Source organism: Methylobacterium sp. UNCCL125 (assembly GCF_900116795.1).
In the GTDB taxonomy this organism is placed as follows: Bacteria; Pseudomonadota; Alphaproteobacteria; order Rhizobiales; family Beijerinckiaceae; genus Methylobacterium; species Methylobacterium fujisawaense.
Genome location: NZ_FPBW01000022.1, coordinates 56,236 through 111,524, shown reverse-complemented (window position 1 = coordinate 111,524; position 55,289 = coordinate 56,236). Strand labels below are relative to the sequence as shown.

Sequence of the window (55,289 nt, the reverse complement as noted above, 5' to 3'; positions counted from 1 at the left end):
CCAAGGCAGCCTGATCGGCGGCCCGGGCCGCGCGTCCGGGCACCCCGTGCCGACACGCATGACATCCCTCACGGGTCCGCGGACCCGCCGCGGGCCTGTTCCCACGACTGCATCGCATGCGCTGGAGAATGGACCATGAGCGTGAGAGATCTGATTCCCTGGAGCCGCAGCACGGCCCCGGCGCCCACCGCCCTGTCGCAGGAGCCGGCCAGCCCGTTCCTGACGCTGCACCGGGAGATGAACCGCCTGTTCGACGACGTGTTCAGCGGGTTCGGCGGCGTGCCGAGCCTCGCGAGCCGCGGCATCGGCTGGCCGCAGGTCGAGCTGGTGGAGGCGGACGGGGCGCTGCGCGTCTCCGCCGAGCTGCCCGGCCTCGACGAGAAGGACGTCGAACTCCTCATCGCGGACGGTGTCCTGACCTTGAAGGGCGAGAAGCGTGCCGAGACCACCGACAAGGCGCGCGGCTATTCCGAGCGCAGCTACGGCCGTTTCGAGCGGTCGATCGCCCTCCCCGTGCCGGTGGAGGAGGACAAGGCCGAGGCGACGTTCCGCAACGGCGTGCTCACCGTGACGCTGCCGCGGGCCGCCGAGGCGCCGGAACGCCGTCGGCGCATCGCGATCAACGCTACCGGCGCGCCGGCCGCCAAGCACTGAGCCGGCTTTGGATCGACCTTGCCTGCGGCCGCCCCGGCGGCCGCAGACCTGAACGCATGATGCGGCCGCCGGTGCGTCCCGATCAACGTGCCGGCTGCCCCTGCCTTTGCTCACGACGAGGAGGGTTGCATGCAGCCGATCGATACGACGTCCATCCATCCCGAGATCGAGCGCCTCGGTCCGGTGGCGGCCGCCACCCTGAGACCGCAGGCGGTCGAGCCGTTCGACGCCTTCGTGGCGCCGGGCGACGTCTTCCGGCATCCCCGCGAGGTGCTGCGCTATCCGGGCCTGTCGCACGCCGAGAAGCGGGCGATCCTGGCCTCCTGGGCCTCCGACGCACGGGCGGTCGAGTCCTGTCCGGCGCTGCGCTGCTTGCCCGGTTGCCGGGCCGAGCCCGTGCCGCTCGACGCGATCCTGGACGCGCTCCAGGCGCTCGACGAGGGTTCGGCCCCGCCCGTCTCTCCGGCGCCGCCCAAGCCGCTCGTCCCCGCGGCGTTCACCCGCCGCTGGCGGCGCGGTCCGACCGGGCGCGAGCCTCAGCTGAACTGAGCCGGAGGCGTCCGATGGCAACCTTCGACCTGAGGGGTGGGCACAGGCGCGTATCCCGGTTGCGGCATGGCCGGCGTGGCGGGCCGGGGCAGGCGACCGACGGGGCCGTGCTGGGCCGCTGGATCCTGTCCGCCGCGCTGTGCGTCACTTTGGCCGCGCTCTGCCCGTCACCGGCCCTGCCCTGGGTGCTGGCCGTGCTGCTGAGCCTGTCGGGCTTCGTGTGGCTCGGTCTTGCGATCACGCAGGCCGGGCCGCCGGCCAACACCCCGCATCTGACTGCCTGGGACGCCGCGCTGCTCTCGTTCGCGGCGAGCTTCGGCGTGCAATCGGCGGCGCGGCTTGGTCTCTTCGGCGGCTGAGCGCGCCTCAACAGGGAGGCAACCATGCAGGATCGTACGATCGGACTCGGAGACGACACGCCGCCCGCGGGCGCAACGAGGCGCGCCGGCCGCCGGGCGCCGATCCGCCACGGCGGGCGCTCCGTCGAGACATCCGGCCGCGCCCGGGCCGAGAGGGGCGGCCTCGCCGTCGAGCGGGCGACGCCTCCGGAGATCGGGCCGCCGATGGGCTGGACCGGCGAGACCGGCACGCCCGCCACGGAGGAGGCGCCGACAGGCCCGACAGGGGAGCGGGCGGCAGCCTCTGCCCCGGGCCGGAGCCGCCCCGACAGGCCCGCGCCCGACCCGGCGGACCGACGTGGTCGGCCAGGCACTGTGCGGGTCTGGCGCTCGAACCGGGACGCGGCGCCCGTGCAGGTCCGCGCGACGGCGCAGGGTCGTTCCGCGGACGATCGCGTGACGGAGGGGCTGCCGGATCTGGAGCGAGCCCTGGTCAACCCGGCCGCGGTGTTCGTCACGCCGGCCGCGGTCCTCGATCATCCCCGGCTGCTGCCCAGCTGCAAGCGCGAAATCCTGCGGCGCTGGGCGTGGGACGAGTACCTGAAGGAAGTCGCCGCCGCCGAGGGCATGGCCGATGGCGAGCTGTCCCGGCTCGACGCCGTGACGGTTGCCCTACTGGCGCTCGGCGAGACGCGGCGTCCGCATCCCGCCGCGCCGGCCGCCGCGATCCCCGGCCTGCGGGGACGCCCGCAGGCCGCGTGAGGCCGGAGCCAGCCGTCAGACCGGATCGGCCGGTCCCGGATCGATCCAGGCTTCGGCCCTCAGGGCGCTGCGGCCCGGCGGTATGCGCCCTGACGGAGGCGTGAGGCTGGCGCGACGCGCCCTCACACCACCGAGAACCGGAACTCCGTCGTCGCCGCGAAGGTCTCGCCCGGCCGCAGGACCGCGGAGGGAAAGGCCGGCTGGTTCGGCGCATCCGGAAAGCCCTGCGTCTCGAAGCAGACGCCGTCCCCGGACCGGTAGATGCGTCCGGAGGACCCGATCAGCCGCCCGTCGAGATTGTTGCCGCTGTAGAGCTGCAGCGCCGGCTGTGTGGTCCAGACGTCGAGCCGGCGCCCGCTGCCGGGGGCGATGCAGGTCGCGGCCGGCCGCAGCGTCCCTGCGGCGCCGCGCAGGACGAAGGTGTGATCGTAGCCCTTGGCGTAGGCGAGCTGCAGGTCCCCTTCGCGAATCCGGGTCTCCAGGGCCCGGGGCGTGCGGAAGTCGAACGGCGTCCCGGCGACCGGCTGGAGCGCGCCGGTGGGGATCTGGGTCGCGTCCGTCGGCGCGAATGCGTCCGCTTCGACCTGCACGATGTGGCCGAGGACGCTGCCCGTCCCCTCCCCGGCGAGGTTGAAGTAGCTGTGGTTGGTGAGGTTCACGACCGTCGGCCGGTCGGTGACGGCGGCGTAATCGATGCGCAGCACGCCGTCCTCCGGAAGGCTGTACGTCACGCGGACATCGAGGGTGCCGGGAAATCCCTCTTCCCCGTCCGGGGAGCGGCGGCTCAGGACGAGGCGCGTCGCCTCGGAGAGGTCCGCCCGCCACAGGCGCCGGCCGAAATTGTCCGGGCCGCCGTGGAGGGTGTTGGGCGCCTCGTTCACAGGCAGGCGATAGCTCTGCCCGTCGAGGCTGAAGCGCCCGTCCGCGATGCGGTTGGCGTAGCGGCCGACGATGGCGCCGAAGCTCGGGCTCAGCGTCTCGTAGGCCGCGAGGGTGTCGAGGCCGAGGACGACGTTGGCCGAATGGCCGGCGCGGTCGGGCACCTCGATCGCCGTGACGGCCGCGCCGAAATCGATGATGGCGACGCGCAGACCGTCCCGGCTCAGGACATGGCGGGTGACCGGCCGGCCATCCGCGGTGGTGCCGAACGCTTCGGCCGGCATCGGTCTAGCGCTTCCAGACGCCGAGCCGTTCGCTCCGGGCGTGATCCTCGGCCGCGACCAGTTCGGGGCTCGCCTCCGGCGAGGCGCGACCGCCACCGTTGAACAGCACCACCTCGGAGAGGTCGCGCCCGTCCACGAGGCAATTCATGGTCGTGCTGCCGGGGGCAGGCTGGCAGGTCACCGGCCGGTTGCCGATGTACCGGGCCAACTCCTCCGCCTGGCCGCCGCGCACCCATTCGACGCCGAACAGATGCACGACCTTGCCGCCGACCTTGAGGGTCGCGGTATCGATGACTTGGGCCTGTCCCGTCACGGCATTCGGCGGCAGCGGCGCGTCGGGCTCGGACTCGCCTCCGGTTTCGGGGGGCGGCGTGACCGTGTCGGGGGCTGCCGCCGGGGCGCCGGAGGAGGGATTGTTCGGGGTGGCGCCGTTCGGGGCCTCCGTTCGGGGCGCGGCCGGGGCCGCGGGGCGCGCGGGATCGGGCGCACGGCCCTCCAGGACGAGGCCCGCGGCGATCACCGCCGCCAGGGTGCCGGCACTGGCGCCCAGGAGCAGGCGGCGCTGCCGGCGTGCGCCCTCGTCCGCGCCGTCTCCGCCGCGGCCGAACCGGTCGCGCAGACGGCCGAAGCCGTCACGGAGGGACTCTCCGACGCGGCCGGGGCCGCTGTTCCAGGCCGTTGCCGGATCGACCCCCGGGCTCGCCCCCGTGGCCGCGTCGGTCCGGACCGTCGCGGGACGGGCGAACCGGCCGCGCAGGCTCGTCCGCAGGGTGGCGAACCGGCCGGCGGCGCTCTGCGCCAGAACCCGACCCTGCTCGGAGGAGCGCTCCGCCAGGGAGCGGGCCCGTTCGGACTGGGTTTCGACGAAGCGCGCGGTGGCGGCCTTCATCTCGTAGGCGCCGCTCAGCAGGGACGAATCGCGGGCCTCGTCGGCGGCCTCCGGCGCCGATTCGGGTTCGGGCTCGGGCGGCAGGAACAGGGCCGGATGCCGGGCGCGCAGGTCCGCCACGAGATCCACGAGGGTCATCGGCTCGGACGTGTCGTCCCGCAGGCGCACGGCACCGTGTCGATCGAGCACGCGGAGGCCGGTTCCCGCCTCATCGGGGGTGCAGGCGGCCTCGGCCAGGAGCTCGAGGGTCCGGACCGCCACGGGGCGCGGGCGCGCCCGCGCGATCTCGGCCCGGATTGCCTCGCGCAGGGCGAGGCGGCCGGGACCGTCGAGGGCCGGACGCGCCGGCTCCGCCGCCTGTTTCCCCACCACCATCGAAGACGTCATACACCCGATCCCGGCATCACCGCGCGCGGCGTGAAGGAGGCCCGGCCGCGCCTCCCGACGAAGCCCGCCCGGGGCGCCTCACGGAACGCCCGAGCACCGGGACCGATCCCATGACGCACCACCTCGCACGCCCCTGCCCGCCGCGAGGCGGCGGACCATGATCCGGGGCTCTTACGCCTTGCCGGGCGAAGCGGCCAGGGTTCCGGCCTGGATGCTCCGCCGCAGGACGCGACCGGTCTCGCCGAGGATGTAGGGTCGCGTGCCCGCGAAGCCGACCTCCAGGATCAGCTCGGCCTCGCCGCTGGAGACGGCGCCGCGCCCCGGATTGGCGGTGCGGAAATCGACGATCGTGCGGATCGTACAGGTCTCGGCATCGCAGGCGGCGCGCATCGCCCGCGGCTCGTAGCGACGCTCGGGCCAGCGCTGCACGAAGCTGCGCTTCTCGGCCACGAGGCCCGCCGTGGTGATCGGCCGCCCATAGAAGCGCACGCGGGTCGCGTAGAACCGGGTCGCGGCATCGACCATCGTGTCGCTCGAACCCGAGACGGTGGCGAGGTAGCTCGTGGCCAGCGCCCGGGCGGCGGCGGCGCGCTCGGCCGAGACGCCGGATGCCGGGACCATCGCGGCCGGCGTCTCGGCGAGCCGGTGCTGAGGGCGTGCGTGATGGTGCAGGGATTCCCGGACCGGCGGGCGCTCCAGGGCGGCGGCCCGCTTCGGTCCCGGCCCCCGCGTCGCCGCAGCCTTCGGCAGGGCATCCTCCCCCGGTTCCGGTCTGGCGGCCTGCCGGAGCGGCTCGGCGCCGCGCCCGCCTTCGGGCGGGGCTTTCGCCTGAGCGGTGACGGGCTCTTGGGTCTGTGGGCCTGCGGCTTTGAGCGGGGCCTTCGGGGCAGCCGCAACGGGCGCGGCCGCCCGCGGGGGCGGATCCACCCAGCCGCCCCCGCCCGCAGCACCCGGCTGCTGGGCCGCGGCAGAGCCCACGATGGCGAGCGGCAGGACCAAGCCCAGGACGAGGGCTGGGGGACGGGTGGGACGTGTGGCGGGCATCGGTGCCTTCCTGGCGGCCGGGGCGGACTGAGACAGAACGCGCCTGCGTGAGTGCGGGGTTCCACGGGGGCTTCGGGCGCGCGTCACATCCTGCCCGACTGCGCGGCGGCGACCAGCCCTGGATTGCGGGGATGATGGGGTTGCGTTCGTGCGTTTGGGTACCAAGTCGGGGACAGTCTCGGCCTTTCGCCGTTCCCGCGTTCCCCTGGCACCCCCTTGCCGCCGTGCACCGAGGATCCCTTGGCCCGACCTGAGACCGAAACGCTGTCCGGCACCCGTCCCGGACGCACACGATGAGCACGCGCCAGCGCCGGGCCCTGCTGATCTGTAACGCCAAGGCCCGCAATGGCGCCCTGGATCTCGACGAGGTGCGCGCCATCCTGCGGGAGGGCGGGATCGAGCCGGAGGAGCCGTCGCCGGAGGCCGATTGCCGGGATGTCATCCGCGACCGCGCCGGCGCGGTCGACCTCGTGATTCTCGGCGGCGGCGACGGCACCATGAACTACGCCGCCCCGGCTCTGGTGGAGGCCGGCCTGCCCTTCGCCATCCTGCCGCTCGGCACGGCCAACGACCTCGCCCGCTCCCTCAACCTGCCGCTGGATCCCCTGGCGGCCGCCCGCTTCATCCCCGCCGCCGAGGCGCGGCCGGTGGATCTCGGCTGGGTCAACGGTCATTACTACTTCAACGTGGCGAGCATCGGCTTCTCCGCCGAACTCGCCGGCGAACTCACGGCGGAATCCAAGAAGACCTGGGGCGTGCTCGGTTACGCGGTCGCGGCTGTCCGCGTGCTGCGCCGTGTCCGGCCCTTCACCGTCACGATCGAGCATGACGGCACGGTGGAGAAGGTCACCACGATCCAGGTCTCGGTGGGCAATGGCCGCCACTATGGCGGCGGCATGACCGTCGAGGAGATGGCCGCGGTGGATGACGGCAAGCTGGATTTCTACAGCCTGGAGATCGATCACTGGTGGCGGCTCATCACCCTGCTCCCGGCGCTTCGGCGGGGCACGCATGGACGGGCGGCCGACGTGCGGGCGTTCCACGCGCAGGAGATCCGCCTCTCCACCCGCAGACCCCGGCCGGTGAACACCGACGGCGAGCTGACCACGCACACGCCCGCCCACTTCAAGGTCTTCCCGCAGATTCTGCGGGTGCTGGCTCCCGAGCCGGTGCGCGGCCCCAGCCCGTTCGACCTCACCACCCTGGGCAGCCGCTTGTTCCCGACCAGTGAGGCCCCCAGCCTGTGACCGACCTGCTCCAACTCGCGAGCCAGCCGGCCGTCTGGGCCGCCCTCGCCACCCTGGTGGTGATGGAGGTGGTGCTCGGGATCGACAACCTGATCTTCATCTCGATCCTGACCAACAAGCTGCCGGCCGATCAGCAGACCCGGGCGCGGCGTATCGGCATCGGGCTCGCGCTGATCCTGCGGCTGGGGCTGCTCGGCACCGTGGCGTTCATCGTGCAGCTGACCGAACCGGTCTTCGCGGTGCTCGGCCAGGCTTTCTCCTGGCGCGACCTGATCCTGATCGGCGGCGGCCTGTTCCTGCTGTGGAAGGCCACCAAGGAGATCCACCACACGGTGGATCCGGAGCCCGAGACGGACAGGCCGACCGGGGGCAGCTTGGGCTTCGGCGCGGCGATCGGCCAGATCCTGCTCCTCGACCTCGTCTTCTCCGTCGACTCGATCATCACCGCGGTGGGCATGACCGAGCACGTGCTGGTGATGATGGTGGCGGTGGTGGCCGCCGTGGTGGTGATGCTGGTCGCCGCCGAGCCGCTCTCGGCCTTCATCGCCCGAAACCCCAGCGTGGTGATGCTGGCGCTCGGCTTCCTGATCATGATCGGCATGACGCTGATCGCCGAGGGGTTCGGCGCGCATGTGCAGAAGGGCTACGTCTACACGGCCATGGCCTTCTCGGCCGGCGTCGAGGTCCTCAACATGCTGGCCCGCCGGCGCCGCCGTCCCGCCCGGGACGGTGTCCCCGCGTCGACCGGGCCGGCGCGGCGCGCCTGAGGCGGAGCGACCGTCATGTGGATCCGCGCAGCCCTCCTCCTCCTGCTGCTCCCCGCCGCCGCACATGCCGAGACGAGACCGATGGCACCCGATCCGACGGTCCTGCACGACCTCGCCCCCACCGGCACGCTCCGGGCGGCGATCAATCTCGGCAACCCGGTGCTCGCTCAGGGAGGCCCGGACGGGCCCGCGGGGGTCTCGGTGGATCTGGCCCGGGCCCTGGCGGCGCGGCTCGGGGTGCCGGTGGCGTTCATCACCTATCCGGGAGCGGGCGCGGTTTCGGGCTCGGCGGGCTCCGGAACCTGGGACATCTGCTTCCTGGCGATCGACCCCAAGCGCGCCGAGGGGATCAGCTTCACCGAGCCCTACGTGCTGATCGCCGGCAGCTACCTCGTGCCGGCCGCCTCGCCGCTCCGGTCCCCGGAGGCGGTGGATCGCGACGGCGTGCGCGTCTCGGTGGGGCGCGGCAGCGCCTACGACCTATTCCTGACCCGCGCCCTGACGCACGCGACCCTGGTGCGGGCACCGACCTCGGCCGAGGCGGTGACGGCCTTCGCGCGGGACGGGTTGGAGGTGGCGGCGGGCGTGCATCAGCCGCTGGCCGCCTACGCGGCGGCGTATCCGGAGGTGCGGTTGCTGCCGGGGCACTTCATGGAGATCCCGCAGGCCATGGGCCTGCCGGTCGGACGCGCGGCCGGGGCCGCCTACCTCGCCGCGTTCATCGCGCAGGCGAAGCGGGACGGACTGGTGCGGCGCGGTCTGGAAGCCAGCGGGCAGGACCCGGAGTTGGCGGCGCCTTGAGGGGCGTCACGCGGCGCGCTGAGGCCTTCGTCAACCCGGCGCTGTGACAGAGGCCCGGCAGAGCCGTCCTCGCCCTGGAATCCGCTGACCTCACCCGTGCCCTCATCCTGAGGTGCCCGCGTCGGCGGGCCTCGAAGGAGGGCACCCGGGATCGCCCGGCTGGCGGGAGCTCTCTTTCGAGGCCTCCGCTGCGCTCCGGCACCTCAGGATGAGGATGGAGGGTGGGATGGAGTCGATTCCCGATGGGATCGGCAGATCGACGCCTCACACCACCAGGTTCACGATCCGCCCCGGCACGACGATGACCTTGCGGGGCGCCTTGCCCTCCAGGACCTTCTGGACCGCCTCCAGCGCCAGGGTCGCGGCCTCCACGGCCTTGGCGTCGGCATCGCGGGGCACGGTGACGTCCGCACGCTTCTTGCCGTTGATCTGGACCGGCAAGGTGATCTCGTCCTCGACGAGAAGTCCCGCCTCGGTCTCGGGCCAGGGCGCCTGGGCCACGAGGCCGCCGCGGCCGAGGACGGACCAGCACTCCTCGGCGAGGTGCGGCATCATCGGGGCGATGAGCTGGACCAGGATGCCGGCGGCCTCCCGCGCCGCTTGTCCCGAGACCGGCCCGCGCAGGCCATCCTCCAGGGCGTTGGCCAGCGTGTAGATATGGGCGACGCAGCGGTTGAAGCGCAGGCGCTCGATATCGTCCTGCACGGAGGCCAGCGCCCGGTGGGCGGCCTTGCGCAGGGGCAGGTCCGCGGCGCCGTCGCCGGTCGCCTGCACGGCCGCGTTGACCAGCCGCCAGACCTTCTGGACGAAGCGGGCCGCGCCCTGCACGCCCTCCTCGGTCCAGATCACGTCGCGCTCCGGCGGCGAGTCGGAGAGCATGAACCAGCGCGCCGTGTCGGCCCCATAGCTCGCGATGATGTCGTCGGGGTCGACCACGTTCTTCTTCGACTTCGACATCTTCTCGATGGCGCCGATCGTGATCGGCGCCTGAGTTTTCACGTGAAACGCGCGGCGCTCGCCCTCCTCCGTGGCGAAGCGGATCTCGGCCGGGGGCACCCAGGCGCCGGCCGCGTCCTTGTAGGTTTCGTGAACGACCATGCCCTGCGTGAACAGGCCGGCGAAGGGCTCGGAGACGCCGGCCCAGCCGGTCTCGCGCATCGCCCGCATGAAGAACCGGGCGTAGAGCAGGTGCAGGATCGCGTGCTCGATGCCGCCGATATACTGGTCCACCGCCAGCCAGCGATCGACCACGGCGCGGTCGGTGGGCGCGTCCGTGAGCCAGGGCGCGGTGAAGCGGGCGTAGTACCAGGACGAATCGACGAACGTGTCCATCGTGTCGGTCTCGCGCCGGGCCGGCGCGCCGCATTGCGGGCAGGGCACGTTCCGCCACGCCGCGTCGCGCTCCAGCGGGTTGCCGGGCTGATCGAAGGAGACGTCCTCGGGGAGCTTCACCGGCAGGTCTGACACCGGAACCGGGACCGGGCCGCAGGACTCGCAGTGGATGATCGGGATCGGGCAGCCCCAGTAGCGCTGGCGGGAGACGCCCCAATCGCGCAGGCGGAACTGGACCTTGCGCTTGGCGATCCCCTCCCCTTCCAGGCGCCGCGCCACGGCCTCGAAGGCCTCCCCGGTGCTCATGCCGTCGAGGAAGCGCGAATTGATCATCCGCCCGTCCTCGACATAGGCGGTGTCGGTGATGACGAAGGTCGCCGGATCCTGCCCCTCGGGGCAGACCACCGGCGTGTTGCCGAGCCCGTACTTGTTCGAAAAATCGAGGTCGCGCTGGTCGTGCGCCGGGCAGCCGAACACCGCGCCGGTGCCGTATTCCATCAGCACGAAATTCGCCACGTAGACCGGCAGCGTCCAGGACGGGTCCAGGGGATGGCGGACGGTGAGGCCGGTGTCGAAGCCGAGTTTTTCCGCCGTGTCGATCGCCGCCTGGGCCGTGCCCGTGCGCCGGCATTCTTCGATGAAGGCCTGGAGAGCGGGGTTTGTTGCGGCAACCGCTGCCGCCAGCGGATGATCGGCGGCCACGGCGAGGAACTTGGCGCCGAACAGGGTGTCGGGCCGCGTGGTGTAGACCTTGATGTCACGGAGGACCCCATCCGCCGCACGTTGGGCCGCTGCGGCGTGGGCATCCGGAACAAGTGCGAAAAGAACCTCCAGGCCCTCCGAGCGGCCGATCCAGTTCTTCTGCATCAGCCGGACCTTCTCCGGCCAGCGGTCCAGCCCGTCCAGCGCGGTCAGCAGGTCCTCGGCGAAGTCGGTGATCTTGAAGAACCACTGGGTCAGCTCGCGCTGCTCCACCAGGGCGCCGGAGCGCCAGCCGCGCCCGTCGATCACCTGCTCGTTGGCGAGCACGGTGTGGTCCACCGGGTCCCAGTTCACCTTGGCGGTGCGGCGGGTCACGAGGCCCTTCGCCAAGAAGTCCAGGAACATGCGCTGCTGATGCTTGTAATAGTCGGGATCGCAGGTCGCGATCTCCCGGCTCCAGTCCAGCGACAGGCCCATGGCCTTCAACTGGTCGCGCATCGACGCGATGTTGGCGTAGGTCCAGTCCCGCGGGTTGACCTTGCGCTCCATGGCGGCGTTCTCGGCCGGCAGGCCGAAGGCGTCCCAGCCCATCGGGTGCAGCACGTTGAAGCCGCGGGCGCGCTTGTAGCGGGCGACGACGTCGCCCATCGCGTAGTTGCGGACATGGCCCATGTGGATGCGCCCCGACGGATAGGGGAACATCTCAAGAACGTAGTATTTCGGACGGCTGTCGGAATTGTCGGTCTCGAACAGGCGCCTCTCAGCCCAGGCTTCCTGCCAGCGCGGCTCGGCATCCTTGGCGTTGTAGCGCTCGACGGGCTGGGGGGCGGTGCTGGTCATGGATCCGGCTGGGTCAGGGGCTCGTCGGTCATTCCGAAGGATGACCACGGCACGGTCGCGCCGCGATAGCATATCTGCGCCGCAGCCGGTCAACGCAGCGCGCGATTCGGGCTTGCGCGGGGCGCGCGAACGCATAGGTCGGACAGGGAGAGGCGGGACATGAGGCGGGGTCGCGCCGGAGCGATCCCATCCAACCCCCTCATCCTGAGACGCGGCGCCGCCGCCTCGACGGCGGGCTGCAGGGTGGCGGACGGCCGGGACCCTCCTTCGAGGCCTCCGCGGCGCTTCGGCATCTCAGGATGAGGGGGTTGGACAGGATGACCGTCCCCTCGAGAATCACGGCAGCGGGGATGCGCGGACCGCCGCCCGGCAGCGACAGGACAGGCAAGGCCATGGACGACGCGAAGACCGAACCCAGCGCGCCTCCCACCGACGGGATGGGGCATGTGACCGCGAAGCTTCCGGTGGGGCAGGCCGATGTCGCCGCGGGTCTCGCCGAGGTCCGGGCGGCCATCGCCCGGGCCGCCGAGGATTCGGAGCGCGATCCGGCCACGGTCCAGCTCGTGGCCGTCTCCAAGACCGTGCCGGCCGAGGGCATCCTGCCGGCGCTCAAGGCCGGACAGCGGGTCTTCGGCGAGAACTACGTCCAGGAATCCGTAGCGAAATGGCCGGACCTCCGGGCCCGCTACCCGGATGTCGAGTTGCACCTCGTCGGGCCGCTGCAATCCAACAAGGCCCGGGAGGCTGTCGCCCTGTTCGACGTGATCCACTCCCTCGACCGGCTGTCGCTCGCGGCGGCGCTGGCCAAGGAGATCGACCGGTCCGGCCGGACGCCGAAGCTTCTGATCCAGGTCAATACCGGCGCAGAGCCGCAGAAGGGCGGCGTGCTCCCGGATCAACTCGACACCCTGCTCTCCGAATGCCAGGAGACCCACGGCCTCGCCATTCAGGGGCTGATGTGCATCCCGCCGGCGGAGGATCCGCCCTCGGCCCATTTCGCCCTGCTGGCCCGGCTCGCGAAGGCCCACAACCTGCCGATCCTCTCCATGGGCATGAGCGCGGATTTCCCCGCGGCGATCCAGCTCGGCGCCACCCATGTCCGGGTCGGGACCGCGATCTTCGGGGCCCGGACCCGGAAGGCCTGAGCCTGAGGTCGGGCCTCAGCCGATCCGCAGATGCGTCCGCGGCCCGAGGCGGCGCAGCAGCCGCAGCAGGTCGGCCCGGGCCAGGGCGACGCAGCCCTCCGTCGGGCGGTAGCCGTCCCGGGCGATGTGCAGGAAGATCGCCGAGCCCCGCCCCTTCCGGATCGGGGCGCGGTTGTAGTCGAGATCGATCACCACGTCGTAGAGCCCGTCGCCGCGCCACATCGATTCGGCGCTGATCTCGGGGGCCGGCAGGCGGATCGGCCGGTTGTAGCGGCGGTCCCGGCTCTCGTCGCACCAGCCGTCGTCGGGCCGGGTCGCCCGCAGGGGCAGCAGCGTGCGCGGCCGGATCCCGAGATGATCGGGCCGGTAGGCGCCGGCCCGCAGGCGGAAGCGCCCGCGCGGCGAGCCGCCGTCGCCCTCGCGCTTGTCGATCACGATCCCGCCCGCCCCGAGGGCGCAGGGGATCACCGCCGGGCCGACGAGAAGCTGCCCGCGCCGCCGGTCCCCCACCGTGGCCCGCACGCGGATGTCCCCCAGGGTCAGGCGGACGGGTCCCCTGCTCGGCCGCCGCATCTCCGTCCTCCCGAATCCACCCGGCCCGGCGCGCCTTATGCCCGAGATCCGTACTCCGAACCGGTGAAAAATTGCGCGCAAGGCAACTTCCGGCCACAAAGGGCGCTCTATTTCTCGGTTGAACCCGGGCCGCCGAGCCGGGATTCGGGAGCCAGCCCACCGCCTCGCCGTGGGGTCCGACGCCTTGATCCTGAAGCGGTGCGCCCCGATCCCGCAGCCCGTTCACCGCGGCGATTGCCGCGGCGGCGAAAGGATGCGGAAACACAAGCCTCGGTAGAGTCGCGCCGCGATCCTGCCGAGATCCTGACGTCATCGCATGCTGCACCCGGCAGGCGGCCCCCGCCTCTCCCGCAGCCTGCTCTGGGGCCCCGGACGATGCCGAATGCCTACCGCCTGCTGATCTGCGACGACGACGCGATCCTGCGCGATACCCTCACCGAGCAGCTCGATCTCTGCGACGAGTTCACGGTCTTCACCGAAGCCAACGCCACGGACGCGATCCGACGGGTCGCCGCCGAGCGCATCGACCTCGCCGTGATGGATGTCGGCCTGCCCGACCTCGACGGGCGCGAGGCCGTGCGCCGGATGCGGGCCGGCGGCTTCCGCGGCCCGGTGATCATGCTGACCGCCCAGGATTCCGAGGCGGACCATGTCGAGGGGCTGGAGGCCGGCGCCAACGACTACGTCACCAAGCCGTTCAAGTTCGGCATCCTGCTGGCCCGGATCCGCGCCCACCTGCGCAGCCACGAGGCCTCCGAGGACGCGGTGTTCCAGATCGGCCCCTACACGTTCCGGCCGGGGGCCAAGCTCCTCGTCGGCGAGCGCGGCTCGAAGCTGAAGCTCACCGAGAAGGAGACCGCGATCCTGCGCTTCCTCTACCGGGCGGGCCGGGCCGTGGTGAACCGCGACACCCTCCTCGCCGAGGTCTGGGGCTACAACGCCCAGGTGACCACGCATACGCTCGAGACGCATATCTACCGGCTGCGCCAGAAGATCGAGCCGAACCCCGCCACCGCCGCGATCCTCGTGACCGAGGGGGGCGGATACAAGTTGCTGCCCTGACGAATTGAAGCTTTACGTGTAGGCGATCCGGCAGGTTCGCGTATGCGCAGGGTGGTGAGGCGTTCTTGGGGCTCGACGACGACATCGCGATCCTCGCGGCCGCACCGCTGTTCGGCTTCCTCGACCGGGATGCCCTGCGCCTGCTGACCTTCGCGGCGGAGCGCCGCGACCTCGCGGACGGCGACCTGCTGTTTTCCCGCGGCGATCCGGCCGATGGCGGCTTCGTGGTGATGGCCGGGACGATCCGGCTGGCACCCCGGTCCCCGGGGGCCGAGCCGGTGCGGGCCGGGCGCTCCGCCTTGATCGGCCAGCTCGCCCTGTTCGTACGCGGGACCCGCCCGACCGAAGCCCGGGCCGAGGGGAGCGCCGCGGTGATGCGCATCACGCCGATGCTGATGCGCCGGGTGCTGGAGGAATTCCCCGCGGCCGCGCAGGCCGTCCACGACACCCTGGCGGACGACCTCGCCGGGCTGGTGACCGATCTCGATCAGGTGCGCGGGCTCCTCGAGGTCATCGACGGCATCTCCTCAGGTGACAGCTCCGATGGCCGCTTGTAAGCACGGGCTCCCGCCGCAAGAGTTCTGACCCGTTCCATGTCCCAGGCCGGCCTGCCCCATTCCGATCTCGCCCAGACCATCGAAGCCGCCTGGGAAGACCGCGCCAACATCTCGACCGCCACCCAGGGGGCGGTGCGCGAGGCGGTCGAGACGGCCCTGGAGCTGCTCGATTCGGGCAAGGCACGGGTCGCCGAGAAGAGCGGCAACCACGACTGGGTGGTCAACCAGTGGCTGAAGAAGGCGGTGCTGCTCTCCTTCCGCCTCAACGACATGGCGACGATCGAGGGCGGCCCCGGCGGCGCGCCCTGGTGGGACAAGGTCGCGTCGAAATTCGCCGGCTGGGGCGAGGCCGAGTTCCGCGCCGCGGGCCTGCGCGCCGTGCCGGGCTGCTTCGTCCGCCGGGGCTCCTACATCGCCCCCGGTGCCGTGCTGATGCCGAGCTTCGTCAATCTCGGCGCCCATGTGGGCGAGGGCACGATGGTCGACACCTGGGTGACGATCGGCTCCTGCGCGCAGGTGGGGAAGAACTGCCACATCTCCGGCGGCGCCGGCATCGCGGGCGTGCTGGAGCCGCTCCAGGCCAACCCGGTGATCATCGAGGACGATTGCTTCATCGGCGCCCGCGCCGAGGTGGCGGAGGGCGTCATCGTCGGCCAGGGCAGCGTCCTGTCCATGGGCGTCTATATCGGCGCCTCCACCAAGATCGTTGATCGGACCACCGGCGAGGTGATGTACGGCCGCGTGCCGCCCTACTCCGTGGTCGTCTCGGGCACGATGCCCGGCAAGGCGCTCCCGGACGGATCGCCCGGCCCGGGCCTCTACTGCGCGGTGATCGTCAAGCGCGTCGATGCCGGCACCCGGTCGAAGACCGCCATCAACGAGCTGCTGCGCACCTGATGTCCTGAGACTGGGCGGGAGCGTGCTTGGCGGGAGCGCGATGGAGACGCTGGAGCTGAACCTCACGGTGGCGGGCCGGCCGGTGCCGACCCCCTGCGACGTGTTCGGAGCGGGGCCGGACGCCCTCCTGCTCCCGGCCCTGTCGACCATCTCGGCGCGCGCCGAGATGCGGGACCTCGCCCGCGACCTGGGAACCGCGTATCGCTGCCTCGTGCCCGACTGGCCCGGTTTCGGCGCCCGGCCGCGGACGCGGGTGCCCCTCGCCCCCGCGACCTTCCACGCCTTCCTCGACGCCCTGCTCGCCGCCGCCCCCGGCCCGTACGCGCTCGGCGTCGCGGCCGGCCATGCCGCCGGCTACCTCGTGGCGGCGGCGCGGCGCCATCCGCAGGCCTTCGCGCGCCTGGTCCTGGTGGCGCCGACCTGGCGGGGGCCGCTGCCCACCGCGATGCCGGGACGGGCGCACTGGTTCCCGCGCATCCGCCGCGCCGTGGAGGCGCCGCTCCTCGGCGAGGCGCTCTACCGCATCAACATCAGCCCACCGATCATCGGCCGGATGATGCGCGCCCATGTCTATGCCGACGCCGCCCGGGTGACCCCGGCTCTGATCCGCGACAAGCACGCCATCACCCGCCAGCGCAACGGCCGCTTCGGCACCGCCGCCTTCGTCACCGGAGGCCTCGATCCGGTGGGCAGCCGCGACGCCTTCCTGGCCCTGTTCGGCGACGGCCTGCCGCCGACCCTGGTGCTGCGGCCCGAGGGCGCACCCCGGCGCTCGGGCGCCGAGATGGACGCCCTCATCGCCGGCGGCCGCGTGACCGGCGCCGCGATCCCCGGCGCCCTGAGCCCGCACGAGGAGCATCCGGGCGCCGTGGCCGCCGCGATCCGGGCGGCGTGATTGCGGCGGGGGCGCGATCACGCGTGACAGTCGGCGCGGATCGGCACCGTCACCCTGGACAGAAGAGGGCGCCTGTGCAGGGACTGGATGTGCCGGCTGAGCCGTTGGTCCGGCAGCGGGCGCGCCCCGCAGATTCCATCCGATAGAGCCCCGGATCCGATGCTGCGCACGCCGTCCCTGCCCCTCCTCGCCCCGGCCGCCCTCGCCCTCCTCCTGGCCGTCGCGGCCCGGGCTGAGGATGCGCCCCACCACCCCCCGGCGATGACCCCTGCAGCCCCGTCCCTGGGCGCCGAGACGCTGAAGCCCGGCAAGCCGGCCGTGAAGCCCTACCTGGCGGACGCGGCGGTGCCGGACGCCGTCCAGATCCTGCCGGCCCCGCCGGCCCACGACGCGCCCCTCGACAAGGCCGACCGGGCGGCCTTCAACAGCACCCGTGTCCTCAAGGGAACGGCCCGTTGGGACCTGGCCGCCAACGACGTCGCGGAGGGCGCGGCGGCGGTGCTGGAGAATTTCGCCTGCGTCCTCGGCACCCGGATCGATCAGGCGCGGGTGCCGGCGGTGATCAACCTCCTGGAGCGCGCCCGCCTCGACCTCGCCCGGGCGACGCGGGGCCCCAAGGTCCATTACCGCCGCCTGCGCCCGTTCGTGGGCAACGAGGCGCCGATCTGCGTGCAGCGCAGCCAGGCCCTGGCCGACAGCTTCAGTTATCCCTCCGGGCACGCCACCCAGGGGTGGGCCTACGCGCTGATCCTTGCATCCCTGGTTCCCGAGAAGGCGACGCCGATCCTGACCCGCGGCCGGGCCTATGGCGAGAGCCGGATCGTCTGCGGCGTGCACTGGCTCAGCGACGTGGCGGCGGGACGCCTCACCGGCACCGCGGTCTTCGCCGCCCTGATGGGGGATGCAACCTTCCGGGCGGACCTCGACCGGGCTCGGGCCGAGCTCCGGAGCGCCATGGCGGGCGCCGGGACGGTGCCGGATCAGGCCGCCTGTACCCGGGAGGCCGACGCCCTGCGGGAGCCGCCGCTCGAGTTCTAGGCTCGAACCGTTCCAGATTTGAAGTCTTCTAAGTGTGTGATTTACAACACGTTTTCGGCTTGCTCAAGGACCCGTGAACGATGGTACGTGGACCCCAGGCGCCGCGTAAGGGCGCGTTTCGGGGTCTCCGATGTCATTCCGTATCGCCCAGTCCGGCCTGCTGCTCGCCACCACGGCGCTGACCACGATTGCCCTCGCCCCGGCGGCTGCCGCGCAAGAGACCGCCGTGCAGCTCAACGAGATCTCCGTGGAGGCCGCCCGGCCGGCCGTGGCGGCTCCGACGGGATCCGGCGGCGGCGGCGGCAATGTCAGCGGCGGTGACGGCGGCAGCGCCGCCACCAGCGGCGGCGGCGGCGGGCCCTCCGGCATCACCGGCTACGTGGCGCGGGTGAGCCCGACCGCCACGAAGACCAACACGCCTCTGATCGAGACCCCGCAATCGGTCTCCGTGGTCACCCGCGAGCAGCTCAACGACCGCAACGTGCAGAGCTTCAGCGACGCGCTCGCCTACGTTCCAGGCGCGACCATCAACGTGTCCGGCTTCGACCCGCGCTTCGATCAGATCTTCATCCGCGGCTTCGATGTGCTCTCCAACCAGGGCACCTATCGCGACGGCCTGCGTCAGATCGGGAGCGGCTTCATCTTCCCGCGCATCGAGCCCTATGGCTTGGAATCCGTCACCGTTCTGCGCGGACCGGCCTCCGGCCTGTACGGTCTCGGCTCACCGGGTGGCATCCTCGACGCCACGTCGAAGCGGCCGGTCTTCGCGCCGTTCGGCGAAGTCTGGTTCCAGTCGGGGAGCTTTGATCGCTTCCAGGGCAATTTCGATCTCGGCGGACCGATCGAGGGCACCGGCGGCACCATGGCTTACCGCCTGACGGGTGTGCGTCGGGAGGCGGGGACCTTCATCGGCCGCGGCACGAACGACGACCAGCTCAACATCGCCCCCGCTTTCACGTGGAAGCCCTCGGCCGATACGACCTTCACGTTTCTGAGCGAATTTCAGGTCCGGAATACGCCGGCGACGGTGTTCTACTACAATGATCCCGGCTTCCGCGTTACCAAGTATTACAGCGGCGACCCCCGCTTTGCCGGGCTCGATCAGACGCAATACCGTGTCGGCTACGCTTTCGAGCACCGCTTTTCGGACGACCTGATCTTCCGTCAGAATTTTCGGCACTACGGGGTCTTCCTGAGCGCGAAGTACACCGGAATCGATTCGATCAACGAGGCACGCACCATCGGTACCCGATCGACCGGCTACATCCGCGAGGGATTGGTCCAGCAGACTCTGGATAACCAGCTCGAGGCGCACGTCACCACGGGCCCGATCTCCCATACCCTCGTGGCCGGTGTGGATTACGCCCATTATGGCCTGAGCAACCGGTTCGGCGCCGGTTCTGCGCCGTCTCTCAACCTAATCACCCAGAATTACGGCCAACAATTCATCCCGACACCCGTTCTCGCGAGCCCGACGCGCCAAGCCCAGGACCAGATCGGCGTCTACCTCCAGGATCAGGCCAAGTTCGGCGACTTCGTGTTGACGCTGAACGGCCGTCATGACTGGGTCTTCCAGGATAACCGGACCTCACCCGTCAGCGCGGTGACGAGCCAGGACAACACCGCCTTCACCGGCCGGGTCGGCCTGAACTATCTCCTGGCGCCCGGCCTCGTGCCCTATGCCAGCTATGCCACGACCTTCACGCCGCAGGTGGGCACGGATGTGCGCGGCCAAGCTTTCAAGCCGGCGACGGGTGACCAGATCGAGGCGGGTGTAAAGTACCTGATCCCCGGGACCAACATTCAGACCGCTTTCGCGGGATTCGACATCGTGCAGTCGAGCATCCTGCGGACTGACCCGACCAACCTCGCCTTCCAGGCGGCCACCGGCTCCGTGCGGTCCCGCGGCTTCGAGGCCGAGGCCACGGCCAACCTCGCTCCGGGCACGAACCTGACGATCGCCTACACCCACCTGGATTTCCGCTTCCTGAGCCAGACCTCGTTTACGGGCGCCACGCAGGATGGAAACCGCGTTTCTGGCATCCCCAGCGACACCTACACGTCGTTCCTGACCTACGCGTTCCCGACATATTCGCCGTTGCGCGGGCTGACGGTGGGCGGTGGCATCCGCTACATCGGCACGAGCTTCGCTGACGACGACAATACGGTGCGGAACCCGACTGTAACGCTCTACGACGCTCTGGTGGCCTACGATTTCGCGGCGATCGATCCGAAGTATCAGGGGCTGCGCGCGCAGGTTAACGCCTACAATATCTTTGACCGGACCTATAACACCTGCGCGTTCGGGAACTGCTATCGCGGCGCGCCCGCGACGGTCATCGGCAGCCTGATCTACCGCTGGTAGGTCCTGTGAGCGGGGGCCGCGGCATGGCAGGTCCCCGCCCCCGGCACTGGAGATGGCCCCGCAAACCGTCCTAAGGCCGGAGCATCGTCCTCCGACCCGGACCCGCCATGCTCTCGACCGTGCTGGTCGTGCTGCCGATCTTCGCGCTGATCTTCGCCGGCTGGCTGGCCCGCCGGATCGGCGTGCTCGGCGCCGCCGCCACCACCGAACTCAACCGGTTCGTGGTCTTCCTGGCCCTGCCGGCCCTCCTGTTCGACGTCACCGCCCACGCCCATTGGAGCGCCATCTGGAAGCCCGGCTTCATCGGCGCCTTCGGTCTCAGCAGTCTCGCGGTCTTCGCCCTCACCGTGCTGATCCGGCGCGGGGAGGGGCGGCCGCTGGCCGATGCCGCGGTGGACGGGCTCAACGCCGGCTACGCCAATACCGGCTTCATGGGGTTCCCCCTGGCGCTGGTCGCCTTCGGGCCCGAGGCGCTCGCCCCCACCACGGTGGCGGCGATCCTGACGGTCTGCGGCGTGTTCGCGGTGGCCATCGTGCTGATCGAGACCGGGCTGCGGCGCGAGGCGGCCGCGTCGGGCCGGAGCGGGCCCCGCATGCCCGTCTGGCGGTCGGTCGGCCGCTCGCTCATGCGCAACCCGCTTCTGGTGGCGCCGGCGCTGGGCGCCCTGGTGCCGAGTGCCGGACTGACCGTGCCGGAATCCGCGGAGACCTTCCTGAAGCTCCTCGGCGGCGCAGCCGCGCCCTGCGCCCTGGTGGCGCTCGGCCTGTTCCTGGCCCAGACCCGTCACGCCGGCGGCGGGCAGGGGCGGACCGCCGCGCTCCTCGTCGGCCTCAAGCTCGCCCTTCATCCGCTGCTGGCCTACGGCCTCGGCCGCTACCTGTTCGACCTGCCCCCGCTCCTGCTGCACACCGCGGTGCTCATGGCCGCCCTCCCCACCGGCACCGGACCGTTCATGCTGGCGGAGTTCTATCGGCGCGAGGCCGACCTGACCGCCACCGTGGTGCTGGTCTCGACGGTGCTGGCGATCGTCACGGTCTCGGCCTACCTGTCGGCGATCGCCTAGGATTTCCGGCCGGTCATCGGATTTCTCTCCCGCCGCGGCATGACATTCGGAAACCGGACGATCACGCTCTTGCCGCAGAGGAATCGTAACGTTTGCCCCCTAGCGTCGTGGCGCGGCATGCCGTGTCCGCGCTAGAACGATCCGACAAGCGGGGGCGGAACGACGGCGGATGGTGGGTTCGGGAGTTTCCATCGCGAGGCGGATCGTCCGCCTCGCCTGCGCGACCGGCCTGGCGCTGAGCCTCTCGGCCTGCTTTCGGCCGCTCTACGGGCCGACCGCGTCGGGCGAGTCCGTCCAGGCGCTGCTCGCCTCGGTCCAAGTCGACGACGTGGCGATGGCCCAGGGGCAGGAGCGCCTCGGCCATTACCTGCGCAGCGAACTTGTCTTCGATCTCGACGGGTCCGGTCATCCGGCGACCAAGCGCTACCGGCTGAAGCTCTCGGGCTCCGAGATCGTGCAGACCCCGATCGTCTCCTCCACCACCGGCCGCGCCGAGGCCGGCACCCTGGTGGCCAACATCAAGTACAGCCTCGAGGATATGAGCGGCGCCAAGGTCTATACCGAGGGCGTGGCCACCTCGACCGCGACCTACGATCGCTCGGTCCAGCGCTTCGCCAGCCAACGGGCGGCGCGGGACGCCGAGATCCGGCTGGCGAGCGTGCTGTCCGATCAGATCAAGAGCCGCCTCGCTGCCGTGCTCTCGACGAAGCCGTAATCCGACGTGACGGCGGTCAAGGCGGGTGAGATCGAGGGGCTGATCCGGCGCGGACCCGATCCGCGCATCCCCGTCATCCTCGTCTACGGGCCGGATACCGGGCTGGTCACCGAGCGGGCCCGGAAGCTCGCCGAGGATTTCGTCGACGACCCGGCCGATCCCTTCGCGCTGGTTCGGATCGACGGCGACGCCCTGGCGGCCGATCCGGGCCGGCTGTGCGACGAGGCCGGGACGATGGGCCTGTTCGGTGGCCGCCGGTCGATCTGGGTCCGTCCGGGCACCCGCAATTACGCCCCCGCCGTCGATGCGGTGCTCGGCGCGACGGTCGCCGACGCCCGCATCGTCGTCGAGGCCGGGGATCTCGCCAAGAACAACCCGCTCCGCACCCTGTGCGAGCGCTCTCCGAAGGCTCTGGCGATCCCCTGCTATGCCGACGACGAGCGGACCCTCTCGGACCTGATCGAGCGAACCCTTCAGGAGCGTGGCCTGCGCATCGACCGGGCCGCCCGGGAGGTTCTGGCCCGCAGCCTCGGCGGCGACCGCCGGGCGAGCCTGATGGAGATCGAGAAGCTCGCCCTCTACGCCGGGGGCGAGGGGGGAGGGGACAAGACCGTGACCCTCGACCATGTGGAGGCGATCACCAGCGACGTCGCGGCGAGCGTGCTCAACACCCTGATCGATGCCGCCTTCGACGGCCGCCGCGACGCGGTGGAGCGCGATTACCGCCGCTTCCGGCACGAGGGCCTCGACCCCGGCGTGGTGCTGGGCTCGGCGCTGCGGCACGCCCTGACGCTGCTCACCACCCGGCTCGACAATCCCGACAAGACGCCCGCCATGATGGTCGCGACGTGGCGCGGCCTGCATTTCAAGCGCAAGGCCAGCATCGAGGGCCAGCTCGGCGCCTGGCCGCCCGGCACCCTCCGGCAGGCCGTCGCGGCCCTGCAGGCGGCGGTCCTGGCCTGCCGGCGGGCGGAGCCCGACTTGGCCCACGCCCTGGCCTCGGCGGCCCTCCTGCGGGTCGCGGAGGCGGGGGCGCGGCGGCGGCGCTAGTCCGGGCTCAGGCGCCGTCGGCGCTTCCGGCACGGCGCAGCGCGAGCCACGCGCCCCAGAACAGGCTGGAGAAGAAGCGGGTCGGGGGCTCGAAGCCGGCGGCATCCAGCAGGGCCGCGACGGCCGCCTCGGAATGGGGCGGATCGGCCCCCTGCAGGATCTTCCCGCGTCGGGCCTCGATCGCGTCGGCGCTGGCGCCGTGCTGGCGCCAGCGTTCGCCCCAGGCCGCAAGCAGCAGGGGCTGACTTGCATACGCGTAATGGTTGCCGGCGAGCACCAGAGGCGCGCCCGGCTTCAGGCGCCCGGCAATGGCCTGCAGGATCGCCCGTTTCTCCGCGTCGCCCGGCAGATGGTGCAGCACGCCGATCAGGGTCGCGGCGTCGTAGACCGCGTCCTGGGGGAGGGCATCCACCGTTCCGAGGACGATCTCGGTCCGGTCGTGGAGACCGTCCTGCTCCAGCCGCGCGATCGTGAGATCCATCATGGCGCTGGACGGGTCGACGGCGGTGAAGCGCCAGCCGGGCTCGAGGGCCGCCGCAGTGACGATCTCCGGGCCGCCCCCGCCCGCCCCGACGATCAGCAGCCGCGCAGGCGTGCCGCTGCCCAGGACGGCGGCAAGCATGCAGGCGGCGAGCTCATGGCAGGCCTCGTAGCCGGCCAGGGCGATCCGGCTCTGCTGCGCGTATTCGCCGGCCCGGTCGGCGCCGAATTTCCGAGCTGCCGCGCTGACACCGTCCGCCAAGTTCCGGCTCCCCGGTCATCCGGACTGCGGACCGGCCCGCATGTCCCAACTCTGGGCCGGGCGACACACGCGCTCCGGCCACCGATACGGCACGCGCTCCCGCCTGCGAGCGCCACCGGCAGGGCAGGGGGCCCGATCAGGCGTCCGAGACCTTGAACCGGTTGAGCAGGGCCTGAAGCTCGTCCTTCGTCTCGTAGCGGATGCGGATCTCGCCCGAATCGGCGTCCTTCGGCTTGTAGGAGACCGGGACGCCGAGCGCCCGGTGGATCCGCAACTCCAGATCGCGCACCGGCGCGGGGCGCTCGGCCGAGAGGCGCGGGCGCCCGGGGCGGGGTGCCTCGGCCGGCGCGGCCTCCACGGAGGCGATGGCCTCCACGTCCCGGACCGACAGACCCTCGGCCACGACGCGGCGCGCCGTCGCCTCGGGATCGTGCACCGCCAGCAGGGCGCGGGCATGACCGGCGGTCAGCTCGCCGGCGGAGACCCGCTCCTGCACGGAGAGCGGCAGGTTGAGCAGCCGGAGCGTGTTGGCCAGATGGCTGCGGCTCTTGCCGAGGATCTCGGCCAGCTCCTTCTGCGTGTACGAGAAATCCTTCATCAGGCGCTCGTAGCCGGACGCCTCCTCGATCGCGTTGAGGTCGGTGCGCTGGACGTTCTCCAGGATGGCGAATTCCAGGGAGCCCCGGTCGTCGATCTCGACCACCACCACCGGCACCTCGTCGAGGCCGGCGCGCTGGGCCGCCCGCCAGCGCCGCTCGCCGGCCACGATCTCGAAGGTGCCGGGCACGTCGCCGATCGGCCGCACAACGATCGGCTGGATGATGCCCCGCTGGCCGATCGAGACCGCGAGCTCCGACAGCTCCGTCTCGGCGAAGCTCCGGCGCGGGTTGCGCGGGTTGGCACGCAGGAACTCGATCGGAACCTTGCGCTGCTCCTCGGCCTTGGCCGACCCACGGCCCGCCTCGTTGAAATCGCCGATCAGCGCTGCGAGCCCGCGCCCCAGTCGAGGCTTCGCCCCCTCCTCCGCCATGATCGCCACCCGTGTCACGCTCCACACTCCCCCTCTTCGAACCGGAGGGGGCTCAAATCAATCAGGCCGCGGCCGGAACCCGGCCCTCGCGCTGGATCACCTCCGAGGCGAGGCGCAGGTAGGCTTGGCTGCCGGCGCATTTCAGGTCGTACAGCAGCGCCGGCTTGCCGTGCGAGGGCGCCTCGGAGATCCGGACGTTGCGCGGGATCACGGTCTCGTAGACCTTGTCGCCCATGAACCCGCGCACATCCGCCACCACCTGGGCGGAGAGGTTGTTGCGCGGGTCGAACATCGTCAGCACGATGCCCTGGATCGTCAGCTTCGGGTTCAGGGCGCCGCGGACCTGCTCGACGGTGCGCAGCAGCTGGCTGAGGCCTTCCAGGGCGAAGAACTCGCATTGCAGCGGCACCAGCACCGCGTCGGCCGCCGCCAGGGCATTGATGGTCAGCAGGTTGAGCGAGGGCGGGCAGTCGATCAGCACGTAGCTGATCCGGCTGAGGCTCGGCGCCTGGGTCAGGCTCTTCAGGACGCTGCGCAGCCGGTGCGCCCGGTCGGGCAGGGTGGCCAGTTCCAGCTCCAAGCCGAGGAGGTCCATGGTCGAGGGCGCCAGGGACAGCCGCGGCACCGCCGTGGGGACCACGGCCTGCGCCAGGGAGGCCTCGCCGGCCATCACCTCGTAGGTCGAGACCCTACGCTTGGCGCGGTCGATCCCGAGACCCGTGGAGGCGTTGCCCTGCGGATCGAGATCGATCACCAGCACATCCTCGCCGATCGCCGCCAGGGCGGTGCCGAGGTTGATCGCCGTCGTGGTCTTGCCGACGCCGCCCTTCTGGTTGGCGAGCGCCAGAACGCGCAGAGGGCGTCGCATGGATGAATCCATGGACCGGTCGGCGGAATCGCCGAGGATCGCTTCGCTCATCGGTGGCTCGGGGCGGCGAGGGCAGTGACGCGCACGATCCGGGCATCGGAATCGGTCCGGCTCGGCACGAGGTCGTTAACGACTGTCCACTGCGCGCCGGCCTGGGTCAATTCGGCTTGTACGTCCCGGCCCTTCGGAAACAGTCCGGTGGTGCCCGTTTTCAACAGAGGCTCGGTCCAGGCGAGGAGCTGCGTCATCGGCGCGAGGGCGCGGGCGCAGACCACGTCGGTGCCGACATAGTCCCCGATCACCGCCTCGATCCGGGCGTTGCGCACCCGGGCCGGGGCTCCGGTGAGCCGTGCGGTCTCGGTGAGGAAGGCGCATTTGCGCGCGTTGCTCTCCACGAGGTCCACCCGGATGCCGCGCTCCTGGCCGGCGATGGCCAGGATCAGGCCGGGGATGCCCGCGCCGGAGCCGAGATCGAGCCACGTGCGCGCCTCCGGTGCCAGGTCGAGCAGCTGGAGCGCGTCGTCGATATGGCGGCTCCAGACCTCCGTCAGCGTCGCCGGGCCGACGAGGTTCTTGATGGGCTGCCAGCGCCGCAGCTGGGCCACGTAGAGGTCGAGCCGCTCGGCTGTTTCACGTGAAACACCGGAAGCCGCGAGGACGCGGGCGCGATCCGGATCGCTCATGCCGAAAGCGGGTCCACGGGGGCCGCGACTGGGACCGATCGGGCGCCGCGCCGCGCATGCGCGGCCAGCAGGGTCAGGGCCGCCGGCGTCACGCCCTCGATCCGCGCCGCCTGTCCGAGGGTCCCGGGGCGCACGGTCTCGAGCTTCACCCGCATCTCGTTGGAGAGCCCGCTGATCGTCGCGTAATCCAGGGCCGGCGGCAGGCGCACCGCCTCGTCCCGGCGGAAGGCCGCGATGTCCGCGTTCTGACGATCGAGATAGACCGCGTAGGTAGCGTCGGTCTTCATCCGGTCGGCGATCCGCGGGGCGACATCCGCGAGGTCCGGCCACACCGCCGCCAGATCGGACCACGCGATCTCCGGATAGGCCAGCAGCTGGAAGCCCGTGCGGCGGATGCCATCGTGGTTCAGGCTGATCCCATGGGACGCGGCCTGGCTCGGCGTCAGGCTCACGGCTTCGAGGCGGGCGCGGGCTTCGTCCAGGGCCGCCTGTCCGGCCGCGTAATGGGCTGCCCGGTCTCCGCCGACGCAGCCCAGCGCGATCCCCCGCGGCGTCAACCGGGCGTCGGCATTGTCGACCCGCAGGGACAGCCGATACTCCGAGCGCGAGGTGAACATCCGGTAGGGCTCGCTGACCCCCTGGGTCACGAGGTCGTCGATCATCACGCCGAGATACGACTCGGCCCGGTCGAAGCCCACGATGCCACGGCCGCCCGCGTGCCGAGCGGCGTTGAGGCCGGCCACCAGCCCCTGGCCGGCCGCCTCCTCGTAGCCCGTGGTGCCGTTGATCTGGCCGGCCAGGAACAGGCCCGGCAGGCGCTTCACCTGCAGGCCGACATCGAGTTCCCGGGGATCGACGTAATCGTACTCGATGGCGTAGCCCGGCCGGAGGATCGCGGCCCGCTCCAGCCCGGGGATCAGGCGGACGAGATCGTGCTGGACCTCCTCCGGCAGCGCCGTGGAAATGCCGTTCGGGTAGATCGTCGGATCGTCGAGGCCTTCGGGCTCCAGGAAGATCTGGTGCCCTTCCCGGTCGCCGAAGCGCACGACCTTGTCCTCGATCGACGGACAGTAGCGCGGGCCCCGGCTGGCGATCCCGCCGGAATACATCGGCGAGCGGTGTAGGTTGGCGCGGATCAGGTCATGGACGGCCTGGCTCGTCCGGGTGATGCCGCAGCGGATCTGTGGCGTCGTGATCCGCTCGGTGAGCGTCGAGAACGGCACCGGCTCGGCGTCGGCCTCCTGCATCTCCAGGCCCGACCAATCGATGGTCCGTCCGTCGAGGCGCGGGGGCGTACCGGTCTTCAGGCGTCCGAGGCGAAGGCCGAGGCGGTCGAGGGTCTGCGCCAGCCCGATCGCCGGCGCCTCGCCGACCCGGCCCGCCGGGGTCTGCCGCTCGCCGATATGGATCAGCCCGCGCAGGAAGGTGCCGGTGGTCAGCACCACCGCGCCGCAGGCGAGGGTGCGCCCATCCGCCAGACCGAGGCCGCAGAGGCGGCCATCCGCGTCGAAGGTCAGATCCTCGCAGGCGCCCGCGATCACCGTGAGCCCCGCGGTCTCGGCGACGGCGGCCTGCATGGCGGCGGCGTAGAGCTTGCGGTCGGCCTGGGTCCGGGGGCCGCGCACCGCCGGCCCCTTGCGACGGTTGAGCAGGCGGAACTGAATGCCCGCCGCGTCGGCGACGCGACCCATCAGCCCATCCAGGGCGTCGACCTCGCGGACGAGATGGCCCTTGCCGAGACCGCCGATGGCCGGGTTGCACGACATCGCCCCGATCGTCGCCGGATCGTGGGTGACCAGCGCCGTGCGCGCGCCGCAGCGCGCCGCCGCGGCCGCGGCCTCGACGCCGGCATGGCCGCCGCCGACGACCGCGACGTCGAACCGGGCGGAGGAGGTGGTGAGCATGGGGTGACGAGCAGCCTTTCGCAGACATCCCGCCGCGGATGCGGGTGACGCACACCCGCTGTCCTCCGGACTGGAGCCCGGGGGCGGCGGTTCTTCCGGGAGGTCTAAGCGGGGGCGGGCGCGGCGGTCAACGCATCCCCGTCGTCCTTCGCCAGACGCGGCCTTCATCCGGGTCGCCGGTCGAAGCCGGACATGGATACGATATTCGGTGCGATCGAAGCGCCGAGATCTATCGTCACCTCAAGCATTGCTCGTGAAGGATGCGTGAGGACTTGGCTATCGTCGCTTGCCAGTCACCCCGGAGCGTGCAAGTCTTGCGCCGTGACTTCATCCTGAACGGACAGCGCCGTCCGGCAGGCTCACGAGAGGGACTGTTTCGCCGCGTCGCGGGGCGACGCGGGATGAGGAGATTCGACATGTCGTCCCTGACGATCGGTCTGGGGGCCGCCTGCTGCGCGGCCGGCGCCGCCGCCCATTTCCTCGACCGCACCCAGCGCAAGGAAGGGCTGTTCGGCCTCGCGGGCTTCGCCCTGCTGCTGACGGGGATGTTCCTGAGCCGCTCCTGAGCGGGGTTCCTCGGAGGCCGGCCATCATCGTCCCGATACCTGCTTGGCCAGGATGACGGCTTGGCCAGGACGATGGAGCGCCGCGACATCTGCCGCCGCAGCCCGACACCCCGGATCCGGCGTTCCGGGACCCGACTCGGCGTCAGCCCGTCATGGCCGTCGCGGTGTAGCCGGCCTTGGTCAGGGCCTCGGCGAGGGTGAGCGCCTGCGCGCCGGTGCGGATCGCCACCCGCCCGGCGTCCCGGTCGACCTGCACGTCGGCCGCGGGATCGATCCGCTTCACCGTGCGGGTCACCGCGGCGGCGCAGCCGTCGCAGGTCATCCCCTCCACCCGCATCAGCAGGTCGGTGCGCGTCTCGTCCATCCGGGCCTCCATCAGCCGTATCGCCTTCCGTCGTATCGCCGGGATGTCGGGCCCGGGTGCGACCGGTGCAAGCCGTGCGTGCGGCTCAGAACAGCGCAGGCATCCGGAAGGCGTAATCGATCCGCAGGCCGAACTGGTACTGATTGGGATTGCCGAAGGGTCGACGCACGAGCGGGCTGTTGCCGGAGGCGCCCAGGATGCGGGTGTAGCCGGCATAGGCCGTGTAGGCCCAGGTCTCGCTCTGCGTGTAGGTCACGCCGCCGAGCACGCCCGCCGAGTAGAAGCTGCGCGGGTCGTAGGGGGTGACGCGCCCGTTCAGCGCCGCCTCGATCGGGGAGACGCCGAAATACTTCCGGGCGTAGCTGGCATCGCCGATGTTCAGGCGCGGCCCGATGGAGAACAGGAATTTCTCCGCGGGGATCAGGTAGTCGGCCGCCACCGAGCCGACCGTGCCGTGGTGACCGTAGAGGCCCTGGCGCACCTCGACGCGGGTCCGGATGAACGAGACCGGGTAGAATTCCGCGAACACGCCCGGCTCCACCGCGAAGCGGGCGTCGCGGAAGCCGTACAGGTGCCGCCGGTCGTCGCCGTAATAGCGCCCCGGCACGAAGCGCGCGGTCGGGCCGATCCGGAACGACTCGGTGTCGAACAGCGAGAGGCTGAACCCGTCATCCGGCGTCGAGAAGCGGCGCGGCTCGCCCACCCGGCGGATATCGATCGAGGGATAGCCGACGGCCGTGTAGTCGCTGGCGCCGGGATAGCGCGGCACGGCCTGGATCGAGCCGCTCAGCGTGACGATCCACGTATTGGGATCGATCATCGCGAAGGTCGGCGTGGTGCGCGGAAGATCTGCGCCGAGATCCGCGGCCTGCGGCGCCGTCGCGCCGAAGGCCGCGAGGAGCGCGCCGGCGCCGAGAACGGCGCGAAATCGGGAAGTACGCGGGGGGACGAACGTCATGGCCACGCTTTATGACCCTTTTTCATCCCCTCCGCATTCGCAAGCCGCGCAACCCTCCCCGGAGCGCCTCGCAATCGGATCCGCCGTGATGATTCCGCAACGTTCCAGCGGGCGCCGGCGTCACACCGCCCGGAATTAACAGGTGATGGCGCATCATCCTCCTCCCGGAGCCTTGCCGGGCCCGGTGCGCCCGGCCAATGATCCAGTGATTCGGTTCGCGCCCGGTGGGGTTCGCTCGGGATGTCCCCCGGCGACCGGCGCGCGTTCCCGGCAGGTGGTTAGACGATGGTCCCGGTCCTCGGCCGGTATGCGGGGCTGTTGACGGTCGGCCTTCTCGGGCTCGTCGTGTTCGGGCCACTCGCGGTGTTCCTGCCGCTCTGGAGTGCCATGACGCTCGGCGTCGCCGCCGCCCTGGCCGGCGGTCTCGCCCTGACCCGTATCGCCACCCTGAAGGCGCGCTGCGAGAAGCTGTCCGGCGAGGTCGATCTGCTGTCCCGGCGCCTGCTCAAGGTCGAGACGGCGGGGGCCGGCGCCGCGGCTCAGCCGCGCCCCGAAGCCGCCGAGGCGGCGTTGCGGGCGCAGATCGAGGAATTGACGGTCGAATTCGGGTTGCTCAGCGGCATCGTGCGCGACCTCACCACCGTGCTGAGCGCGCAGGATGCCGAGATCGCGGCCCTCAAGGCCCGGCCGGCGGAGGCGCTCCGGCCGCAGCCCGAGGCGGCGCCCGGCGCGGCCCTTCCGGACGCCGCCCCGGCCCCGGCCCTGCCGCGTCCGCAGGTGTCGGTCGCCCCCCCGCGCGAGGACGGGGCGCTCCGGCCGCAGGCGATTCCGCCGGACCCGCAACCGGCCCCGAACCCGGCCCCATCCGTCCCGGCACGGCCGATCCCCCCGCGGCCGATCCCGCCCCGGCCCGCGGCTCCCCCCGTCGACGAGGCCGGTCTCATCGGCGCCTTCGAAGGGGACGGTCTGGAGATCCATCTGCAGCCGGTTGTCACCCTGCCTCAACGCAAGGTCGTGGCCTACGAGGCGCTGGCCCGGCTCCGGATCGGCGGCCCCGGCGTTCCGCCGGCCGAGCCCGAAGTCTTCCTGCCCGTGCTGGAGCGCTTCGGACGGACCACCGAACTCGACCGCCGCATGCTGCAGCGGGCCACCATCGTGGCGCGTCACCTCGCCCGGCGCGGCAGCGAGACGCTGCTGACCTACAGCCTGTCGCCGCTGTCGCTGTTCGAGCCCGGGCTCCTGCGCGAGCTCGCCCGCACCGCCACCGACGATCCGGCCCTGGCAGGTCTGACCATCGCCCTGCCGCAGGCGAGCTGGCGCCGTCTCGATGCAGGCCAGCGGGGCCTGCTCGCGCCGCTCCGGGGTCGGATCGGCTTCAGCCTCGACCGTCCGGACGACCTGCGCTTCGATGCGGCCGAATTCGCGGACCGCGGCATCGGTCAGGTCAAGGTCCCGGCCGAGATGCTGCTGCGCCCGCGCTCCGACCGGGGCAGCCTGTCCGACATCGCCGTGGAGGACATCGCACCGGCCCTGACCCGGGCCGGCATCCGCCTGATCGCCACCGGCGTCGCCGACGAGGCCGACGTCCCGGACCTGATCGACCTCGACGTGCCGTTCGCCCAGGGCACGGCCTTCGCGGCCCCGCGGCCGGTCCGGTCGGAGGTTCTGGCCGCCCCGCCCGTCGAGCAGCCCGTGCCGCCCCCGGAACCGACGCCCGAACGGCGCCCGTTCCGATCGGTCCTGCGCCGGGCGGTGTGACGGGCGTCAGCTGAGGCCGCTGGCTTTCCCGGCACGCGCCGTCACCAGTAGATCTGCAGGCGTGCGATCACCGTGTCGACCGAGAACGGGGCCGTGCCAAGGGTCGCGGATTGGGCCTCACCCGGCTGCACGCGCCCGTGAATGACGTTCCCGATCAGCCGCAGATTCGGCTCGGGATACCAGCTCAGGCCGAGGGTCACGTCCTGCTCCATGCCCCCGCGAAAGCCGCGGGCGTTCAGGTCGATGGCACTGTAGCGCGCGGCCAGTTCGAACACGCCGATCCCGCCGTGGGACACACGCTGCGCCTCCGGAACCGCCACGCCCCTGAAGGTCGCGTAGGTGGTGCCGCTCTGCGGCGTCAGCGCGTAGGCACGGCCTTCGCCGTTGAGCACGAGCGCCGCCTCGACATAGCCGCCCTGGAAGTCGAGCGCGGAGCCGGATTGTCCGGGGCCGCGGAACGGCTGCAGCGCCGCGTAGATGTATTCCGCCTGGATCAGGACCGGACCGCGGCGATAGGCGAATTCGGCCCCGAGCCGGGACACGCTGGCGGCATCGGGGAGATCGCCGGTGTCCACCAGGTGGCGCTCGAACAGGAAGGCTCCCGCGGGGCTCGAGAAGCCGAAGGCTCCGTCGGACCGCGACCGGTTGCGGACGATCCCGGCGAGGCCGAGATGCAGGGTCTCGTCGGCGGTCATGATCGGCGCGACGGTGGCGCGGGCCGCCACCGCGACACCATCGCCGTCGATGCCGTTGCTGGCGGCGTTGCCGAACAGGCCGGCCACCGCGGTCCAGGCCTGCCCGTGATGCCCGGCCGCGACGCCGAAGCGACGCTCCGGCACGAGGGCATTGGCCACCGAGCGCTCGACGAACAGGGTGTCGTTGTTGCTCTGCAGCCATTCCAGGCTGAAGGGCTCCTTCATGTTGCCGAGCGTCAGGATCGTGTCCGGCAGTCCCTTCCAGGCCACCAGCGCGTCGTTGATCGGCAGCATCGGGTCGGCGAAATCGTACTGGAAGGCGATCACCCAGTCGCGGCCGATGGTGAGCGTCGGCTCGATCCAGGCCCGGCGCACGGCGACGGTGTCGGGGAAGGCCTCGGGCAGGTCCGGCCGGCTGAAACCCGCCGCACCGCCGTCGATATGCAGCCGGCCGCCGATCTGGAGCTTCACATCGGGCGCGGGGAAGGTGAGGGTCAGCCCCTTGGCATCGACGCGCAGACGCTCGCCGTACGGGCCGGCCATCCCCTCGAACGCGTCCTCCCCGGCGCCCGCGGGCACCGCCAGGGCGAGGGACATGGCCAGGACGGCCGGAGCGGTGCGCAGTCCATTCACGGTCCCAGCAGAGAACAGGTCGGCCGGCCGGAGCCAATGAGCCGATGCCGCAAAATCCGAAAAGTCCGAGGGCCGTGGCCAGACGGCCACGACGGCGCGGGGCCGGTCGAGGGGCCGGGGGCAACACCCGGCGGGCCGGCTGGGGGGTGCATTCCCCCGATCCCCGCGCCGCCGGCCCGGGGCCGGCCAGCCTACACGGCGCGGTTGTCGATCAGCCGGGTCCGGCCCAGAAAGGCGGCGGCGAGCACGCGGGCCGGGCCGTCGACCCGTTCCACCGGCGCCAGGGTCCGGGCGTCGCAGACCGCGAGATACTGGACCCGGAACCCCGCCGCCTCCAGCGCCGCCCGCCCGGCGGCGATCCGTCCGGCCACGGGGGTGCCGTTGCGGGAGGCCGCCGCGATCTCACCCAGGACCGCCTGAAGCTTCGGGGCGACGGCACGCTCCTCGGCCGAGAGGTAGCGGTTGCGCGACGACAGCGCGAGGCCGTCGGGCTCCCGCACGGTCGGCACGCCGTGGATCTCCACCGCGAGGTCGAGATCCGCCACGGCCTGCTGGATCACCCGAAGCTGCTGGAAATCCTTCTCGCCGAACAGGGCGACGTCCGGGCGGACTTGGTTGAGGAGCTTGGTCACCACCGTGGCGACGCCGGCGAAATGGCCGGGCCGGAACGGGCCGCACAGGCCCTCGGTCAGGCCTGCGACCTCGATCCGGGTGGCGAAGCCCGGCGGGTACATGGTCTCCACGCCGGGCGTCCAGGCGGCATCCGCGCCGGCCTGCGCGAGCAGGGCCAGATCGGTCTCCAGGTCGCGGGGATAGCGGGAGAAATCCTCGTTGGGGCCGAACTGGGTCGGATTGACGAAGATGCTCGCCACCGTCCGGCGGCCGATCCGCCGCGCCTCGGCCACGAGGGCGAGATGCCCTTCGTGCAGGGCCCCCATGGTCGGGATCAGGACGACGCGCTCACCCGCCGCGCGCCACGCGGCGACGCATCGGCGCAGGGCTGCGAGATCACGGAAGGGCTGAAGGGTCGGCTCGGGCACGGGACGGGCTCCGGGGGAGGGCAGGGCCGGTCTAGAGCATGATGCGGAGCGGTGGAATCCGGCACTCCGATCAGCCTGCGTGAACACGGGCCTGGATCTGCCGCGGCGACGCGGTCTCCGGAATGGCGCGTGTTTCGGCGTCAGGGGCAGTAGGGCAGGAGGGAGCGGCCGAAGGGATCGTCCACGCCGGGCGGCGGCGTGAAGCCGTAATAGCTCGGATGCCCCAGGCCGTACTCGGAGCCGACATAGCTCGGATCGTCCGGCGCGTTGGTGGGCACCGGCACCCGGCGGGGCGTGCAGCCCACCGGCACGGGACGGGACCGGACGGCGTAGACCGGGCGGCGATCGAGCCCGTCGTTGCGCGGGAAGAAGCGCGGGCTGGCCCCCACGCCCGTCTCGGCGGTTCCGCGGATGTCGAGATCCGCCCCGCGGGCCGATCCCGCGAGCAGCAGGACGAATCCGAGCGCCGTCATCGCCCTTCGTCCCGTCTTCCGCATGCCGTACCCGTCTCCGCCGGAAGGCGTCACCGTGGGGCGGCAGGGTAAACGGATGATTACCGCGCGCTCACGTGAGCGGTACGACGAGGGCCTTCAGGGCGCCGACGAGATCGCCTTCGGTCAGGCGGATCTGCAAGCCCCGACCGCCCCCGTTCACGTGGATCTCGGCCGCCGGGTCGGTCAGCGATCCGGCATCGATCACCGTCGGGACGGGCCGCTTCTGCCCCAGGGGACTGATGCCGCCGACATGGTAGCCGGTCAGCCGCTCGGCATCGGCGGGCTTGAGCATGGCCGCCGCCTTGCCCGAGAAGGCGGCGGCGACCCGCTTCATCGACACCTCCTTGTCGGAGGCCACGAGCAGGCAGATCGTCCGTCCGTCCACGGCCGCCATCAGGGTCTTCAGGATCCGTCCGGGCGCGACCCCGAGCGCCTCCGCGGCCTGCAGGCCGATGCGCGGGGCGTCCGGATCGTACGCATAGACGTGGAGGCTGTGGCGGATCCCGGCCTTGTCCAGGGCGAGCGTCGCGCGGGTGGTCTTGGCGGGGGTCTTCATGGGTCGTCCGGTCAGGCTGCCTGTGCTCGCGCGGCGATGAGCCGGCCGATTTCCGCGTAGGCCGCCTCGTAGGTCTCCGGGGACGCCGTCGAGCCGGTGACGTAGACCGCCACGACCACCGGTGCACGCCCCGGCGGCCGCAGGATCGCGATGTCGTTGACCGAGCCGTTGTCGCCGCTGCCTGTCTTGTCGCCCACGATCCAGTCGGGCGGCAGCCCAGCCCGCAGGCGCTTGCGCCCGGTCTCGCAGGCGATCATCCAGGCTTCCAGCCGGCCGCGCGACGCCGGCGACAGGACGGTGCCCAGGAGGATCCGGCCCAGGCTCGCCCGCATGGCGTCCGGCGTGGTCGTGTCGCGCGGGTCACCGGGGAGCGCCGTGTTGAGGGTGGGCTCCGTCCGGTCGAGGCGGGTGACGGGGTCACCGGTGCCGCGCAGCCATGCGGTCAGCGCCTCGGGGCCGCCGAGGCTCGCCAGGAGCAGATTGGCGGCGCTGTTGTCGCTCCACACGATCGCGGCCGCGCAGAGATCCGAGACGGTCATCTGCCCTGTCCCGGCACCGGCCTCCAGGGCCTTCCGGGTCACCGGCGCGTAGCTCAGGAGGTCGCCGGAACCGTAGGCGACGATCCGGTCGAGGGTCTCGCGGCCGGTATCGACCCGCGCCAGCACCGCCGCCACCGCCAGCACCTTGAAGGTGCTGCACATGGGAAAGCGCGCGTCCGCGCGATAGGCGGCGAGGACGCGGTCCGCCGTGGCGGCCGCGATGCCGAGGCGACCGTCGAGCCGACGCTCGAGGGTGCCCCAGTCCGGCTCCGCTTCGGCGGCCCGCAGGGGCAGGGTGAAGGGCGCGGCGAGCAGGCCGAGGCTGACGGTGCGGCGGGTCGTGACGAGCATGGCGCATCCGGGTTCGAGGGCGCGACACCGCAACCCGGCGCGGCACCGCGACGCCGGAATGGTATAGGGCACCCGCACCTGTTTCACGTGAAACTCTGCCCCTCCGCACGACCCTGCCGGATCATGACCCAAGCCGAGACCCTCTTCGCACCGGCCAGCGGCTTCGGCCGCGCGGCCGTCGCGGTGATCCGCATCAGCGGCCCGGCCGCGCGCGACGTGCTCGTCGCCCTTTGCGGGAGCCTGCCGCCACCCCGCCGGCTGTCCCTGCGAAGCCTGCGCGATCCGGCCGACGGCACCGAACTCGATCGGGCTCTGGTGGCCTGGTTTCCGGGGCCGGACACGTATAGCGGCGAGGACATGGCCGAGCTGCACCTCCATGGCGGTGCGGCGGTGCGGATGGGCGTTCTCGCCACGCTTGCCCGGTTTCCCGGGTGCCGCGCGGCCGAGCCGGGCGCCTTCACCCGTCGGGCGGTTCTCAACGGCCGGATGGATCTCGCCGCGGCCGAAGCCGTCGCCGATCTGATCGATGCCGAGACCGAGGGCCAGCGCCGGCAGGCCCTCCGTCAGCTCGACGGCGCCCTCAGCCGGCAAGTGGCCGCGTGGCGGGCGGAAGCGGTCGATTGCCTCGCCGCCGCGGAGGCGGCGCTGGATTTCGCCGACGAGGGCGACGTGGACGATGCCGGGCTCGACGCCGCCTTGTTCGGCCGCGCCGCGCGGCTTCGCGATGCGATCGCCGGGACCCTGCGCGACGGGCAGAGGGGCGAGCGCCTCCGCGAGGGCTTCACGGTGGTGCTGGCGGGGGCACCCAACAGCGGCAAGTCGACCCTGCTCAATGCCCTCAGCCGACGGGACGTGGCGATCGTCTCGGACCGTCCGGGAACGACCCGCGACGCCATCGAGGTGCGGCTCGACCTCGGCGGCCTGCCCGTCCTGCTGGTCGACACGGCCGGGCTCCGGGAGACCGCGGAGCCGATCGAGGCGGAGGGGATCGTGCGGACGCGGGCGCGGATCGACAGCGCCGATCTGGTGATCGCCCTGGTACCCCCCGACGGGGCGGTTCCGGATCTCGGGCCGACCCGCACGCCGATCCTGACGGTCCGCACGAAGGCCGATCTGTTTGCCGGCTCAGAAACGGAACGGGAGTCGGACGGTCCGACCGTTTCGGCCCGCACGGGCGCCGGCATGGCGCGGTTGCTGGATGCCATCCAGGCTGCGGCCGAATCCGGTCTCGGCACCGGCGATGCGCTGATCACCCGGGCCCGGCACAGGGCCGCCCTCGAAGCCTGCGTGGGCCATCTCGACCGCCTGCTCGAAGGCACGGGCGGATTGCCGGAGCTCGCCGCGGAGGATCTGCGTCTCGCCGTCCGGGCGCTGGGCGAGGTCGCGGGTCATGTCGGCGTCGAGGATGTGCTCGACCGCCTATTCAGCGGCTTCTGCATCGGAAAGTAGTTCGGTAGCCGGCAACTCAACGCGGCATTCGGCGCGTCTTTCGGGTTCCGACGCCGGTCGTGCCGCGCCGGGACGGAGCTGATCGGCGGATGCGGCGCGCCTACTGGGGGATCCGCAGGATCCGGGGCCGCCAGATCCCGAGCGCGACATTCGCGGTCGCGACCGCCAGCAGCACCCAGAGGGTCCCGCGTTCGCCGGGGAGCGACACGGCCAGCACGGCGGGATCGACGAGGCCGGCCAGCGCCCGGGCGCTCTGCTCCGCCTCCTGCTTCATCGGTCCCTGCACGTAGACCAGGCCGCCCTCGAACATCAGGACCCCGGTGGCGAGCTTGAGCCATGCCCAGCCGGCGTTCAGAAAGGCGCGGTTCAGGGCCATCGCCAGCAGGCCGGACATCAGCGTCACCGCCAGGGCGGGCAGGAAGATCCAGGTGGCCACGGCCCCCATCGCGCCCCGCATCGCCGCGTATCCCGCCAGCGCGGATGGCGCGGGCGCGAGGCTCAGCATGACCACCAGGGACGCCATCGCCCCCAGCAGCCCGGCGGATCCCATCGTGTGGAGGAACTTCAGCAGGCGTCGCACGGCATCTCACCCGGGGCCGTTTCGGCGCAGCCTAGCGTGGGGCCTCCCGGGGGGATAGCGGCGCGCCGGTCGCACCGCACCGGGACGGGATCCGTCCGCGCCCGTCAGCTCCGCAGGCCCGGCGCCTCCTGGCCGGTGCGGGCCACGTATTCGGTGTAGCCGCCGCCATACTGGTGGATGCCCTCCGGGGTCACCTCCAGCACCCGGTTCGAGAGTGCGGCCAGGAAGTGCCGGTCGTGGGAGACGAACAGCATCGTCCCCTCGTAGTTGGCCAGCGCCTCGATCAGCATCTCCTTGGTGCCCATGTCCAGGTGGTTGGTCGGCTCGTCGAGCACCAGGAAGTTCGGCGGATCGTAAAGCATCAGCGCCATGACCAGCCGGGCCTTCTCGCCTCCCGAGAGCACCCGGCAGCGCTTCTCGACATCGTCCCCCGAGAAGCCGAAGCAGCCGGCCAGCGCCCGCAGCGAGCCCTGTCCGGCCTGCGGGAAGGCCTCCTCCAGGGTCTGGAACACGGTGCGGTCGCCGTCGAGCAGGTCCATGGCGTGCTGGGCGAAGTAGCCGAGCTTGACGCTGCCGCCCACCGTGACCGAGCCGTCGTCGGGCGCGGTGGTGCCGGTCACGAGCTTCAGGAGCGTCGACTTGCCGGCGCCGTTGATGCCCATCACGCACCAGCGCTCGCGGCGGCGCACCGAGAAGTCGAGGCCCTCGTAGATCGTGCGGCTGCCGTAGCGCTTGTGCACGCCTTTGAGCATCACGACGTCGTCGCCCGAGCGCGGCGCCGGCTGGAATTCGAAGGCCACCGATTGCCGCCGCCGGGGCGGCTCCACGCGCTCGATCTTGTCGAGCTTCTTCACCCGGCTCTGCACCTGGGCGGCGTGGGAGGCCCGGGCCTTGAACCGCTCGATGAAGGCGATCTCCTTGGCCAGCATGGCCTGCTGGCGCTCGAACTGCGCCTACTGCTGCGCCTCGTTCAACTTCCGCTGGCCTTCGTAGAAGGCGAAGTCGCCCGAGAAGGTGGTGAGCGCGCCGCCGTCGATCTCGATGACCTTGGTGACGATGCGGTTCATGAACTCGCGGTCGTGCGAGGTCATCAGCAGGGCGCCGTCATAGGCCTTCAGGAAGGATTCGAGCCAGATCAGGCTCTCGAGGTCGAGGTGGTTGGACGGCTCGTCGAGGAGCATCACGTCCGGGCGCATCAGCAGGATGCGGGCCAGCGCCACGCGCATCTTCCAGCCGCCCGAGAGGGCGCCGACATCCCCGTCCATCATCTCCTGGCTGAAGCTGAGGCCGTCGAGCACCTCCCGCGCGCGGCCCTCCAGGGCGTAGCCGTCGAGCTCCTCGAACCGGGCCTGGACCTCGCCGTAGCGCTCGATCAGGGCGTCCATCTCGTCGGCCCGGTCCGGGTCGGCGAGGGCCGCGCCGAGCTCGGCGAGTTCGGCCGCCACCGCGCTCACCGGGCCGGCGCCGTCCATCACCTCGGTGACGACGCTGCGGCCGGACATCTCGCCGACATCCTGGCTGAAATAGCCGATCGTGATGCCGCGGTCGGCGGCGACCTGCCCCTCGTCGGGCTGCTCCTGGCCGATGATCATCCGGAACAGGGTGGTCTTGCCGGCCCCGTTCGGGCCGACCAGCCCGACCTTCTCGCCCCGCTGCAGGGCGGCCGAGGCCTCGATGAAGACGAGCTGCCGCCCGTTCTGCTTGGTGATCTTGTCCAGGCGAATCATGAAGTGCGGGCGCGGTGTCCGGGAATGGGGCTCCGGGGCGCTTACGGCATCGATCGAGACGGCGCAAAGACGGGCGCGGCCGCGGGGCCCTGCATGGCGCGCAACCGTGACCGTCATCCGATCGCCGGACGCCTTTTCTGCCCGATTCTGCGAGCTAAGTCGTTTCCCTGCCGCTCCAGCCGCCGCTCCGGCGTATGGTGCCGGGCTTGGCCGTGGCGGACGCCTTTGAGGACGATGATGTTTTGCGGTTGGTGGACGACGAGCCTCGACATGGCCATGCTCGGCCTGGAGGCTCAGGGCGTGATCGCCCAGCGGATGGCGATGTTCGCCCTCGGGGGGCCGGCCGCGCAGGTCGAGGCGCAGCTCATGGTGACCGAGAAGATGCTGGCCGCCGGCGAGGCGGCTCTGATGCTCGCCGCGGGGGCCTCGAACGGCAAGGTGATCCGCAGCTACCGGCGGAAGGTCCAGGCCAATGCCCGGCGCCTGAGCCGGGGGTGAGGCGGAGTGCGCGTCTCCCTCCCCCGCGAAGAGGGGAGGGAGGACGTATGTCAGGTCCGGACGAGGCTCTCCGCCCCGCCGCACACCTCAGTTGTTCGCCGTCCGGAACGTGTCGCAGGCCTTGGTCTGGCCGCTCTTGTAGCCGGCCTTGAACCAGCGCTGGCGCTGGGCCGAGGAGCCGTGAGTGAAGGAATCCGGCACCACGTAGCCCTTCGAGCGCTGCTGCAGGGCGTCGTCGCCGATCTGGGCGGCGGCGTTCAGGGCCTCGTCGATGTCGCCCTGCTCCAGCTCGGCGTACTTGTCGTTGGAGTTCTTGGCCCAGACGCCGGCGAGGCAGTCGGCCATCAGCTCGATCCGCACCGAGAGGGCGTTCGCCTCGGTCTTGCTGGACGCCTGCTGCTGGCGCGCCTGGACCTTGCCGAGGATGCCGAGCACGTCCTGGACGTGGTGGCCGACCTCGTGGGCGATGACGTAGGCGTAGGCGAAATCGCCCTTCACGCCGAACTTCGAGGCCATCTCCTTGAAGAAGCCCGTGTCGAGATAGACCTTCTTGTCGAGGGGGCAGTAGAACGGGCCCATCGCCGCCTGGGCCGAGCCGCAGCCCGAGCGGGTGCCGCCGGTATACAGCACCAGGGTCGTCGGCGTGTACTGCTTGCCGGTCTGCTGCGGCAGGATCTGGCTCCAGACGTCCTCGGTGTTGCCGAGGATCTTCGAGGCGAACCGGCCGCTCTCGTCCGTCGGCGCCTGCCGCCGCTTGGCCTGGGTCTGCGGATCGACCTGCTGCTCCTGCTGGCCGCGCCCGCCGCCGATCCGCTCGGCGCCGCCGATCAGGATCGCCGGGTTGATGCCGGTGAAATAGCTGATGATCAGAAGCACCACGATGGTGCCGATGCCGAGCCCGCCGGCGCCGCCGCCGGGAAAGCCCATGCCGCCGCCGCCGCCGCCCTCGCCCCGGCGATCCTCGACGTTGTCGGAGCTGCGTAGATCTTCCCAGCGCATGGTTGGGTCCCGCCATCAATGCTGCGCCGGCCGCCTCGGGCAGCCCACGGTTTGCTATGCGTCGCTATGTCCGGCCGACGGTGGACCAGCGGCGGGAACGAAGCTCTAATGGCGGGAGGGGAGACCCGGTTCCGCCCACGCGGTCAAGCTTTCCCGTCGAGAAGGGCGCGCAGGGATCGGAAATCCCGCCATGCGAGACGCTTCTGCACCGGCTGGCGCAGCAGGAAGGCCGGGTGGAGGGTGGCGAGCAGCTTCACCTCGCGGTTGGGCAGCTTGTAGGGGAACAGTCGGCCGCGGGTCCGCAGGATGCCATCCTTCGTGCCGGTCAGCGTCTGGGTCGCGGGCGCGCCGAGGCAGACGATGAGATCCGGGTCGACCAGCTCGATCTGGCGCTCCACGAAGGGCCGGCACACCGCAACCTCCTGGGGCGTCGGGTTGCGGTTGCCCGGCGGGCGCCAGGGCACGATGTTGGCGACGTAGGCGCTGGTCCGGTCGAGCCCGATCGCCTTCATCATCTTGTCGAGGAGCTGGCCCGAGCGGCCCATGAACGGCTTGCCGATCCGATCCTCGTCGGCGCCGGGCGCCTCGCCGAGAAACATCACCCGCGCCTCGGGATTGCCGTCGGCGAAGACGAGGTTCTTGGCGGTGAAGCGCAGCGGGCAGGCGTCGAAATCGGCGAGGATCCGCTCCAGCTCGTCCAGGGTCTTCGCCTGCCGTGCCCGGGCGCGGGCGTCGCTCGCGGCTTCGTCGGGCTGGGCGCTGGCGGCGCGGCCGAAGGTCCGCGACGGCGCGGCGGGTGGCGGCGAACCGGGGGGCGGCACGAGGCTGCCGGCGGTCGGGCCGACGGTCTGGCCGACGGGCGGGTCGGGGGCCCGGCGCGGTGCGCGCAGGGTCGGCGCCGGCGCATCCGCCTCGCTGAACCGGTCGTGCGGCCGCTCGTCCAGAACCGCGTCGGCACCGGCCTCCACGTGGAAGTCGAGATAGGCGATCAGATCGGCTTGCGCGTCGTTGGGGCTCGGCATGGAGAGGAGCATGTGGGAACGCCGCGGCCTGTGGACAACTCTCGAAACCCGCCGGCCGGGCAAGGTCTTGCGTGACGGAACAGCGCGATTCCGCGGGCCCCGCCCCACCCGCCGTCTGACCGGCATGCCGGGTTGCGGACGGGGTGGGATCGTCCGGCACCCGTCACATGTACCGCCCCGTGCGGCAAAGGGAACTTTGCCTTAAGCCGGATCTTCGGCAACTTGCCTTTCTAGCTTGGAATCGCTTGAGACGGCAGCAGGGATGCCGGCCCACCGCGGATCGGGGGCTGGAAGAAGACTGGAAGAAGAAAAGGAGAGGCGAGGATGGCGCTGCCCGAACGCGAGAGCATGGATTTCGACGTGGTCGTGGTGGGCGCCGGCCCGGCCGGCCTCGCCACCGCGATCCGCCTGAAGCAGCGCGCCGCCGAGATCGGCGAGGAGATCAGCGTCGTCGTCGTCGAGAAGGGCTCCGAGGTCGGCGCCCACATCCTTTCGGGCGCGGTGATCGACCCGATCGGCCTCGACCGGCTCCTGCCCGAATGGCGCCAGGACCCGGAGCGGCCGCTCAAGACGGAAGTTCAGCGCGACGAGTTCATGATGCTCACCAAGAACAGCGGCATCACCCTGCCGAACCTGTTCTTCCCCAAGCTCATGTCGAACCACGGCAATTTCGTCGGCTCGCTCTCGAACGTCTGCAAGTACCTGGGCGCGCAGGCCGAGGCGCTCGGCGTCGAGATCTATCCGGGCTTCCCGGCCTCCGAGGTGCTGTTCGACGACAAGGGCGCGGTGGCGGGCATCGCCACGGGCGATCTCGGGATCGGCAAGTCCGGCGCGCCGCGCGAGGACTACACCCGCGGCATGGAGCTGCGCGCCAAGTACACGGTGTTCGGCGAGGGCGCCCGGGGCAACCTGACCAAGGGCCTGATCCAGCGCTTCTCGCTCAACCGGCACAGCGACCACTTCAAGTACGGGCTCGGCGTGAAGGAGCTCTGGCAGCTCGCGCCGGGCAAGTTCGAGCCCGGGCTCGTGCGCCACACCATGGGCTGGCCGCTGCCCAACAAGGCCGGCGGCGGCTCCTGGCTCTACCATTTCGACGACAACCTGCTCTCGGTCGGCTTCGTCACGCACCTGAACTACGAGAACCCGACCCTGTCGCCGTTCGAGGAGTTCCAGCGCTTCAAGACCCACCCGCTGATCGCCGAGACCTTCGAGGGCGCCAAGCGCATCGGCTACGGCGCGCGCGCCATCATGGAGGGCGGCTGGCAATCGGTGCCGAAGCTGGTCTTCCCCGGCGGCTGCCTGGTCGGCTGCTCGGCGGGCTTCGTCAACGTGCCGCGGATCAAGGGCTCGCACAACGCGGTGCTCTCCGGGATGCAGGCGGCCGACGCCATCGCGGACGCCCTGAAGGCGGGCCGCGCCGGCGACGAACTCACCGCCTACGAGGCCGGCTGGCGCGACAGCCCGATCGGGCAGGACCTGAAAGCGGTGCGCAACGTCAAGCCGCTCTGGTCCAAGTACGGCACGCTGGTGGGCGTCGGCCTCGGCGGGATCGACATGTGGGCGACGAGCATCTTCGGCGCCTCGCCGTTCGGCACGCTCAAGCACGGCAAGCCCGACCACGCCTGCCTCAAGCCGCTCTCCGAGGTGACGCCGATCGTCTACCCGAAGCCCGACGGCAAGCTGACCTTCGACCGGCTCTCCTCGGTCTACCTGTCGAACACCAACCACGAGGAGGACCAGCCGCCGCACCTCAAGGTCCGCGACCTGGAGCTGCAGAAGCGCTCCGAGCACGACGTCTATGGCGGGCCGTCCGGCCGCTACTGCCCGGCGGGCGTCTACGAGTGGGTGGCGGATTCCGCCGCGAGCGACGGGGTGCGCTACCAGATCAACGCGCAGAACTGCGTCCACTGCAAGACCTGCGACATCAAGGATCCGAACCAGAACATCGACTGGGTGACCCCGGAGGGGCCCGGCGGGCCGAACTACCCGAACATGTGAGGCGCCCGGACCGGGCCGGGAGGACGCGGCGTCATCCTTTCGCCTTGCGGGGCTGGCGGGATGGGTTCAGTGTCCCCAGCGTTTTTTCGGGGATGCCCCGCCATTCTCGCGCCCGGCCCCTGACGGGCCGGCGCCCAGGAGCCGCGATCGGTTCATGATGATCACACGCGCCCGCCGGAGCGTCTCGGCGCTCGCCCTTCTGCTCGCCGCCGGGCTGCCGCAGACCGTGCTGGCCGCGCAGCCGAGGGAATCGACCCCGGTGCTCGACTACGAGCCCGCGGATTCGCTGGAGGGCAACTTCCTCTCCGCCTACATCGCGGGCGCGTCCCGGGACACGGCGGCGGCGGCGACCTTCTACCGCGAGGCGGTCAAGGCCGATCCGCGCAACGCCGAGCTGGTCGAGCGCGCCTTCATCTCGCTGCTCGCCGACGGCGCCCTGCCGGACGCGTTCCGCACCGCCGAGAAGCTCATCGCCCGCGATCCCACCAACGGGCTCGCCAACCTCTCGCTGGGGGTGCGCCAGATCAAGGCGGGCCAATGGGCCGCCGCCCGCCAGAACTTCTCGCGCAGCGGCCGCGGGGCGGCCACCGACCTGACCGCGACGCTGCTCACCGCCTGGTCGTATGCCGGCGCGGGTGACGGCAAGAAGGCGCTGGAGACGGTCAACAAGCTCCGGGGCGAGCGCTACTACAACACCTTCCGCGACTACCATGCCGGCCTGATCGCCTCGGTGACCGGCGACAACGCCGAGGCCGAGCGGCGCCTCAAGGCCGCCTACGAGGCCGACCGCAACACCCTGCGCATCGTCGACGCCTATGCCCGGATGGAGGCGAGCCTCGGCCGCACCGATCTGGCGATCCAGGCCTATTCCGACTTCGACCAGCTCTCGCCCCGCCACCCGCTGGTGCGCGACGCCCTCGACAAGCTCAAGGAGGGCAAGCCGCTCACGCGGCTGATCGGCACCGCCCAGGAGGGCGCAGCCGAGGTGCTGTACGGGCTGGGCTCCGCGGGCTCGACGCAGGGCGACGAACTGCCCGCCGTGATCTACCTGCGGCTGGCGCTCTACCTCGCCCCCGACCACGCCCTCGCCCGGCTGACGCTGGCCGACACGCTGGACCGGATGAAGCAGCCCGAGCGGGCCAACGAGGCCTACGCGCAGATCCCGGCCGCCTCCCCGCTCAAGCTCAACGCCGACATCCAGATCGGCCTGAATCTGGAGCAGATGGGCAAGGGCGACGAGGCCCTGGCCCATCTCGACGCGGCGATGAAGGCCCACCCGGACGACATCGACGTCATCACGGCGCTGGGCAACGTGCAGCGCGCCCGCAAGAAGTACGAGGAGGCGGCCGCCACCTACACCCGGGCCATCGGCCTGATCGGCGACCGGCCGCAGGCCAATTACTGGACGACCTACTATTTCCGCGGCACCGCCTACGAGCGCGCCAAGCAGTGGCCGAAGGCCGAGGCCGACCTGAAGAAGGCCCTGTCCCTGGTGCCGGCCAACCAGCCGGCCGCCAAGGCGCAGGTGATGAACTATCTCGGCTATTCCTGGGTCGATCAGAACGTCAACATCGACGAGGCGTTCAAGCTGCTGCAGCAGGCCGCCGATGCGAGCCCCCGGGACGGGATGATCGTCGACAGCCTCGGCTGGGCCTATTACCGCCTCGGCCGTTGGGACGATGCGGTGCGCGAGCTGGAGAAGGCGGTCGAGCTGAAGCCCGGCGATCCGACCATCAACGACCACCTGGGCGACGCCTACTGGCGTTCGGGCCGGCGCCTCGAGGGCAAGTTCCAGTGGCAGCACGCCAAGGATCTGAACCCCGAGCCGGACGACCTCACGCAGATCAACGCGAAGCTGAAGGACGGGCTGCCCGACATCGAGAAGCCGACCGCCACCGCCGAGACCGTGCCGGCCCCGGTCGCCGCCCCGCACAACGCCGAGAACCCGGAATTGCCGAAGGGCGCCCCCCAGCCGCACGAGGCGCCGGGCGCCGCCGACAAGGCCAAGAAGTCGGGGGGCTAGCGCCCCTCTCCCGATCCGGCGCCCTGGCGGTCCGCACCTCGTTCGTCACGGCGGTGCGGCGGCCGGCGCCGCCCGCAGCCGACGCTCGGGCGCGCCGTCCCGAAGATCCGCAAGGCGGCTTCGGGCCGCAAGGGCAAGATCTTCGGCCTCCGGGCATGAGCCTGCGCCCGTTCAGGCTCCCGGCGCCTGCGTAAGATCGCCGGTATTCTGCACCCGACATCCCGTCGCGCCGTCCTGCAAAGCGCAAAGACGAACGGGATTCTCTTGGGGACCGTAGCTCAAGAGGCCTAATTGCCTGACGATCCGGGCCCGCTAGGCTCGCGCCTCCGCAACCTGTCGGAGTGGATCGTGAAAGCGCTGAAGCCGGTCTGGATCCTGCTGGCCCTCGCCTGTGCGGCATCCGGAATCCCGGCCGATCCTGCGAGCGCGCAGGACACGGTGTCCGGGCCGGCTGCGTCCATCCTGGAGGCCGTCCCCGTCTCGAACGCGCCGCTCGGCGGCTTTCCCTACTTCGCGCTCCCCGACGGCTACCAGCCGCTGAACCCGCCCGAGACCCGCGCTTTCGGGCATTTCCTGTTCTGGACCGGCACGGCGCTCCACGAGGTCGAGGGCAAGGTCTTCCTGTCCCTCATCGGCACCAAGGACGGCAAGACCTACGCATCCTATGAGCTGAAGAAGAATATCGAGGCCGTGCTGACACAGGCCGGCGGCCGGAAGATCGCCGACAGCAGGATCCCCGCCACCCTCACGGAGACGCTGCCCGAGGACATCCGGATCGGGATGTATGAGGGCCTGGGCAATGTCTACAACGAGCCGGTGCAGACCTGGGTGATCCGCCGGCCGGACCGGCAGATCTGGGTCCATTTCGTGCCCGGCAGCAACAACGCGGCCTGGACCATCCTGGAGACCAAGCCGTTTCTCCAGACCGCCGCCCTCCTGCCCGCCGAGCAGCTGAAGCAGGACCTCGACACGACGGGAAAGGCGGTGATCCAGGTCAACTTCGCCACCGACAGGACCGAGATCCTGCCGGCCTCCGCCCCGCAGATCGACGCGGTGGCGGGCCTGCTGCGGACGAATCCCGGCCTGCGGCTCGCGATCAACGGCCATACCGACGAGACCGGAGCCGCCGCGCACAACCAGGCCTTGTCCGACGGCCGTGCCAAGGCGGTCATGGCGAAGCTCGTCGCCGCCGGCGTCGCGAGGGATCGGCTGAAGGCCAGGGGCTTCGGGGCGTCCAGCCCGGTCGCCGCCAACGACAGCGCGGAGGGACGGGCGAAGAACCGGCGCGTCGAGCTGGTCAGGTTCTGACGGCAGAGGCGCCGATGGCAGGCCTCGACCGGGCGTCTCGCTGGTCCGGACCCACTCCGTGCGTCGGAGCTGGGGACGTCGGGGGCGACAAGAGTATTTTGTCCGCCATATCATAAAAATCGACGCGCATTTTCCCGGGCTTTGACGCACAGTGCGCAGCCGTTCGCGGGCGGCCAAGCCGCAGCCCGCACGGCAGGAGATTCGCACGGCAAGAGCCGGCGGGCGGGCATCGCGCCCGCGAGTCAGGGAGGAAGGCCCATGCCGTCAGATATCGAGATCGCCCGCGCCGCGACCCTGAAGCCGATCGCGCAGGTCGCCGAGAAGCTCGGCATCCCGGATGACGCGCTCCACAATTACGGCAAGCACATCGCCAAGATCGACCACGGCTACATCGCCGGGCTGGAGAGCCGGAAGCCCGGCAAGCTCGTGCTGGTCACGGCAATCTCCCCGACGCCCGCGGGCGAGGGCAAGACCACCACCACGGTGGGCCTGGGCGACGCCCTGAACCGCATCGGCGAGAAGACCATGATCTGCCTGCGCGAGCCGTCGCTCGGGCCGTGCTTCGGCATGAAGGGCGGCGCCGCCGGCGGCGGCAAGGCCCAGGTCGTGCCGATGGAGCAGATCAACCTGCACTTCACCGGCGACTTCCACGCCATCACGTCGGCCCACAGCCTCGCGGCCGCGCTGATCGACAACCACGTCTACTGGGCGAACGAGCTCAACATCGACGTGCGCCGCATCCACTGGCGCCGCGTCGTCGACATGAACGACCGGGCTTTGCGCCAGATCACCCAGTCGCTCGGCGGCGTCGCCAACGGCTTCCCCCGGGAGGACGGGTTCGACATCACGGTGGCCTCCGAGGTGATGGCGGTGTTCTGCCTCGCCAAGGACCTCGCCGACCTGGAGGAGCGCCTCGGCCGGATCGTGATCGCCGAGACCCGCGACCGCAAGCTCGTCACCCTCAAGGACGTGAAGGCCACCGGCGCCATGACGGTGCTGCTCAAGGACGCCCTGCAGCCCAACCTCGTGCAGACGCTCGAGGGCAACCCGGCGCTGATCCATGGCGGCCCCTTCGCCAACATCGCCCATGGCTGCAACTCGGTGATCGCCACACGGGCCGGCCTGCGGCTCGCCGACTACACGGTGACGGAGGCCGGGTTCGGCGCCGATCTCGGCGCCGAGAAGTTCCTCGACATCAAGTGCCGGCAGGCGGGGCTGACCCCCTCGGCCGTGGTGGTGGTGGCGACCATCCGCGCCCTCAAGATGCATGGCGGCGTCGACAAGAAGAACCTCGGGGCCGAGAACATCGACGCCCTGGAGAAGGGCTTCGCCAACCTCGCCCGGCACGTGACCAACCTGCGCGGCTTCGGCCTGCCGGTGGTGGTCGGCGTCAACCACTTCTACGCCGACACCGATGCCGAGCACGCCAAGCTCAAGGAACTGTGCCGCGAGCGGCTCGACGTCGAGGCGATCACCTGCCGCCACTGGGCGGAGGGCGGGGCCGGGGCCGAGGAGCTGGCCCGCGCGGTGGTGAAGCTCTCCGAGGCCGAGCCGGCGCCGATCCGCCACGCCTACGAGACGGAGAGCCGCCTCTCCGACAAGATCCGGGCGATCGCCACCAAGCTGTACGGGGCCGCCGACATCCAGATCGAGACGAAGGCTCAGGCCAAGCTCGCCACCTTCGAGAAGGACGGCTACGGAAACCTGCCGATCTGCATGGCCAAGACCCAGTACTCGTTCTCCACCGACCCGACCCTGATGGGCGCCCCCGAGGGCCACATCGTGGGCGTGCGCGACGTCCGGCTCTCGGCCGGCGCCGGCTTCGTGGTGGCGATCTGCGGGGAGATCATGACCATGCCGGGCCTGCCCCGGGTGCCCGCCGCCGACACGATCCGGCTGGACGCCAACGGGCAGATCGACGGGCTGTTCTGAGGATCACGCGCGGGGCGGGTCAGGGCTCGCCCTCTACACCGCTCCGAACAGGTCCACCGCCAGCCGGGAATGCGCCTCGCGCAGCATCCCGGTATCGACCCCGAGCGGCTGGCCGTCGATCACCCGCCAGCGGCCCGCCACCATCACCCGGTCGGCCCGGGTGGCGCCGCACAGGACCAGAGCCGCCAGCGGGTCGTGGGCGCCGGAGAAGCGCAGCTCGTCCAGGGTGAACAGGGCGAGGTCCGCCTCCCGGCCCGGCTCGATCCGGCCGATATCGGTGCGGCCGAGGCAGGCGGCCGAGCCCTCGGTGGCCCAGCGCAGGGCGTCGAGATGCGTCACGGCTTCCGCCCCGTAGGTGAGCCGGTTGATCATCAGGGCGTGGCGCACGCCCTCCATCAGGTTCGAGCTGTCGTTCGAGGCCGAGCCGTCGACACCGAGGCCCAAGGGCGAGCCCGCCGCCTCCAGCTCGCAGGTGCGGCAGCGGCCCGAGGCCAGGGTCATGTTCGAGGTCGGGCAGTGGCAGACGCCGACCCCGGCCTTGCCGAGCCGGGCGACCTCGGCATCGGTGAAGTGGATGCCGTGGGCGAGCCAGACCCGGTCGTTCAGCCAGCCGACCTCCTCGAGGTACTCCACCGGCCGGCAGCCGAACATCTGCTGGCAATAGGCGTCCTCGTCCAGCGTCTCGCCGAGATGGGTGTGCAGCCGGCTCCCGTGCCGGGCGGCGAGCGCCGCGCTCTCGCGCATCAGACGCCGGGTCACCGCGAAGGGCGAGCAGGGGGCGAGCGCGACCTGCACCATCGCGCCGGGGGCGGGGTCGTGGAACAGGTTCAGCACCCGCTCGCAATCCGAAAGAATCGTGTCGTCGTCCTGGGTCAGGCTCTCGGGCGGCAGCCCGCCCTCCCGGTCGGACAGGCTCATGGAGCCGCGGGTGATCGCGGCCCGGATCCCGAGGGCCCGGGCCTCCGCGACCTGGACGTCCATCGAATCCTCCAGCCCCTTCGGGAACAGGTAGTGATGGTCGCCCGCCGTGGTGCAGCCCGAGAGCAGCAGCTCGGTGAAGGCCACCTGCGTGGCGAGCCGGAACGCCTCCGGGGTGATCCGCCCCCAGACCGTGTAGAGCGCCTTCAGCCAGGGAAAGAGCGGCTTGTTGATCGCCAGCGGGTGGGCGCGGGTCAGCGTCTGGAAGGCGTGGTGATGGGTGTTGATCAGCCCCGGGATGACCACGTGGCGCGAGGCGTCGAAGGTCTCGTCCACGGGCGCGGCGGGTTTCGCGCCCGCCGCCACGCATTCGACGATCCGGGTGCCCGCCACGACGATCCCGCCCCCGGCGCCCTCGGCCAGGATGGCGCGCGGATCGCGGATCCAGAGGCGTCCCGGTCCCGGTTCAGCTGCCTCGGCCATGTCCGTCCGCTCCCGTCGATCGAGGATCCTGCGTAGCGGAGGGGCCGGACCGGCGGCAATCCCGCTTGAGGATCGCCGCCGGCCGGCGCCCCGGCCGGCCCGGTCAGGGTTGACGGGCCCGGGCCGCCTTGAGAAACGTCATGGGGACTGACCTATCACCCGTTGGGAGCGGCCGCGCCGTGACACGGACAGCCCCGCGCGAGGCGATCTTCGCGGCGAAACCCGTCCCGGGCGCCGCGCCGGCCGCCCTCGGCAGCGACGACCTGATCGAGCTTCTGTTCTTCGCCTACCGGGATTTCGTGGGCGATCCCGACCGGATCCTGGCCGCCTACGGCTTCGGCCGGGCCCACCACCGGGTGCTGCACTTCGTCGACCGCTATCCCGGCCTGACCATCGCCGAACTCCTCGACATCCTGCGCATCACCAAGCAGAGCCTGAACCGGGTGCTCAAGGACCTGATCGGGCAGGGCTACGTCGCGCAGAAGCCCGGTTCCAGCGACCGGCGCCAGCGCCTCCTCTACTGCACCGAGGCCGGCGCCCGTCTCGCGGCCGACCTCACGCGGGTCCAGGCCCGCCGCCTCGCCCGGGCGCTCGCGGCGCCGGATGCCCGGGGCTCCCCGGAGGACTTCCTGATGGCGATGATCGAGCCGGAGGACCGGCCGGCGGTCCAGCGCCTGATGGCGCGGCGCGGGGGCGGGAGCGACGGGCGCGTCGCCGGGGAGGAGTGCGCGTGAGCAATGCCGCCCGGGCCGACCTGCCCGACGAGGCGCCCCACGTCCTCGTGGTCGACGACGACCGCCGGCTGCGCGAATTGCTCGCCCGCTACCTCACCGACCAGGGCTTCCGGGTCACCGCCGCGGCGAGCGCCGCGGAGGCGCGGGCCCGGGCCCAGAGCGTCGTGTTCGACGCCATGGTCCTCGACGTGATGATGCCCGGCGAGAACGGCTTCGACTACGCCCGCAGCGTGCGCGAGACGTCGCGGGTGCCGATCCTGATGCTCACCGCCCGCTCCAACCCGAACGACCGGGTGATGGGGCTGGAGATCGGCGCGGACGATTACCTGCCCAAGCCCTTCGAGCCGCGGGAGCTGACGCTGCGGCTCAACAACATCATCAAGCGCAGCGCGCGGCCCCGCGCGGCGGCCGCCGAGGCGGTGACCTTCGGGCCGTTCGCGTTCCGGGTCGACCGGGGCGAGCTGCGCCGGGACGACGAGCTGATCCGCATCACCGAGCGCGAGCGCGAGATCCTGACGATCCTGGCGATGGCGGGCGGCGCCAATGTCGAGCGCGAGCAGCTCGCCGGCCCCGGCGGGGCCGCGGCGGAGCGCACCGTCGACGTGCAGATCAACCGCCTGCGCCGCAAGACCGAGGTCGACCCCGCCAATCCGGTCTTCCTGCAGACCGTGCGGGGCGTCGGCTACCGGCTCGCGGTGGATTGAGCCGGAACCGGGCGGCTCAGACCACCCGCGGCTCGTCGCGCTTCAGCTTGAGGGCCTTGGCGATCCGGGTGGACAGGCTGCCCACGACGGCGAGGGTGGCCGACGGGTCGACCAGAGGGCGGACGGCCTCCAGCGCCTCCGCGGCGCTGGGCTTCATCACCGCGTAGACCGTGGCGCCGGATGCCGGGCTGGAGCCCTGCACGGTGACGGAGACGAGGAAGGTCGTGTGGCGTCGCCGCAGGCGTCCAGGCATGGCTCAGCGTTTGGCATGTCGGCTAACCATCACCAATGCCAGAGTCCCGGAGCCGGCCCGGGAAACGACACGATCCTGGCACGATAACCCGTGCCGGGTCTTTCAGATCAGGGCAAGGTCGATGCCGGGAAGCCGCAGCCCGTCGAGCCGCGTGCTCCAGTGCTGGCCGGAGGCGACCGGAAGCGCGTCCGTCAGCGTGCCGGTTGTGACGACCGTGCCGGCTGCGAGCGGCGGGGCGACCGGATCGTTAGCCAGCGCATCGACCAAGTGCGCGAGGGCGGCGAGCGGTCCCGTCCCGAGGACGCTGCGGCCGCCGCCCCGGTCGGCGACGGCGCCGTCCCGCAGCAGGTCGACGGTGAAGCCCGCGAGGTCGCCGATCCAGCCGCGCCGCGCGGCCGCCGGAACCGGCACCCGCTCGCCCACCACCAGCAACCCGTGCAGCCCGAAGGCCGCCACGGTGTCGGGCGCCGCGAAGCGCCAGCCCGGATAGAGCGACTGCACGATCTCGAAGCCGCTCGCGGCCCAGTCGAGGCAGGCGATCAGCGCCTCGGCATCCATGCCGGGTTCCGGCGCGCGTGCCAGACCGAACACGATCTCCGGCTCGATCCGGGGCTCGACGAAGGCCGCGAGGGGCACCGGTCCGCCCAGGGCGGCCCGGTCGCGCAGGGTCGTGTCGTAGACATGCCCCCAGATCGGCGCCCGGACGCCGTACCGCTCCCACAGGGTCGTGTTGGTGAAGCCGATCTTGTAGCCGACATTCCGCTCGCCGCGCCCGGCACGCAGGCTCCGGATCGCCTCGGCGACCCGGTAGGCCGCCGGCAGGTCGAAGGTCGGATCCCAGCCGGTCAGCGGTGCGATGGGGCGGCGATGCTCGTGCGCGGCCAGGATGGTGCGCGCGTGGGCCGCGGCGGATATCGGCTCGGTCATCGGCAACAGGGTCCAGGCCGACGCGACGTCATCCGCGCCGGGCCGCCTCGATCGCGGCGACGTCGATCTTCCCCATGGTCATCATGGCCGTGAATGCGCGCCGGGCCTCCGCGCCGCCGGCCGCCAGCGCGGCGGTGAGCACGCGTGGCGTGATCTGCCACGCGATGCCCCAGCGATCCTTGCACCAGCCGCAGGCGCTCTCCTGCCCGCCATTGTCGACGATGGCGGTCCAGAGCCGGTCCGTCTCCGCCTGGTCGTCCGTGGCGATCTGGAACGAGAAGGCCTCGCTGTGCCGGAAGGCGGGACCGCCGTTCAGGCCGATGCACGGGATGCCGGCCACCGTGAACGCCACCGTCAGCACGTCCCCCGCCTTGCCCGACGGGTAATCGGCCGGTGCCCGGTAAACCGCGCCCATGGCGCTGTCCGGAAAGGTCGCGACGTAGAATCGGGCGGCCGCCTCGGCCTCCGTGTCGTACCAGAGGCAGATCGTGGCCTTGGGAATTTCGCTCTCGCCGAGCGCGTTCCGGGCGTCCTGATCCTCGGCGACCACGCTGGCCATTGCGGTGCCTCCCTTGCCGTTCCCGTGCCATGCCGACGCGCGGGCCTCGCCGCCGGCCGACAGGGGCCGCGGCACGCCCCCATACAACCATGAGATGTCGACCCGGCAAAGACCGACACGCGGGACCGGCCGGTCGGGTTGGCCGCACGGATTTGCGTCGCGGCGCGATCGACCGCGCGGGGACCGTTTTGCCCGGCGCCGTGGAGGCCCGGCCGGGACGCGGGCCGATCATCGGCCGCGCGGGGCCCCGCCTGGGAGATCCGCGAGTGCCACGCCGCCGACGGTGTCGGTGCGAGCGGGCGTCGCGGCTCAGAGCTTGCTGACGAGCAAGCCCAGACCGAAGCCCGCGAGCCCGGCGACGAGCAAGGAAGCGTGGGGCCAGGCGACGGAGGTCTGGTGACCTTCCCACGCGTAGGCACGGCTCCGGTCATAGGCCTCCGCGGCGTGGTCCGAGATCTCGTTGGCCGCGTGCCGGACCGCGTCCTTGGCCTGACCGTAGAGGTTCTCGGCGGTGCCCTGCGCTTCGCGGAGCCGGCCCTCGATCGCATCGCGGTTCGAACCGGCGAGGTCGCCAACCGAGCCCTGAACCGTGCCGCCGAACGCGCGCGCGGCCCCCGTGATCCTGTCCGTGTCGATCATCGCGCTGCCCTTCACATCCTGTCTCGGGCTGGCATCGGCTGCGGTCTCGCAAGCCCGACGCCCACCCTCTCGCGACGGGTGCAACGGCGGCCTCCTCCAAGCGTTCCGGCGAGCGGTCCAGTCCAGTGGGTCCAGGCTTCCGCCACGGACCCTGGCCATTCCGGGATGGCGCGCTGTCCCGTCGGGGTCGCGCGGAAGGCGATATCGGCTGAGCCGCACGCGACGCCGGCGCGGACGCCTTCAATCGGGACCCTGTGCGGATCGGCGGTTTGGTCGGAGGCGCGGACGTCGCCGAGCCGGCGAAGGGCGTCGGAGGCCGTCCGGTCGCCCGCGGGCGCATCTGTGCCGGCACCGACACGGTCGGCGAGACCGTCACGGGACTGGCCGGGACTGGCCAGGACTGTCCGCTGGAACGCCCTCCGGGTCGGCTTGATGGGGGAGGCCCGGATCGACCCCGTGACGCTCAGCCCGGAGGGGGGCTGGCGTCCGGTCGTGGCCATGGACGGCGTCCCACGCGGC

General features: G+C 71.4%; 53 protein-coding genes and 1 pseudogene (1 of these 54 running past the window's edge). 28 read left to right on the top strand and 26 right to left on the bottom strand.

What is annotated here, in order from left to right; translation table 11 throughout:
- The 5 genes from BM396_RS21990 to BM396_RS21970 all read left to right on the top strand — a co-directional run.
- Positions 1-14: the 3' portion of an Hsp20 family protein gene (locus tag BM396_RS21990; RefSeq protein WP_043346827.1), read on the top strand. The gene continues 469 nt to the left of window position 1, outside the view; 14 of the gene's 483 nt are visible here — the last part of the coding sequence; its start codon lies off the left edge, out of view; it ends in the stop codon at positions 12-14.
- A gap of 121 nt (positions 15-135) precedes the next feature.
- Positions 136-654, top strand: a complete 519-nt coding sequence (locus BM396_RS21985; RefSeq protein WP_043384101.1) for an Hsp20/alpha crystallin family protein — start codon at positions 136-138, stop codon at positions 652-654.
- A gap of 129 nt (positions 655-783) precedes the next feature.
- Positions 784-1,203 carry a hypothetical protein gene (locus BM396_RS21980; protein WP_043384098.1) on the top strand — a complete coding sequence of 140 codons (420 nt, stop codon included), beginning with the start codon at positions 784-786 and terminating at the stop codon, positions 1,201-1,203.
- 14 nt (positions 1,204-1,217) lie between these two features.
- Entirely contained in the window at positions 1,218-1,562 is a 345-nt protein-coding gene (locus BM396_RS21975; protein ID WP_043384095.1) for a hypothetical protein, read from the top strand.
- 24 nt (positions 1,563-1,586) lie between these two features.
- Positions 1,587-2,303 (top strand): hypothetical protein, encoded by a 717-nt coding sequence (locus tag BM396_RS21970; protein ID WP_043384093.1) that lies wholly within the window; start codon positions 1,587-1,589, stop codon positions 2,301-2,303.
- 122 nt (positions 2,304-2,425) lie between these two features.
- Here the strand turns inward: BM396_RS21970 and BM396_RS21965 are convergent, their stop codons facing one another.
- The 3 genes from BM396_RS21965 to BM396_RS21955 all read right to left on the bottom strand — a co-directional run bounded on the left by BM396_RS21965 (position 2,426) and on the right by BM396_RS21955 (position 5,786).
- Complete coding sequence (locus BM396_RS21965) at positions 2,426-3,466, bottom strand: aldose epimerase family protein (protein ID WP_043384089.1); 1,041 nt, start codon at positions 3,464-3,466, stop codon at positions 2,426-2,428.
- Between the two features lie 4 nt (positions 3,467-3,470).
- Complete coding sequence (locus BM396_RS21960; protein WP_043384087.1) at positions 3,471-4,742, bottom strand: thermonuclease family protein; 1,272 nt, start codon at positions 4,740-4,742, stop codon at positions 3,471-3,473.
- A 171-nt stretch (positions 4,743-4,913) separates the two neighbouring features.
- On the bottom strand, positions 4,914-5,786 hold the full coding sequence (locus tag BM396_RS21955; protein ID WP_043384084.1) for a hypothetical protein: 873 nt from the start codon (positions 5,784-5,786) through the stop codon (positions 4,914-4,916).
- Positions 5,787-6,079: 293 nt separating this feature from the next.
- Here BM396_RS21955 and BM396_RS21950 point away from each other — a divergent pair, with 293 nt between their 5' ends.
- Genes BM396_RS21950 through BM396_RS21940 form a run of 3 tightly spaced genes read left to right on the top strand, consistent with a single transcriptional unit; the run spans position 6,080 to position 8,601 of the window.
- Entirely contained in the window at positions 6,080-7,033 is a 954-nt protein-coding gene (locus BM396_RS21950; RefSeq protein ID WP_043346841.1) for a lipid kinase, read from the top strand.
- Complete coding sequence (locus tag BM396_RS21945) at positions 7,030-7,800, top strand: TerC family protein (protein WP_043384081.1); 771 nt, start codon at positions 7,030-7,032, stop codon at positions 7,798-7,800. The genes BM396_RS21950 and BM396_RS21945 overlap by 4 nt, the downstream gene beginning before the upstream one ends.
- Before the next feature lie 15 nt (positions 7,801-7,815).
- Positions 7,816-8,601 carry an ABC transporter substrate-binding protein gene (locus BM396_RS21940; protein ID WP_081948692.1) on the top strand — a complete coding sequence of 262 codons (786 nt, stop codon included), beginning with the start codon at positions 7,816-7,818 and terminating at the stop codon, positions 8,599-8,601.
- A 264-nt stretch (positions 8,602-8,865) separates the two neighbouring features.
- On the opposite strand, the gene leuS is transcribed toward BM396_RS21940, so the two are convergent.
- Entirely contained in the window at positions 8,866-11,475 is a 2,610-nt protein-coding gene (leuS, locus tag BM396_RS21935) for a leucine--tRNA ligase (RefSeq protein WP_043384077.1), read from the bottom strand.
- Between the two features lie 437 nt (positions 11,476-11,912).
- On the opposite strand from leuS, the gene BM396_RS21930 reads away from it, so the two are divergent.
- A complete protein-coding gene (locus BM396_RS21930; RefSeq protein ID WP_199807251.1) occupies positions 11,913-12,620 on the top strand; it encodes a YggS family pyridoxal phosphate-dependent enzyme in 708 nt (235 codons plus the stop codon).
- 15 nt (positions 12,621-12,635) lie between these two features.
- Here BM396_RS21930 and BM396_RS21925 read toward each other — a convergent pair whose 3' ends face one another.
- On the bottom strand, positions 12,636-13,193 hold the full coding sequence (locus BM396_RS21925; protein WP_043346855.1) for a L,D-transpeptidase family protein: 558 nt from the start codon (positions 13,191-13,193) through the stop codon (positions 12,636-12,638).
- A gap of 375 nt (positions 13,194-13,568) precedes the next feature.
- Here BM396_RS21925 and BM396_RS21920 point away from each other — a divergent pair, with 375 nt between their 5' ends.
- The 9 genes from BM396_RS21920 (at position 13,569) to holA (ending at position 22,836) form a co-directional block, all read left to right on the top strand.
- Positions 13,569-14,255, top strand: coding sequence for a response regulator transcription factor (locus BM396_RS21920; protein ID WP_043346856.1), 687 nt, complete (start codon positions 13,569-13,571; stop codon positions 14,253-14,255).
- Between the two features lie 65 nt (positions 14,256-14,320).
- Positions 14,321-14,812, top strand: a complete 492-nt coding sequence (locus tag BM396_RS21915) for a cyclic nucleotide-binding domain-containing protein (protein WP_043384073.1) — start codon at positions 14,321-14,323, stop codon at positions 14,810-14,812.
- A gap of 51 nt (positions 14,813-14,863) precedes the next feature.
- Positions 14,864-15,709: a 2,3,4,5-tetrahydropyridine-2,6-dicarboxylate N-succinyltransferase gene (dapD, locus tag BM396_RS21910; RefSeq protein ID WP_043384148.1), complete on the top strand. Its 846-nt coding sequence runs from the start codon at positions 14,864-14,866 to the stop codon at positions 15,707-15,709.
- Positions 15,710-15,749: 40 nt separating this feature from the next.
- Complete coding sequence (locus BM396_RS21905) at positions 15,750-16,604, top strand: alpha/beta fold hydrolase (RefSeq protein ID WP_043384071.1); 855 nt, start codon at positions 15,750-15,752, stop codon at positions 16,602-16,604.
- Positions 16,605-16,763: 159 nt separating this feature from the next.
- Positions 16,764-17,642 carry an acid phosphatase gene (locus BM396_RS21900; protein ID WP_043346862.1) on the top strand — a complete coding sequence of 293 codons (879 nt, stop codon included), beginning with the start codon at positions 16,764-16,766 and terminating at the stop codon, positions 17,640-17,642.
- A 130-nt stretch (positions 17,643-17,772) separates the two neighbouring features.
- Positions 17,773-20,007, top strand: coding sequence for a TonB-dependent siderophore receptor (locus BM396_RS21895; RefSeq protein ID WP_043384067.1), 2,235 nt, complete (start codon positions 17,773-17,775; stop codon positions 20,005-20,007).
- A 107-nt stretch (positions 20,008-20,114) separates the two neighbouring features.
- Positions 20,115-21,071, top strand: coding sequence for an AEC family transporter (locus BM396_RS21890; protein ID WP_043346866.1), 957 nt, complete (start codon positions 20,115-20,117; stop codon positions 21,069-21,071).
- A 169-nt stretch (positions 21,072-21,240) separates the two neighbouring features.
- On the top strand, positions 21,241-21,786 hold the full coding sequence (lptE, locus tag BM396_RS21885) for an LPS assembly lipoprotein LptE (protein WP_043384065.1): 546 nt from the start codon (positions 21,241-21,243) through the stop codon (positions 21,784-21,786).
- A gap of 6 nt (positions 21,787-21,792) precedes the next feature.
- Positions 21,793-22,836, top strand: a complete 1,044-nt coding sequence (holA, locus tag BM396_RS21880; RefSeq protein WP_043384064.1) for a DNA polymerase III subunit delta — start codon at positions 21,793-21,795, stop codon at positions 22,834-22,836.
- A 7-nt stretch (positions 22,837-22,843) separates the two neighbouring features.
- On the opposite strand, the gene BM396_RS21875 is transcribed toward holA, so the two are convergent.
- From BM396_RS21875 to mnmG, 5 genes are all read right to left on the bottom strand, one after another.
- On the bottom strand, positions 22,844-23,578 hold the full coding sequence (locus tag BM396_RS21875) for a class I SAM-dependent methyltransferase (protein WP_043384061.1): 735 nt from the start codon (positions 23,576-23,578) through the stop codon (positions 22,844-22,846).
- 136 nt (positions 23,579-23,714) lie between these two features.
- Entirely contained in the window at positions 23,715-24,608 is an 894-nt protein-coding gene (locus tag BM396_RS21870) for a ParB/RepB/Spo0J family partition protein (protein WP_043384146.1), read from the bottom strand.
- Positions 24,609-24,669: 61 nt separating this feature from the next.
- Positions 24,670-25,527, bottom strand: a complete 858-nt coding sequence (locus BM396_RS21865) for a ParA family protein (protein WP_043354859.1) — start codon at positions 25,525-25,527, stop codon at positions 24,670-24,672.
- Positions 25,524-26,159 (bottom strand): 16S rRNA (guanine(527)-N(7))-methyltransferase RsmG, encoded by a 636-nt coding sequence (gene rsmG, locus BM396_RS21860; protein ID WP_043384059.1) that lies wholly within the window; start codon positions 26,157-26,159, stop codon positions 25,524-25,526. Before rsmG ends, BM396_RS21865 begins: the two co-directional genes overlap by 4 nt.
- The gene (gene mnmG, locus BM396_RS21855) at positions 26,156-28,063 is read right to left on the bottom strand and encodes a tRNA uridine-5-carboxymethylaminomethyl(34) synthesis enzyme MnmG (protein ID WP_043384056.1); all 1,908 of its coding nucleotides are present in this window, start codon (positions 28,061-28,063) and stop codon (positions 26,156-26,158) included. Before mnmG ends, rsmG begins: the two co-directional genes overlap by 4 nt.
- Before the next feature lie 416 nt (positions 28,064-28,479).
- Between mnmG and BM396_RS32895 the strand changes: the two genes are divergently transcribed.
- The gene (locus BM396_RS32895) at positions 28,480-28,629 is read left to right on the top strand and encodes a hypothetical protein (RefSeq protein WP_164706362.1); all 150 of its coding nucleotides are present in this window, start codon (positions 28,480-28,482) and stop codon (positions 28,627-28,629) included.
- Positions 28,630-28,771: 142 nt separating this feature from the next.
- Here BM396_RS32895 and BM396_RS21850 read toward each other — a convergent pair whose 3' ends face one another.
- Together BM396_RS21850 and BM396_RS21845 are read right to left on the bottom strand one after the other, a co-directional pair.
- Positions 28,772-28,993 carry a heavy-metal-associated domain-containing protein gene (locus BM396_RS21850; RefSeq protein WP_043353346.1) on the bottom strand — a complete coding sequence of 74 codons (222 nt, stop codon included), beginning with the start codon at positions 28,991-28,993 and terminating at the stop codon, positions 28,772-28,774.
- Positions 28,994-29,078: 85 nt separating this feature from the next.
- Positions 29,079-29,951 carry a MipA/OmpV family protein gene (locus BM396_RS21845; protein WP_051976115.1) on the bottom strand — a complete coding sequence of 291 codons (873 nt, stop codon included), beginning with the start codon at positions 29,949-29,951 and terminating at the stop codon, positions 29,079-29,081.
- Positions 29,952-30,236: 285 nt separating this feature from the next.
- Here BM396_RS21845 and BM396_RS21840 point away from each other — a divergent pair, with 285 nt between their 5' ends.
- Positions 30,237-31,709: an EAL domain-containing protein gene (locus tag BM396_RS21840; protein WP_043384051.1), complete on the top strand. Its 1,473-nt coding sequence runs from the start codon at positions 30,237-30,239 to the stop codon at positions 31,707-31,709.
- A gap of 41 nt (positions 31,710-31,750) precedes the next feature.
- Here the strand turns inward: BM396_RS21840 and BM396_RS21835 are convergent, their stop codons facing one another.
- The 5 genes from BM396_RS21835 to bla all read right to left on the bottom strand — a co-directional run bounded on the left by BM396_RS21835 (position 31,751) and on the right by bla (position 36,017).
- Positions 31,751-33,037, bottom strand: a complete 1,287-nt coding sequence (locus tag BM396_RS21835; protein ID WP_043384049.1) for an OprO/OprP family phosphate-selective porin — start codon at positions 33,035-33,037, stop codon at positions 31,751-31,753.
- Positions 33,038-33,228: 191 nt separating this feature from the next.
- Positions 33,229-34,077: a pantoate--beta-alanine ligase gene (gene panC / locus BM396_RS21830; RefSeq protein WP_043356904.1), complete on the bottom strand. Its 849-nt coding sequence runs from the start codon at positions 34,075-34,077 to the stop codon at positions 33,229-33,231.
- Positions 34,078-34,217: 140 nt separating this feature from the next.
- The gene (locus tag BM396_RS21825) at positions 34,218-34,574 is read right to left on the bottom strand and encodes a hypothetical protein (RefSeq protein ID WP_043356906.1); all 357 of its coding nucleotides are present in this window, start codon (positions 34,572-34,574) and stop codon (positions 34,218-34,220) included.
- Between the two features lie 67 nt (positions 34,575-34,641).
- Positions 34,642-35,127: a YbaK/EbsC family protein gene (locus BM396_RS21820; protein ID WP_043384045.1), complete on the bottom strand. Its 486-nt coding sequence runs from the start codon at positions 35,125-35,127 to the stop codon at positions 34,642-34,644.
- Positions 35,128-35,138: 11 nt separating this feature from the next.
- Positions 35,139-36,017 carry a class A beta-lactamase gene (bla, locus tag BM396_RS21815; protein ID WP_043384043.1) on the bottom strand — a complete coding sequence of 293 codons (879 nt, stop codon included), beginning with the start codon at positions 36,015-36,017 and terminating at the stop codon, positions 35,139-35,141.
- Positions 36,018-36,140: 123 nt separating this feature from the next.
- Here bla and mnmE point away from each other — a divergent pair, with 123 nt between their 5' ends.
- Positions 36,141-37,466: a tRNA uridine-5-carboxymethylaminomethyl(34) synthesis GTPase MnmE gene (mnmE, locus tag BM396_RS21810; protein WP_043384040.1), complete on the top strand. Its 1,326-nt coding sequence runs from the start codon at positions 36,141-36,143 to the stop codon at positions 37,464-37,466.
- A 100-nt stretch (positions 37,467-37,566) separates the two neighbouring features.
- Here mnmE and BM396_RS21805 read toward each other — a convergent pair whose 3' ends face one another.
- Both BM396_RS21805 and BM396_RS21800 read right to left on the bottom strand, forming a co-directional pair.
- Positions 37,567-38,046: a hypothetical protein gene (locus BM396_RS21805; protein ID WP_043356918.1), complete on the bottom strand. Its 480-nt coding sequence runs from the start codon at positions 38,044-38,046 to the stop codon at positions 37,567-37,569.
- 104 nt (positions 38,047-38,150) lie between these two features.
- Positions 38,151-39,773: pseudogene (locus BM396_RS21800) on the bottom strand (ABC-F family ATP-binding cassette domain-containing protein).
- A 237-nt stretch (positions 39,774-40,010) separates the two neighbouring features.
- Here BM396_RS21800 and BM396_RS21795 point away from each other — a divergent pair.
- A complete protein-coding gene (locus tag BM396_RS21795) occupies positions 40,011-40,271 on the top strand; it encodes a hypothetical protein (RefSeq protein ID WP_043384142.1) in 261 nt (86 codons plus the stop codon).
- An 87-nt stretch (positions 40,272-40,358) separates the two neighbouring features.
- On the opposite strand, the gene BM396_RS21790 is transcribed toward BM396_RS21795, so the two are convergent.
- A complete protein-coding gene (locus BM396_RS21790) occupies positions 40,359-41,270 on the bottom strand; it encodes a KPN_02809 family neutral zinc metallopeptidase (RefSeq protein ID WP_043384038.1) in 912 nt (303 codons plus the stop codon).
- A 143-nt stretch (positions 41,271-41,413) separates the two neighbouring features.
- Positions 41,414-42,304 carry a uracil-DNA glycosylase gene (locus tag BM396_RS21785; RefSeq protein WP_081948691.1) on the bottom strand — a complete coding sequence of 297 codons (891 nt, stop codon included), beginning with the start codon at positions 42,302-42,304 and terminating at the stop codon, positions 41,414-41,416.
- A 312-nt stretch (positions 42,305-42,616) separates the two neighbouring features.
- Between BM396_RS21785 and BM396_RS21780 the strand changes: the two genes are divergently transcribed.
- The 4 genes from BM396_RS21780 to BM396_RS21765 all read left to right on the top strand — a co-directional run bounded on the left by BM396_RS21780 (position 42,617) and on the right by BM396_RS21765 (position 49,553).
- Positions 42,617-44,290 carry an electron transfer flavoprotein-ubiquinone oxidoreductase gene (locus tag BM396_RS21780; RefSeq protein WP_043353371.1) on the top strand — a complete coding sequence of 558 codons (1,674 nt, stop codon included), beginning with the start codon at positions 42,617-42,619 and terminating at the stop codon, positions 44,288-44,290.
- Positions 44,291-44,444: 154 nt separating this feature from the next.
- Entirely contained in the window at positions 44,445-46,313 is a 1,869-nt protein-coding gene (locus tag BM396_RS21775) for a tetratricopeptide repeat protein (RefSeq protein ID WP_043384035.1), read from the top strand.
- Between the two features lie 348 nt (positions 46,314-46,661).
- Complete coding sequence (locus BM396_RS21770; RefSeq protein ID WP_043384137.1) at positions 46,662-47,621, top strand: OmpA family protein; 960 nt, start codon at positions 46,662-46,664, stop codon at positions 47,619-47,621.
- Positions 47,622-47,879: 258 nt separating this feature from the next.
- Complete coding sequence (locus BM396_RS21765) at positions 47,880-49,553, top strand: formate--tetrahydrofolate ligase (RefSeq protein ID WP_043384032.1); 1,674 nt, start codon at positions 47,880-47,882, stop codon at positions 49,551-49,553.
- Positions 49,554-49,586: 33 nt separating this feature from the next.
- On the opposite strand, the gene BM396_RS21760 is transcribed toward BM396_RS21765, so the two are convergent.
- Complete coding sequence (locus tag BM396_RS21760; RefSeq protein WP_043384029.1) at positions 49,587-50,954, bottom strand: 8-oxoguanine deaminase; 1,368 nt, start codon at positions 50,952-50,954, stop codon at positions 49,587-49,589.
- Between the two features lie 179 nt (positions 50,955-51,133).
- Here BM396_RS21760 and BM396_RS21755 point away from each other — a divergent pair, with 179 nt between their 5' ends.
- Complete coding sequence (locus BM396_RS21755; RefSeq protein ID WP_043353328.1) at positions 51,134-51,688, top strand: MarR family winged helix-turn-helix transcriptional regulator; 555 nt, start codon at positions 51,134-51,136, stop codon at positions 51,686-51,688.
- The gene (locus BM396_RS21750; RefSeq protein WP_085987680.1) at positions 51,679-52,392 is read left to right on the top strand and encodes a response regulator; all 714 of its coding nucleotides are present in this window, start codon (positions 51,679-51,681) and stop codon (positions 52,390-52,392) included. The genes BM396_RS21755 and BM396_RS21750 overlap by 10 nt, the downstream gene beginning before the upstream one ends.
- 16 nt (positions 52,393-52,408) lie before the next feature.
- Here the strand turns inward: BM396_RS21750 and BM396_RS21745 are convergent, their stop codons facing one another.
- The 4 genes from BM396_RS21745 to BM396_RS21730 form a co-directional block, all read right to left on the bottom strand.
- Complete coding sequence (locus tag BM396_RS21745; RefSeq protein ID WP_043353327.1) at positions 52,409-52,645, bottom strand: hypothetical protein; 237 nt, start codon at positions 52,643-52,645, stop codon at positions 52,409-52,411.
- Between the two features lie 102 nt (positions 52,646-52,747).
- The gene (locus tag BM396_RS21740) at positions 52,748-53,572 is read right to left on the bottom strand and encodes a 2-keto-4-pentenoate hydratase (RefSeq protein ID WP_043384026.1); all 825 of its coding nucleotides are present in this window, start codon (positions 53,570-53,572) and stop codon (positions 52,748-52,750) included.
- A 28-nt stretch (positions 53,573-53,600) separates the two neighbouring features.
- Positions 53,601-54,074 carry a VOC family protein gene (locus tag BM396_RS21735; protein ID WP_043384134.1) on the bottom strand — a complete coding sequence of 158 codons (474 nt, stop codon included), beginning with the start codon at positions 54,072-54,074 and terminating at the stop codon, positions 53,601-53,603.
- A 366-nt stretch (positions 54,075-54,440) separates the two neighbouring features.
- A complete protein-coding gene (locus tag BM396_RS21730) occupies positions 54,441-54,770 on the bottom strand; it encodes a CsbD family protein (protein ID WP_043384130.1) in 330 nt (109 codons plus the stop codon).
- Positions 54,771-55,289 lie beyond the last annotated feature (519 nt).

What these genes read in the sequence shown, in the direction of transcription:
- BM396_RS21985 (WP_043384101.1), top strand. Translation starts at nt 136, where the DNA reads ATGAGCGTGAGAGATCTGATTCCCTGGAGCCGCAGCACGGCCCCGGCG.
- BM396_RS21980 (WP_043384098.1), top strand. Translation starts at nt 784, where the DNA reads ATGCAGCCGATCGATACGACGTCCATCCATCCCGAGATCGAGCGCCTC.
- BM396_RS21975 (WP_043384095.1), top strand. Translation starts at nt 1,218, where the DNA reads ATGGCAACCTTCGACCTGAGGGGTGGGCACAGGCGCGTATCCCGGTTG.
- BM396_RS21970 (WP_043384093.1), top strand. Translation starts at nt 1,587, where the DNA reads ATGCAGGATCGTACGATCGGACTCGGAGACGACACGCCGCCCGCGGGC.
- BM396_RS21965 (WP_043384089.1), bottom strand. Translation starts at nt 3,466, where the DNA reads ATGCCGGCCGAAGCGTTCGGCACCACCGCGGATGGCCGGCCGGTCACC.
- BM396_RS21960 (WP_043384087.1), bottom strand. Translation starts at nt 4,742, where the DNA reads ATGACGTCTTCGATGGTGGTGGGGAAACAGGCGGCGGAGCCGGCGCGT.
- BM396_RS21955 (WP_043384084.1), bottom strand. Translation starts at nt 5,786, where the DNA reads ATGCCCGCCACACGTCCCACCCGTCCCCCAGCCCTCGTCCTGGGCTTG.
- BM396_RS21950 (WP_043346841.1), top strand. Translation starts at nt 6,080, where the DNA reads ATGAGCACGCGCCAGCGCCGGGCCCTGCTGATCTGTAACGCCAAGGCC.
- BM396_RS21940 (WP_081948692.1), top strand. Translation starts at nt 7,816, where the DNA reads ATGTGGATCCGCGCAGCCCTCCTCCTCCTGCTGCTCCCCGCCGCCGCA.
- leuS (WP_043384077.1), bottom strand. Translation starts at nt 11,475, where the DNA reads ATGACCAGCACCGCCCCCCAGCCCGTCGAGCGCTACAACGCCAAGGAT.
- BM396_RS21930 (WP_199807251.1), top strand. Translation starts at nt 11,913, where the DNA reads ATGGGGCATGTGACCGCGAAGCTTCCGGTGGGGCAGGCCGATGTCGCC.
- BM396_RS21925 (WP_043346855.1), bottom strand. Translation starts at nt 13,193, where the DNA reads ATGCGGCGGCCGAGCAGGGGACCCGTCCGCCTGACCCTGGGGGACATC.
- BM396_RS21920 (WP_043346856.1), top strand. Translation starts at nt 13,569, where the DNA reads ATGCCGAATGCCTACCGCCTGCTGATCTGCGACGACGACGCGATCCTG.
- BM396_RS21905 (WP_043384071.1), top strand. Translation starts at nt 15,750, where the DNA reads ATGGAGACGCTGGAGCTGAACCTCACGGTGGCGGGCCGGCCGGTGCCG.
- BM396_RS21900 (WP_043346862.1), top strand. Translation starts at nt 16,764, where the DNA reads ATGCTGCGCACGCCGTCCCTGCCCCTCCTCGCCCCGGCCGCCCTCGCC.
- BM396_RS21895 (WP_043384067.1), top strand. Translation starts at nt 17,773, where the DNA reads ATGTCATTCCGTATCGCCCAGTCCGGCCTGCTGCTCGCCACCACGGCG.
- BM396_RS21890 (WP_043346866.1), top strand. Translation starts at nt 20,115, where the DNA reads ATGCTCTCGACCGTGCTGGTCGTGCTGCCGATCTTCGCGCTGATCTTC.
- lptE (WP_043384065.1), top strand. Translation starts at nt 21,241, where the DNA reads ATGGTGGGTTCGGGAGTTTCCATCGCGAGGCGGATCGTCCGCCTCGCC.
- BM396_RS21870 (WP_043384146.1), bottom strand. Translation starts at nt 24,608, where the DNA reads ATGGCGGAGGAGGGGGCGAAGCCTCGACTGGGGCGCGGGCTCGCAGCG.
- BM396_RS21865 (WP_043354859.1), bottom strand. Translation starts at nt 25,527, where the DNA reads ATGAGCGAAGCGATCCTCGGCGATTCCGCCGACCGGTCCATGGATTCA.
- rsmG (WP_043384059.1), bottom strand. Translation starts at nt 26,159, where the DNA reads ATGAGCGATCCGGATCGCGCCCGCGTCCTCGCGGCTTCCGGTGTTTCA.
- mnmG (WP_043384056.1), bottom strand. Translation starts at nt 28,063, where the DNA reads ATGCTCACCACCTCCTCCGCCCGGTTCGACGTCGCGGTCGTCGGCGGC.
- BM396_RS32895 (WP_164706362.1), top strand. Translation starts at nt 28,480, where the DNA reads ATGTCGTCCCTGACGATCGGTCTGGGGGCCGCCTGCTGCGCGGCCGGC.
- BM396_RS21850 (WP_043353346.1), bottom strand. Translation starts at nt 28,993, where the DNA reads ATGGACGAGACGCGCACCGACCTGCTGATGCGGGTGGAGGGGATGACC.
- BM396_RS21845 (WP_051976115.1), bottom strand. Translation starts at nt 29,951, where the DNA reads ATGACGTTCGTCCCCCCGCGTACTTCCCGATTTCGCGCCGTTCTCGGC.
- BM396_RS21840 (WP_043384051.1), top strand. Translation starts at nt 30,237, where the DNA reads ATGGTCCCGGTCCTCGGCCGGTATGCGGGGCTGTTGACGGTCGGCCTT.
- BM396_RS21825 (WP_043356906.1), bottom strand. Translation starts at nt 34,574, where the DNA reads ATGCGGAAGACGGGACGAAGGGCGATGACGGCGCTCGGATTCGTCCTG.
- BM396_RS21820 (WP_043384045.1), bottom strand. Translation starts at nt 35,127, where the DNA reads ATGAAGACCCCCGCCAAGACCACCCGCGCGACGCTCGCCCTGGACAAG.
- bla (WP_043384043.1), bottom strand. Translation starts at nt 36,017, where the DNA reads ATGCTCGTCACGACCCGCCGCACCGTCAGCCTCGGCCTGCTCGCCGCG.
- mnmE (WP_043384040.1), top strand. Translation starts at nt 36,141, where the DNA reads ATGACCCAAGCCGAGACCCTCTTCGCACCGGCCAGCGGCTTCGGCCGC.
- BM396_RS21795 (WP_043384142.1), top strand. Translation starts at nt 40,011, where the DNA reads ATGTTTTGCGGTTGGTGGACGACGAGCCTCGACATGGCCATGCTCGGC.
- BM396_RS21790 (WP_043384038.1), bottom strand. Translation starts at nt 41,270, where the DNA reads ATGCGCTGGGAAGATCTACGCAGCTCCGACAACGTCGAGGATCGCCGG.
- BM396_RS21785 (WP_081948691.1), bottom strand. Translation starts at nt 42,304, where the DNA reads ATGCTCCTCTCCATGCCGAGCCCCAACGACGCGCAAGCCGATCTGATC.
- BM396_RS21780 (WP_043353371.1), top strand. Translation starts at nt 42,617, where the DNA reads ATGGCGCTGCCCGAACGCGAGAGCATGGATTTCGACGTGGTCGTGGTG.
- BM396_RS21775 (WP_043384035.1), top strand. Translation starts at nt 44,445, where the DNA reads ATGATGATCACACGCGCCCGCCGGAGCGTCTCGGCGCTCGCCCTTCTG.
- BM396_RS21765 (WP_043384032.1), top strand. Translation starts at nt 47,880, where the DNA reads ATGCCGTCAGATATCGAGATCGCCCGCGCCGCGACCCTGAAGCCGATC.
- BM396_RS21760 (WP_043384029.1), bottom strand. Translation starts at nt 50,954, where the DNA reads ATGGCCGAGGCAGCTGAACCGGGACCGGGACGCCTCTGGATCCGCGAT.
- BM396_RS21745 (WP_043353327.1), bottom strand. Translation starts at nt 52,645, where the DNA reads ATGCCTGGACGCCTGCGGCGACGCCACACGACCTTCCTCGTCTCCGTC.
- BM396_RS21740 (WP_043384026.1), bottom strand. Translation starts at nt 53,572, where the DNA reads ATGACCGAGCCGATATCCGCCGCGGCCCACGCGCGCACCATCCTGGCC.
- BM396_RS21730 (WP_043384130.1), bottom strand. Translation starts at nt 54,770, where the DNA reads ATGATCGACACGGACAGGATCACGGGGGCCGCGCGCGCGTTCGGCGGC.